The sequence below is a fragment of the Candidatus Bathyarchaeia archaeon genome (assembly GCA_038883335.1).
Classification (GTDB): Archaea; Thermoproteota; Bathyarchaeia; order Hecatellales; family Hecatellaceae; genus JAVZMI01.
This window is the reverse complement of record JAVZMI010000010.1, coordinates 1-47262: the sequence shown is the minus strand read 5'-3', so window position 1 is coordinate 47262 and position 47262 is coordinate 1. Positions and strand designations below refer to the sequence as shown.

Here is a 47262-nt window from a genome sequence, read left to right as displayed (position 1 = left end):
AGAGAGCTCAAAAATTTCTTCTGGCAAACCTAGATATGTTACTGCAACACCACATTAGCAGTGACACAATGAATATATAACGTGCACGTGTCACCATTCAATAAGGTGTTTATGATGTCGGTAGCTCAGGAAGTAGCAAACGCACCCTTCGACGAGATGATAAGAGACCTGCTCCTTGCGATGGTATCCGCTCAGAACGAAGCTAACAAATCGTTCATCGCAGGAGTTGAGGAACTGTCAGGCACAGAAGTCGTGATAAGTTATAAGAAAACCACCGACTCCACTACCGAAAACAGGGAAATCAGTGGGAATGCACTAGCCTTCGGCATACTTCCCACACTATTACAGATCCAGAACGGCCTCATAGAGATCAAGATGGCTGTCACCATAACAAGGAATATAACCACAACTGTTGGTGTGAAGGCAAAAGCCAGATTCCTATTCTACTCGGCCTCGGTTGATGCAAAATATCAAAATACATACTCTTACAAGGCTGAGGCCTCAAGCCTCATAAGGATTACAGTTGCACCCGCACCCCCACCACAACCGTTGATGGAGGCCATAAAGAAGGTAGCAGAGTCGGCGCCACCAGTAGATAAACCAGCTGGGACTGGTTAATTCTCTCCCAATTTTTTGATCAACTATGATCCCGTTTGTAAGTTTGAGAGTCTTCCTGGAGGGTATCTTAGTAAACGCGAATACCGCCATGGATAATGTACTAGAGGGCTCCATAGGCAGCCCTATAACATTCGTAGCCCCCAGCATAGAGCTGAAGCTATCATGCTCCTTAGCCTATAAGGATGGCTCGATACACATAGCCCCATCTAATGCTTTTTTATCGAACTACTACAGGCTGGGGGAAGAGGCGGCGTTTAATGTGCGCTTTGTGCTCAAACCAAAGTGAGTTCAATGGAAAGAGAGATAGAAAAACTTAGGAAAGAATTAGCGACACTTAAGGCTGAGAATGCCGACTTAAAGAAAGCCATCGCTGATATGCAGAGGGGCTTCGCGGTAAAGATTGAACCTAACTCTCTCATAAAATCAATACAGCGGGATCTAATCAACGTTGACGAGTTCGCAACGAAGCAGGAGCGTCCCACAACTTATGTAGTCTCGGACTTTAATCTCCAACTCAAGGCTGTTGTATCGAAGGATGGTGAAAGGGTAGCGTTAATATTGCCATCGCGACCTGGCGAGATCGACCCAAACCTGATGAGTACAGTGAACCTAGCTCTAAAGCCAGTTCCTGTAACGCCTCCCACAGTTAGGAAGCCTCACCCTGCTGAGAGTGTAGAGGTCATAGAGGGAATAGGGCCTGAGATAGCTAAAAAACTGAGATCTATAGCTGTTAATACGGTGAGCGATCTAGCCCTGTCCTCAGTTGATTCTCTGAAGCGTGCCAGCATCTCTGAGAAGGTGGCTAGAGAGCTGATAGGAATGGCCAAACTTATGGTTAAGAGTGAACTTGCAGGTCTCAGCGGTGTGGATGAGGAGGCGGCAGAACTTCTTGTGCGTGGAGCTAGGATAGACTCGAAGGAAAAGCTTGCAGAAGCAAATCCTGAGGAACTATACGCGAAGCTGAAAGAGACTGTAGATAAACGTGCTGTCAGGCTGCCAAAAGGGTACACGTTCACGGTGGATGACGTGAAGAGGTGGGTAGAGTCTGCAAAGGCTAAAGTTCTATGAGAGGCATGCCATTTATGGCTGCAGAGAGTTTGAACTCCCTGCCCACGTTAGGGGGCAGGTACTCTAGATCAGGTCACCCAAACCTTGAAGAGGAGGATTTCTCGTCTTTCCCTTCTCCACTTTAACGTTTTCATCGAGTTTATATTAGCAGATTGTATGTGGTAGTTGGGTGAAGGGGCCCTGAAAAGCCTCGTAGAGAAGTTCACTCTCTCGACGGCCAAGAGGGTGGAGCTCATTGATATAACCGATATGGTTGAGGGGGTAATTCGCAACTCTGGTGTGAAAAATGGTTTATGTCTGATAGCCGCTCTTCACTCTACGGCTGCAATCATTATCAACGAACATGAGGAAGGTCTCCTCGACGATATAATTCATAAGATCCTAGAGACTTTTCCTGAGGTAGCGCACTACCGCCACGACTTGGTAGACGATAATGCTTATGCTCATCTGGCATCGGTCTTCTTAGGGCCTTCGAAGAGCCTCCTCATAAAAGGGGGGAGGCCTCTCAGAGGCGTATGGCAGAACATATTTCTCTTGGAGTTGGATGGTCCACGGAGGAGAGAGATCGCGGTTGGGGTATTCGGCGATTAGATGGTTGAGTGTACTCAGCTCACGAGACTACCTAAATCGTCGAACCCGAGCTCGCCCCTCAGATATCTTGAGATACGGGCTGGTAAGTCCTCTATGGCAGCTCTGACTTGGCTCCATGTATCTCTATTCCTAAGTGTCACCGTGCCGTCTTCCATAGTCCTATAGTCTACCGTGACAGCTATGGGTACACCAACCTCGTCAGCCCTTGCATACCTCCGCCCTATAGAGCCTGCAACCTCGTAAATTACGTCGAAGCCTGTCTTCTTCAGCTCTCTGTAGAGCTCCTCAGCCTTCTCAGGCAGCCCGTCCTTTGAGGCTAAAGGAAATACAGCCACATTGAAGGGGGCTACAGTTCTCGGCAGTCTGAGGACTACCCGGCCCTCCCTCTCTGTATAGGCGTTCTCGAGGACGGCGTAGAAGATCCTGTCAGAGCCGAAGGACGGTTCGGCTACGTGAGGGATAAATCGTTTGCCTGTTTCTTCAATTTCAACTTCCTGCAATTGCAAGTGGCTTGGAAGTATCCGGTAGTCTTTCCCATCACCCTTCAGGTCAAAGTACCCCTTCTCTTGGAAGGCTGCCTGAATCTGGGCCGGGGGTGTAAGTTCTAGGAGCCTAGTTATGTATGTCGCCTCTTCTCCAAATGATTTACTTAAGGCCTCCGCGCATGCAATCACGCTCAGCCGTTTAACTCTGCGCGGAGATTCATAGGGTACAAACGCTCTAAGATCTTCACCGCTCCTAACCATATGCATCTTCAAGTCATAATCTGTCCGCCACGCGTGGCCTGAGACCTCAACGAGACCCCACCTAGAGAGCTCAACAACTTGGTCGTAGGTCTGGGCTGAGTAGTGTGCTCTCTCACCGGCGAGCTTCTCCTTGAAGGCTTGACTCTCATTGGGTATGCCGAGTTCAGCGAGGAAACGCTTCGCCAGAACCATGAAGTAGGCGTTCCAGGGAGACCTAATATAACCTCTCTCAAGTGCCTCTTTTACGGTGAGTTCCTCAGGCTGGTTAGCGCCCCTCTTAACGAGCGCTTCATGTAGGAGGCGGAGCCTCTCTGCCTCGACAGCTTTAATTCTTTCGCAGGGCGCTTCAGCGTCGAAGAAGAACTCGAACTCCATTATTGTGAGTTCCCTAAGCCGGATCGGGCCTTGGCGGGGGGATATTTCATTCCTGAGGCACCGGCCAACTTGAGCCACGCCAAAGGGAATCTTGTTCTTCGCCAGCTCGTAGAGGCGTTTGAAGTTGACGAATATGCCTTGAGCTGTCTCCGGTCTTCCATAACCGACGCTCTCGCTGTAAGGGCCTATCGTGGTTTTGAATAGTTCATTGAAGGGTTGGGGTTCTTCCAGCTCTCCACCACACTCAGGGCAGTGCACCTGCTTCTCTTTGAGTAGAGTACCGAGCTCTATGAGGCTGAGTCCCTCTCCACAGATATGTGCCTGCTCCTCGAGAAGTTGGTCAGCTCGCCACTTCCGCCCACACCTCAAGCAACGGGAGACGGGATCGGTGAAGTGAGTCGTGTGACCTGATGCCTCGAAGACTACGGCTGGGGTCACCACCGGCGTGTCTATTAGGAGTAAGCCTTCGCCCTTGACGAAGGTCTCTATCCACTTCTCCTCGATCTTCCTCTTCATAAGGGTGCCTAGGGGCCCGTAGTCTATGAAGCCCCCAACGCCCCCATAAAGTTCGTAGGAGGGCCAGAAGAAGCCTCTTCTCTTAGCTAGATCTGTAACCTTATCGAACTTGTCAGCCTTGGACAAAGCCGACCGCCTCCACCTATGCCCTTCTAATGCCCTATACCGCCTAAAAGGGTTCTCCTTTTATTAGGGCTAAAAATGATTTTCTTTAAGCGGCATTTTTGCTCTCTGCTACATGTGTCACCTTCTTCCTTGCAGATAGGGTTCACATAGATGAATAAGCTGAATGTGTGTGCAAATATGGTTTAAAGAGAGGGCTTTCTGTGGGAGGGCGTTAGAGTCTTTCGTAACTCATGTCTTAAGCGGAGGAGTGTCTCTGTTAGGGTGTAGTGGAAGAAGCTCGAGACTTCACGCTACGGGTAAATTCACTCTTTTTGAAGAAGAGCCAGCTCTTTGCTGCACCCTTGAAGCCAGCCTTTATGAGGCAGTATACCCCCCTTAGCCTCACCCCGTTAAGTTCTAAGACTATTTTGTCTGCGCCAAGTTCTAGAGGCTGGTAGTCGCCTTTATCCCAGATCTCAACCTTTCCCGCACCGTAGTAGCCCTCAGGTATCTCGCCTTCAAAATCTGCGTAGTCGAGAGGATGGTCCTCCGTCTCAATCGCCAGCCGCTTTATGCCAACTTGGGTAGGGGGCTCCTTCGGTATCGCCCAACTCTTCAATACACCGCCTACCTCAAGGCGAAGGTCGTAGTGTAGATGGGTTGCCGCATGCTTGTGGATGACGTAGATTGGATCCTTAACCCCTATAGTTTTGCAGTGGTTCTTTACTGGGCACACATCACATCTACCCTTTCTGCAGTATTGTAGGTTTACCCTCACAAGCTTGGGCTCGTAGGTTTCCACATATTTCTCGCTGATGCCTAGCCTTTCAGCTACATCTAGAGCGATGTTGGAAACTTTCGGTCTAGCCTTAGCCCATCTCCCCCTAAGTTCTCTGAGGAAGATGTTGAGTGCAACAGGCCCTAATCCCCTGATTTCTCTGAGCCTCTTCTCCAAATCATCTGAGTCTCTGGCCTGCTCATGCAAAGTTTCCAAGCTTCCACCGTAACCTTTCTTCAGGAAATTAGCCGCCTCTATGAGGTTTGTAGCCGTTGAGAAGTCATACCTCACGTAGCCTCCTGAATCCAAGACCCTAACCAGCCTATCCCATCCGGCATCCAACAACTTTTGAGGAGTTGTCAGATTATTCTCCATGAATTTTTGGAACGTCCTCTTAGCGATCTCGCTGGAGATTCGTTTGGCGAAGAGAACCGAGGCTAGAAACCATTTAAACCTGTCCTCAGGCTTAGCCAGATCTAGGCCGAACTCCTCAGGGTAGGAAGTCACCTTGGAGAGGGCTTCTAAGGCTGGGTTGCCAAGATCTTTAGGCATCAGCCCCCACACCTTTGTTTCACGTACTCTTTAACAATACGCACCGGTCAGCTAAAAATCTCGCCGGGAGATGGGCGCGGTGAGAGAACTTTGAAATTTAGGTTTATTTTTTTTAACTTTCCACCATGAACTATGGTTTAGGTCTGGGTAGCCGCAGTTGTAGGTGTGGTTGCCACTTTCGGCTTCCACACTAAGGCGAGTATCCCGCCTACGATTCCCAGTATAGCGCCTACTAGGAAGCCTCCACCTGTGGCGATACTAATTACCGAGAGCACCAGAATTATTACTCCCCATGCCGTCCTGTGTGAAGGGTTTCTGTATAATATGGCGGCCCCAATTAATATTATGGCGCCGAAGATTATTCCAGTGGCACCAAGCACATATAGGACTGTTGAGGCGGCCGTAAGCCCTGTGGTTGGCGGAAACTCCACCGTGTATCTTGGCATGTATTGGAACATCAGCTCGGCCATATTGAGTCTGGCGAGGAATGAGCCTATGATCCAAAGGGCTACCCCATCTATCAATATGAAGAGCCCAGCTATGAAGGAGAGTACAAACGCTGCGGTCGGTCTTTCATTTTGACTCATATAAGTCGCCTTGTGTCGTAGGATACATTTTTCACAATATAATGTTATCGTAACTCGTAAAAGTCTTGGAGACCCCGCACGATGTTAGCATAGGTAAACCGCCACTAAATATTACTTTCAATTCCCTTTGTTGGGATTTTCGCTATGCATCGTATAACCGTTAAAAAAGGGGTAAACCACTGGCATGTTTGCTTTCAATTCCCTTTGTTGGGATTTTCGCTATGCATCCTCAACGTGTCTCACCCAGGCCGAGTATGGCCATATCAAACACTTTCAATTCCCTTTGTTGGGATTTTCGCTATGCATCCCGACCTCAGACGCGGTTTATCCAGCAAAGATAACCCCAAGATGAGGGCAGCCGCGAAAGAGACACCGATTACCCTATAACCGCAAACCAACATATAAAGATAATCGAAAAACCAAAAAACTACATGCAGTTTAGTGGACCGGCCGGGATTTGAACCCGGGACCTTCGGATCTCTCGGCTAAGAGCCACGCTTGCAAGTCCGACGCGCATACCAGGCTGCGCCACCGGCCCACACCAGAAATAACATTTTAACTTAAACCTTTAAATGTAATATTCACGTGCACCTCTAAGGCGGAAGTTGGTCGATTTGAGGGCCGCCGCCGGGATTTGAACCCGGCCTCCAGGCTCCACAGGCTTACACCCTCTGTATGGAGGTCTGTACGCTGCCAGGCTACGTTACGGCGGCCACACCTGAATACTCGCAAGTTTAGCCGTAAAGGCATACATTGAAGTTTAGTAGATAAAGCTTCCGAGTAGACGTTGAGGTCCTCTAAAATTTTGAGGCTAAGCTTTAAATTGGCTTCCATGAAGAATTAAAAAGAGAACGCCATTATCGGCGGAGAAAATTTAGAAGGAGCTGATACCTTTGGTTGGTAAAGTCAAAAAAACTGGGAAAAAAGTTACGAAACCCGCAAAGAAAACCGCAGCCCGCCCAACAGGTATAGTAAAAACATTAAAAACCGATGTTGAAGATCTCAAATCTAAGGTTGTAAGTTTAGAAGAGAAGATCAAAGCGATCGAGTCCAAAATCAGCCAAACAGCAACTCCCACGACGAGTAGCGCGGAGGAGAAGCCAGCCGGAGCATAACTTCACTTCAAATAGAAACCACCTCAAAGTAAAAACAGGTTCTCCCATCCAATACGTTTAGAATAAGGGTGACATTGAGAAGAACATCAATTAGTGTCGATGCTACTCCACCGCTCAAACCGAGTATTGAACTTACAGGTTATAAGGGCTCAATGAAAGTTTCTTCTGAGGCAACTTCAGCCTGCCACACGTGAGATGGACTTCCATGGCTAGCCAATTTAAGGTTTAAGTATAAGAGTTAAGTGTATGCCGCGAAAAATACTAAGGCTACCGCGATGAGAAGAATGTTAATTTTGCATTGTGAAGATGTTAAGCATAGAGTTAATAGGTTCGTTCACATCGAATATTAGGCTCTTCATTTGAGATCACGCTATACATGAGCGCGAGGTCAATCTCTTGGAAAGTCTGAAGCTCTCAGAGGTTCGCAGTTTTCAAAGCGAACCAGCTATTCTACCTCCTACGGCAACTATATCTAAGATGCTAGGCGTCCTCCGAGACCTCGGCGTCTACGAGGTATTCGTCCCACTCGGCGGTAAGTTAGGGATGGTTACAGCCCGAGACCTCCTCTCCGCCTCTAACCTAGAGGCTAAGATTAGGACACTGGCGAAATATGTGCCGAAGCTCTCGCCCAGAAGTAGCGTCGCTGAGGCGGCTCGTATAATGATGAATTACAGAATCCGCGCCCTTCCAATAGTTGAAGATGGCGAGGTAACCGGCGAAGTTAACTCTCTGTCCATACTCAACGCTCTGAAGAATCTACCCTCGACGACAATTAAGGTGCGCCACATCATGACAGCAAACCCGATCACCGTCGATGAGGGAGACCCCGTATCAAAGGCTAGGAACATCATGGTCAAGCAGAGAATCGACCACCTCCCAACATTAGGTGGGCGCAAGCTAGTGGGCATCATCACCTCAAACCATATAGCTGTAAGTATGCTCCCGCCTGAAGGTGTTGAGAGGGGTGTAAGAGGCTTGGAGGGGCAGAAGAAGTTGAACTTTCCAGTTAGAGATTTGATGGACCGGAAACTTCTGGTCTGCGAACTGGAGGACGACATCCTCACGGTCTTAAGGGATATGCTGGACAAAAAAGGAACATATACATTGGCAACAATGTGGAGGGAAGAGCTCCAAGGAATTATCACGCACAGAGATTACATGAAACTGCTAGTTGAACCTGAGACAGAGGATATACCGATATACATCGTAGGGCTGCCAGACGACCCCTTCGAGGCTGAAGTGGCTAAAGCTAAGTTCAGAAGGGCAGTGAGCCTACTAAAGAGACACTTCCCAGATATCGAGGAGGCTAGAGCAACTATCAAAGACTCAGCCCCAGTGGAGGGCAAGAGGCGTAGAAGGTATGAGGTGGACATGGCTATCAAGACGACGAAAGAATTGCACACATACTCAGAGACTGGATGGGACTTACCTCAAATCTTCGACATACTCACTAACCGAATGAAGAGACTTATGGCACAGAAGCCTACACCTACAAGGTCTTTCCCTCAAAGTGAGGAGTCTACCATCTAAGCCTGCGGTGAGAGTGCCGTGCACCGCACATTTAACACTGAAGGTTGGCTAGTTCACTCTACTAAAGTGCCAAGTAGACTAACGATACCTAACTGGTATTACCAGAAAGTAAACTTGCAAATGTTATCTAGTCTTAACTCGGTCAGACCCTAATTATGGTCGAGTACTATGAAGATCTGCATGGCTTCATCTCCCTTTCTTGACATCCTTGACGAGATAAGATTCGCCGCATTTCACAAATTTGACGGAATAGAGATCTCTATAGAACATCCAAACTCCACACCCGAACACCTAAACAAAAGAATAGAGGACATCTTAGGTCTCCTATCCAGCTACCCCTTAGTAAGACTAGCCCATACACCAATCTTCATCAATATCTGCGACGCCTACGACACTGTAAGGGAAGCTAGCCTTAAAGAGCTCCTCAAAGCCCTGGAAGTCGCGTATTTACTGGAAATCAAGTTCTTAACGGTTCATCCAGGATACCTCAGACCCAATATAACCAAAGAGACCGCCATCCGCAATCTGATCTCGTCACTAGAGGCACTCTTATCTAAAGCAGATAATCTCGGCATAACTTTGGGGCTTGAGAACCTCCCCCCACCCCCTCTAGGCTATTTCACTGAACCTGGAGACTTTAAGTCTCTCTTTCAGCAGTTTAATACAGATAGGTTGAAACTTGTTTTTGACTTTGCGCACGCCAATATTGGGGGGTCGACCTCGCCTTTCATCTTTATCGAACAGCTATTTGATAAGCTGGGGCACATCCATCTGAGCGACAATTTTGGGGATAGGGATAGTCATCTCCCTTTGGGTGCAGGTAAGGTTAAGTACGAGGAGTTGATCGCTAGGTTGAGAGGTAAAGGCTACGATGGAACCTTAACATTGGAGGTCTTCTCAGATGATAGAGAGCATCTACTTCTCAGCAAGAGAAAAGTTGAAGCCCTAACTAGCTCCCAGATTTAACTCCACCTAAGGTGTAGACGCCAATTCACTAATCTTAGCCTTATATTTGGAGACCAAAGCCTCCGCGGTATCCTTATTTTTTGCCTCCGCACATAACACTATAACAGGCTTCTCTGAACTCGGAATCATGGCAACCCACCCATCAGAATGAAAAATCTTCACCCCATCAGTGGTATCGATACGGCTGCCTTCAGCACCCTCTATCAGAGCCTTCATGACCTTCCCTTTATGCTGCCAAGGGCAAGCAGCCTCCACCTCAACTTTCGTGAAGGTAGGTATATCTTTCATCATATTCGAGAGAGACTGCATCCTCTTAGCCATAGCTTCCAACAGTTTAACCAAGGCGGCAATCCCGTCATAGCCTCCGTGGAAGTTAGGGAATACGAAGCCTCCATGTCCATCACCCCCAAGAACAACTCCAGCGGTTTGGGCAGCCTTGAGAATGTGGTAAGCTCCAAACTTTGATCTCACTACGCTTCCACCGTAAAGTATCGAGATAGCTTCTATGGCTTGAGAAGCCGTCACTGGCACCGCTACCCTTCCACCTCCACACTCCTTTAAGAGCACTTTGGCCATTAAAGCCAGAGCTGTGTCACCAGACAAAGCTCGCCCGCTTTCATCAAAGATCACTATCCTTTCTGCGTCTGTGTCGAAAATTACGCCTATCTCTGCGTGGAATTCTCTAATCTTTTCTGAGATCTCAGCGAAAGTCTCCTTCGATTCATCGTGGGTATTAGGCTTAACAGATCCGTCGAACTTAGTATTCAATGGTATAATTTCGCAGCCTAGATTACTAAGTAAACGCGGAATAAGGATTGAGCCTGCCCCATTCGAGCAATCAACCACCACGCGCAGCCTAGCCCTCGAGATAATCTCAGAATCCACGAAGTGTTCTAGGGATTTTAAGTAATCTTCCTCGAAGCCAGCGGGATGGACGAGTGTGCCAATTTCATCATATGCAGCCCGCTGGACATCCTCCTTTGAGAGAATATCCTGTATCTTTTTCTCACAGTTCCTATCGAGGTTAATGCCTGATGAATCGAAGATCTGGATATTAACTGATATAGGGTCTAATCGCGTAACCTTGGTGAAGACCCCACCAGCCAAACCATGCTTTCTAACGTAGAGGCGCACAACTGGTGTAGGTGATACGCGAAGGTTATGCACATCCACCCCAGTGGAGCATAGGCCGGCTGTCAAGGCGCTCTCGACCATCCTTGAACATCTACTTGTATCTCTGGCAACAGCCACCTGTCTTCCCTTTCCAAATAAGGTCCCAACAGCTGCTCCTAACTTCGCAGTGAATTCCGGCGTGTAATCTATGTTCACTCGCCCAGAGAGACCCCAAGGACCGAAGAGTTCTTTCGTCCATCTCTCGCCCCACCGCAAGTCTTCACTTAAGGTAGATCCTTCATCTATAACCTTGCGAGGCCAGATACGAATATTAGTGTTCACCACCGCGCCCTTTCCAACTGAACTATCATCTCCTATGATGGCTAAGTCATATATTGATGCATGTGAACCTATGGTACACCTCTCACCAACAATACAACCTATTAGCTCTGCACCAGGCTCTATTATTGCTCTATTCAAGACGATCGACCTCTTTATAGTAGCCCGCTCGTATACAGTCACACCATCTGCGATGACGCTGAGCCTTCCCACGAAAGATCTCTTTATTAAACAATCTCTACCTATGTATGCTGGCCTCTCAATAACTGCTCCCTCGCGGATCTCGGCGCCTTCTCCAATCCATAATCCCTCTTCAACCTCACGACCAGGTATCTTCAGCTTCACCCTACCCAACAACGCATCGTAGTTAGCTTGCATGTACTGTTGAATATCGCCTATATCGCACCAGTAACCTTCGAGTAGGCACCCAAGTATTGGCTCTTTATTCTTCAGGAGCATAGGGAAAAGGTCCTTGCTGAAATCGTAAACTTCACCTTTTCCCAGAGGCCTCAAAGCCTCAGGCTCAATTAAATATATCCCAGCATTTATGGTGTCGGTAAAAACCTCCCCCCAGCTAGGCTTCTCAAGGAAACGCTCCACCCACCCATCTGTATTAACCATCGTTATACCGTATTGGAGAGGGTTGGGCACTCTGGTTAGCCCTATGGTAACTAGGGCCCCCCTCTTTTTGTGGAGATGCATAATCTTTGACAAGTCGAAATCTGTCAAGAGGTCTCCGCTGATTACAAGGAATGTACCATCAAGTCTATCCTCGATTGCCTTGACTGAGCCAGCGGTCCCGAGTGGAGTTTCTTCCCTTGAGTAGGAGATCTCAACCCCAAACCTTGAACCGTCTTCAAAGTAATCTTGTATCATCTCAGCTCTGTAATGCAAAGTAGCCTCCAGCTCTTTCAAACCGTGCAACTTCAAGAGTTCTATTACATGTTCCATTACCGGCTTACCGACAACGCTTATCATAGGTTTAGGACGGGTGGAAGTTAAAGGCCTGAGGCGTGTACCCTCACCTCCTGCCATAATAACGGCCTTCAACATCAGCTCACCAGAATTGCCGGAAATTGAAGTGTGTGGACTTGGTATATTTGATTTGACTCGTCGTATTTTGAGGCGGATCAGCTGAGAAACTCAGATTATCCCTCTCTTATCGGGTCTCCTTTTAAGAGTTGCGTTTATGTCAAACTCTAGGAACTCCAACGTGAACTTTTTGAAGAAGTTGAAGAACTCACTAAGAGTTTTTTCGTCGAAGTCGTTGAGGAGTACAGGGTTGGTAAGCCAAGTCATCCAACCTCCAATCGAGTTATAAATGGCGCTAGCGCACTGAGCACAGGCTGCTGCGTATTGTAGACGATCCTTAGGGTCAAGTCGGCGTACTTCCTCCATCTTAGCCTTAACTGACTTTACCCATTCATCCTCCATGAAATCTCCTTTCCCCAGACACCCTTGAAATGTCTAGATGAAGAACCCAACTTGGAGTAAATTTAAGCTTTCGATTTTTATCACATTGAAGTTAATTTTCAAACCGCAACCTAAATATTAGCTGGTGTAGTATGCAAACAGTCACGAAGATGCAAGCATACCTTACCCAACCAGGCTATGAAATACGGGAACGTAGGGGACCCTTTATACGGTACTTCAATAAAACACCAAAAGGCATAATCTGCCCTCACTTCTGGCACATAGCATGGGCAAACGGTTGCCCATACCATTGTTCATATTGCTATCTTCAGGGGACCTTCCGCGGGAGAGTAAACCCAGTCGTATACATAAACTTCCATGACTTACTTGAAGAGGTGGATGGTTGGCTGTCAATGGAGCCCCCCCAGATGCTTAACACAGGTGAGCTTACCGACAGTTTAGCCATAACCGACAGGGTGATGGTGAAACTCATCCTACGATTCGCGAGGCAGAAGAAACATAAACTACTCCTCCTAACCAAGTCCGACAACGTTGGAAATCTTCTAGGCTTAGCACACAACAACCAAACTGTCGTCAGCTTCTCTATCAACGCCCCAGAGGTTGCTGAACAGTATGAGGCTGGAGCTCCATGCGTTGAGAGCCGTTTGGAAGCCTTAGCCCGCGTTGCTGAGGCTGGCTATGAGGTGAGAGTTAGGGTAGACCCTATGATACCCATTAAAGGATGGGCCGCCGCCTACAGGGAGCTGGCTAAAAGGCTAACGTGTCTTCCGATAAGCAGGGTAACCCTAGGGACTATCCGTTACTTTCCAATTGCAGCAGAATACGCAGCGAAGCTCGGTCGGAATCTGGAGGTTTTCGGTTTGGCTGAAGAGAGAACTGCTGACAGGCGTCTGCGCCTTAGAGAAAATCTCCGCATAGATATGTATCGGAACATCTTTAACTACTTCAGATGCCCCGTTGCCCTCTGCAAGGAAACAACTTCAGTCTTCACAGCCTTGAATCCTTCGGCTAAATGCAATTGCATCATGTAGTAGGTGAAGTAATATAGCTATTAAAGTCCTATTGGACTCGAACTTCTTATTTATACCCGTACAGTTTAATATTGACATATTCGATGAGATGGAACGTATCTTGGCTGCAAAGGTTGAACCTATATTACCCTTACCGGTACTTGAAGAGCTGAAGAGCTTGGCTGTAGGGGGCAGTCCTAAGGTTAGGCGGCAAGCGTCTTCAGCTCTGAAGCTAGCCCAGAGGTGCAAGAGCTTGGAGGTGTCGAAGCACCCGGGGGAGTCTGTTGATGACTTTATATTGAGGGTTGCGAGTGGTTCAGGGTTGGTTGTGGCGACCACCGATAGGGAGCTCAGGAAAAGGTTAAGAAATATTAGTATACCAGTGATCTACCTCAGGGATAGATCCCACCTTGCCGTGGAGGGAGGCGGGCTGATTTAATGTTCACATTGGTAAAATGTCAGGATAGCATTAGAATTCCGCCGGAGAAGTTCGCGCAGAACCTAAAAGAAGCTGCTCTGTCTGAGCTCATCAAGAGATATGAAGGGATTATCAGTAAGGAGTTGGGCTATGTGATCGCCGTTGTCTCTGTGGATATTGAACCCATCGGGAGAATCCTCCCAGGGGATGGGGCGACTTATCATTCTGTGAACTTTGAACTGTTAACCTATAAGCCTGAGATCCAGGAGGTAGTCGAGGGGGAGGTGATAGAGATTGGAGACTATGGCGCATTCGTCCGAGTAGGGCCTGTTGAGTCGCTTCTCCACATCTCCCAGGTTATGGATGATTATCTGTCCTATGATGAGAAGCAGGGTTTACTGGTTGGGAAGGAAACTCGTAGAAAGTTATCAAAGGGGGACAAGGTGAGAGCCAGAATTACCGCCGTTAGTATGGCGAGGGGTGGCTCAAGCGGAAAAATTGGAATTACCACGAGGCAACCTTTCCTTGGAAAGCTTGAATGGATCAAGGAAGACCTTAAAGTGGCTGAGGCTAGAGTAGGTGCTCCGGCTGGGAAAGTGGTGGAGAAGCCTACTAGGAAGGCTGGGTGACCCTGTTGAAGGAGAAGGCTTGCAGGAACTGTCGTCTCCTAGTGTATGGTAGCGTCTGCCCGAATTGTAAGAATACGTTCCTGACCGAGGATTACTCCGGTCTTCTGATTATTATAGATCCTGAGAATTCAGAGATAGCTAAGAAAGCTGGGATAACTAAAGCTGGCAGGTATGCGTTAAAGGTGAGGTGATGGGGCTCCTTACAAGGAGACTGCCCGAGAAGATGCGGGAAGAATTGAGGAAGCCTTTTGATGAGTTGATACGCGGAGAGATGTTGGAGGCTGTCAAAGTTGTTCTTAGCAGGTTGGAGGCGGGGGGTGGGAGCCCAATGGTCATAGCTGTAGGCGATCAGTCTTCTAAGGCTCTCTTGGCGGCTGGGGGTAGGGCTCATGTCTATATCTTTGATGGGCAGTCTTGTAGAAAGAGGACCGCGCAGCCTAAACCTCCAGTGGAGGAGATAGCCAAGGTTACTAATCCGAGAGGGATTTTGACAGGTGAGGCAAGGGAGGCGGTTCGTAAAGCTGTTAGATGCTCGTTTGATACAGGTATATTTGTTGTTGGTGAAGAGGATCTTTTAGCTTTGCCAGCTATTCTCTATGCGCCCATTGGCTCTTTAGTTCTTTACGGTCAACCTGGGGAAGGGTTAGTGGTTGTCAAAGTAGATAAAAGGAAGAAGGAGCTAGTGAGAAATATAATTGCGAGGATGGAGGTTGTCTGATGGCTGAGGAAGGTAAGAAGGAGAAAAGTAGCGGTAAGAAAAGGGGGTTATGGCAAATCTACGAGTATGATTATAAGAGTGGGAAGATAGTTTTGAAAGGGAAGAAGTGTCCCCGTTGCGATAAGTTAATGGCTAGGCACCAAGCCCCGCCGCGATGGTCCTGCGGAGGTTGCGGTTACACAGAATACATAAGGAAACAGCTGAATGAAGGTTGAGCCTATCTAGTTGGAGGTTTGGTCTTCTCCTCCTTGACCTTAGATGTCTCTCTCTTCTCCGCTGTCTCCTTTGGTTGGCTGTTCTCTCCTGTCTCTTTTGGTTTGCCTTTACGTGTCTCTCGCTCTATTAGATAATGTGGCGTCAGAAGTTTGGCTTTGTTTTGGGAGAGGTAGATATAAACTAAGCCCTTTGTCGCCCACGAGTCTCTCTTAGTTTCCATCTTTGCGATGTGAATTGTACTTTGGTCTGTGTTTATAATCGCGGCGAGTTTTTCTTTCACCTCTTTCCGCGTGGGTGTAGGGGCGTTAGGGTGGTAGATCTCGAAGTTTAGTTCTCTCCGTTCCAGTAGAGGGTTGAAGTTATCCTTTGTGATACTATATTCGTAGGTTGGGGTACTGGTCATTTTCATCCCCTAGCTTGAGGTTGTGCTTCTTCTTCAACTAGTTTAAGGTTTATTGTGGTTATGTCCTCGGTTATGGTATTGCCTCTGATGGTTTTACGTCTTCTTAAGCCTGGTTCAGAGGGGTGGAAGCCTGCGCCACTACTTAGCAGGATTTTTGTCTTCACTCCGCCTTGGATGTCTTTACGCATCGGGAAGCCATCTTTGTCCGTGCCTCCGGTGATTAGTAGCTTTTTGCCGCCGAGGTTAGCGATGGAGCCGTCGATGACTTCTCCGATTCGTCTGCCGAGGAGTGGTATTGCTCTAGGGCCTTCAAGTTCTACGGTCTGGGTTTTACCGGATTTGTCTGAGATTATCAGCTTGAATTTAGCCATGTGGCGTTCTCCTACTTTTCAATTTGTGGGTATGGTATAAGGTTTGGTAATGTGCTAATAAGGTTTCTTTCCTGTGGCAATGGTGAAAACGGTTTGCCTATTTTACCTTTAGTTTCGTCTCTGCGCCTGTGTATTACCTGTTTATCGTCACTAGTAATAATAGAAAGAGATAAGCTCATTCCAGTCCTCTCTGTTAAGGAGTTTCTCCGCGTTCTTCTCTAAGTGCTTTAAGCCGTAATCCGCCAATAATAAATATCTTCTGCAACAATCATCATCGCCCTATACATTTGCTTGTCAAAATCGAAATTTCGTAGAAGAGCATTGTAAAATGCATCGGATTATAATCCGACGTACATTTACTTTTTTTTGAGGATTTTAGGTTCTAGCTTAAAAAAACAGATCTTCATATGCCGTTAGAGTTAAAAATCTAACCATTATTATCGCTTTATCTCAACTTCAAAACCTTCCCTAGCTAAACTCGCTAGAACTGGCATCTCTTCATTCTTCCTCCTCTGTTTCTTTCACAGTCTTTCAATTCCCTTTGTTGGGATTTTCGCTATGCATCCGAAACGCACATATTCGCCCGCGCGAGAAGGAACACCAATGCTTTCAATTCCCTTTGTTGGGATTTTCGCTATGCATCGTCGTGGAAAATGGTTGATTCAACTTTGGATTTGTCGGAGGCTTTCAATTCCCTTTGTTGGGATTTTCGCTATGCATCCCAAAAAGGGCTGCCTCAGAGCCTTTTAGACGAAATGATCTCCTTTCAATTCCCTTTGTTGGGATTTTCGCTATGCATCCCGACCTCAGACGCGGTTTATCCAGCAAAGATAACCCCAAGATGAGGGCAGCCGCGAAAGAGACACCGATTACCCTATAACCGCAAACCAACATATAAAGATAATCGAAAAACCAAAAAACCACAAACCTCGGGTTGATTCAATATACTCCAGATGCTGGTAGAAGATTCGGTTGATCACGCTCTTAAGTAGGTTTGTGCTAAGGCGACATTGCTCTTAACGTAACAACCTGCAACCTATCTCCCAAAAACCTCCCCCCCATAACCTCACTCCCAAGCCCACACCTAAGCGGCTAACAAGATCAAGAAATCTGAACCTCAGTCAATTCAAAGGCTAAGCTGGCGAGGGTGGGCGCTCCAGCATGGCGGGTTACTGTCAATTCACCTATAAACATCACGTTATGGACACCATAAGGATCACTGACCACCAAAGTAGTTGAACTAGCAGCGGAGACATATCTGTAATCACCAGAAGCAAGAGTGTAAATTGCCGCTGGAGACGAACCATCAACAAAGTTAGCATATCTATTAAAGGCGAAGTACTCCAGTTTCTCTGAGGCGAAGTCCGTCGAGAGAACAGTTGGAGCGCCAGTTGTGATCTCCCACATCTTCGGCCCTTTAACGACATCAGATGGCGAGTACTTAACATTTGCCAGTTTAGCCTTCCAACGAAGTCTCTCGGCGCCATTGTCTGTGAGGAAGTTTGTAGTGGAGCCATCCTCAACGCTGAGGACCACAGCGAAGCTACTCCTGGTAAACTTAACCCAGTTAACATTCCCTTCGACGAGGCTGAGACCGACATTCGTAGGCTTATTCAAAGGATTCACAGCAACAATCCTGCAGCCAGTCTGGCTCCTGTACAGCGTTAGGAGTGGAAAGGTTAGAGACTCCATATTGATGGGATCCGTGGTCACCGTCCACGTTTGCATGACCCCACTTATCTCCGCGCTGAGACGATCAGCGAGACCGGTGCCGGGTATAAACCGCCACCGGTAGGTGTAGCTAGTGCTCTGTGCGAACTCGATTAATACATGAAACTTTCCATCCTCGAGGCTGACTGCCCAACGCCAGTAGTTGGCATCAGACTCCCAACTCAGCCGCATAAACCCACGATGTGAAAACCGCCTCTTGCCAGACGCCTCATAGAATCTGTCCTTCCAAGTTGAGCCATCAGCACTGAACTGCACACTTTTCACGGCTGGGTTAGGTGTGGTTGACCAATCGCTGTTCAGCAGATCAAGGTAGCCGTAGAGGACCCAGCTGGGCGAGGCAGGCGTGCCTTCATTTCTGTAGAAGCGAATAACCGCTTTCGTGGCCTTGTCTACCGCTACCATCAACTCCGCATTCATCAAACGGTATTCAGTTGAAGTCTCATCAGCTGTAACCTTTAGCCCCTTCCAGTCTGCTGTATCATAGAACTCATCCATCTCCACCTCGCGGCCAAGCAGATTGCGGAAGCATTGAATTTCGCTGTATAAATCCGCCTGAGTGACTGTGCACGCGATCCTCCATGAGAGACCCTCACACCCTAAATCCTCCTTATACCCTATTGAGCGACCTGGAATTGGTTTGACGACGCTTATCCGCCGTGTAATCTCTTCAAAAACTTCAGGGTCGAATACGCGGTCTCCAAGTCTCATTTTACCCCACCTTTAAGGCTGCAACCTCGCTCTCCAACCTCTTCACCCGAACATCCAAACTCGCCACTTCTTCCTTCAACTTTGAAATCTCAGAGGCGTAGGGATCGGCCTCTATTGTCATAAGAATACGCATCACTCTAGGGTTCGCCAATATTACGGCTCCTACATCATCCGGCACTTCAATCTCGCCGCGAGGCGGAAATTGATACTCAACACCCTTCACAGTGACTACATATGACCGATCTAAAGGATTGCGGAGCCGCAAATTACCTTTCACCTCTTCAAATCCCGACTCACTTAAGCCACCTCTCCAGCTCACCGATGCGGAGCAACTCGTCGAAAAGCTCACGACACTGCTGGCTACACTCTAATTCGAAACTCTCACCCTCCAGAGGCGAATACCTACATCGTTTTAGCTGTATCCGATACTTACCGTTAATCCCCATATGAGCGTCAACGATCTTTACAGTGTCACCGGGGCTAACGTTAAAATGAGTCTTAGTCTTCACCGTAATAGTCTCCTGTGGATCTTTGTGAAGGTTGAGGAGGGTTTGTCCAGCGCTTATCGCTTCATCCGTCGAGCTAATGTCTTTGTTTATGTACACCATCTCCGGGTCACCAGGCACGTAGCCGTCCGCCGTCAGAGTCTGCATGATTCTCTCAGCCCCAGCGCCAGCCCCTATCACGATTATCTTCTTGACTTGGCGTAGATTGCTTCTTGGAGCCCTCTGTATCTCCTCAGCGTTAACACCCGACTGGTAGATTATGGTGTCAGACCTGTCTGTCCCACGCTGTTTCAGGAAGTAATACTTGCCTTCGGGTGATACGTAGAACTCGGCCCCTACTATATCCGCAAGGCGTCGAATGGCTTCGATCCTGTACTCGTAATCAACTGTCAGCGAGATGCAGTTACTATAGTATTCCACTGTCCAGTTAAGGAGCTCCGGCGTGACGGTGTTGATTGTCCTTGTGAAGTTAGCTCTAACTTTGATTGTTGGGTATGTGGTTTTATTTATCCCGCTTATGTCTTTAGGCAACTGATCAGTAGTTATCCCACCGTAACCGCTGATAACGTTATTATTGTTATCCAAAATGTCAAATGTCAAATTCGTACCACTCGGCCTAACGTAACCAGCGTCAAACTTCAACCAACCCTGCAGACTTGAAGGAGAAATACCAACCGACCGTATGTTACCGCTCATAGCCGTTTTGTAAGTCTCAAACACATGATCATCATAAACACTCATATTCCAAGTTGAGCCATCAGTCGAGTAGCCTGCTGAGCCTCCACCATAAGCACCGTAAGAGCTATGTAAAAGCCAACATAGATCGTAAGGCAGCGAGCTATTCCTATCAACAACCAGAGCATATTTAGTTCCCCCACTCAACGTAGGCGGAGACGCAAAAGTAAAAGTAAGCCAATGATAACCACTTGAACTCGGTGCAGTAACAGTCGCAGAAGCCAAGTCTGAGCCTGTAGGTTTACCTGAGGTGTCTGTAGCCTTCACTCTCATCGTGATCGAATATGCCCCATTGTTACCGTAACTGTAGACCTGGATCCGCGCCTTGAAGAGTTTCGAATTATAGCTAGGTGTAAACGTCTGCGTAAGATAATAGCTCCTCATGCTCCTCCAAGTATCATAAGTGTAATAGTACTGGTCTACCTCTGCACTTGCCGCCGTATCATCGAATATTACTTTCGCATCCGAGCCTGAGCCGCTCACCACCAGCCTCGTCAAAGTGTCACCGCCGAAGTCACTGTCCGAAGTTTGAAGCCAACGGTGGAAGACATTGAAGGGATTTGTGATGTAACCCTCGGTGAGACCTGTACCGGCGAAGAGGGTCTGAACTATTGTCTTGACATCGGTCTCACTCCAGCTCTGCGAGCCTGTCAGAAGCTTGAATAAGGCGTCGGAGAGGTCTCGACCGCTAGGGCCATGCCTCTCACCCATAAGGCCGAAACTGGCGTCGAGGACATTTACCTTCCCCGCAAAGACCAACGTCCCATCACGGTAGATCTGAAAAGTGTCACCCAAGGAGATGGGTTCGATCTCGGCCAATTCTACCCTAGCTGTATCCGCCGAGCTGATCCTCTCCTCCACCTCTAGATAGGTAAAGACTCTCTCCACTCCGCCGAGCTTCACCTGGTAGTTTGCCATCTTTATACCACCTAGGCTGAGATGCCTCTTTGCAGCTCAAGAGCTCTGAGTATCCCTTGTTCCACCGCTCTGCGGAGGCGGTTGAGATCAGTTTCATCGTTAACTGTGACACGCTCTATGTGGATAGTGTTTTCTATCCGTATGGTTCTTGGGGGTGATGGCATAGGTGTGATTTGGACGTGCTCCGGTCCCTTCTCGCCGGCTAGGAATAGGGTTGGACGTGTGACTGTGCCCTCGAAGCCGTACTGGGCAGGTATCGACGCCAAGAACGCACCGTAAGCGGCGGCTGACTCCGTCATACCAGCTGCCTCTGCCTGCGCCATACTCGCCCTTATCTGCGCCACAAGCTCACTCTTAGGTGTCTGAGAGTAGTAGCCAGGCTTTATCTCATGGAAGCCTCTACCTAGAAGTTCCTCACGCATTTTGGCTTCGCCTTTACCGATGGTGTCGTTAATCTGATTTATGGCTGAAATGGACTGGGACGCCTGTGCTTCCATCTCCTCCATCGCCATAGTGAATTCACGCCGCATCTCAGAGACTCGATCGGTGAGAACTCTCCGGGCCTCATCCCAACCTATACTCCACCGTTCCGCAAATGCTTCAATAAGCTGGTTGGCCTCAGCTATCGCGCTAGCGGTACCTGACGCCAGTAGATTCTGGAGACTCGTCGCTGAGTGCTCCAAGTCGAAGCGGAACTGGTCTGACGCCATTGTAAACTCACGGAATACAAACTCCTCCAAAGACTCAAGGTGCCTTGCAGCCTCCCCAGCAGCCTTATCTAGGCTTTCTGTAGCCTCTGCCGCTAGGTTGGCGTTTTGGGCATAGTCGGCCAAGGTTGGAGTGGCCGCAGCTGTCCCTCCAACCAGCCTATCTAAGCCAAGAGCAACACCAACAGCCTCTATGCGGAAATCTTCCAGAGCCCTTCTAGCCTCGGCTGCTGCGGGGATGAAGGGTGCCAAAGCGTCCATCAACCACTTAACCGGCATGAGCAACCATTGTATGGCTTGGTTGGCGGCGTCTATTACGGACTTCCAGTTCTTGAACCCATCTGTGACGGCATATAAGGCAACTACGATGGCGCCTATGGCGAGTGCGACCCAACCCCAAGGGCTTGAGACGAAGGCTGAGCTTAACAGCTTTGTAACAGTCACCGCGCCGCCAGCTGCTATCTTATAGTTCTCCCACGCTCTCACTATGTTGAAAACCTGCTGAGCGAAGCCGGGTATCTGGAATACCAAGCCTGCTACGGTAGCCTGGTAATACATGGTTGCTTCATTAACTCGTTGCTGTGCATCTTGGAGCCGTGTCAAAGCCTGGGTGTATTGTGCTGTGTGGGCTAGACCCGCTGCCTCAAGGCGGTTGACATCAGCTTGAGCGTCCGCCAAATCACGTTGGGTCCTCTCAAGGCGGAAGGCGGCAGTGTTGTATTGAGTAAGCATCTGGGTGGTTTGTCGGCCTAGGGTGGCAAAATTGTCCATCAGAGCCGCGCCTTTCATGAGGCATTCATGGTTTCGAAGCCAACTCTGCTCTAAAGTCCTCTGGGCTTGTTGTTGTGCTTGAAGTTCAGCTCTGAACTCTTTGAACTGTGCTTGAACCTCTGCGGTGACGTTCTTGCCTTTGGCCATAACCTCGTAGACGGCGTTAATCTGGGCTGAAGCCTCATCTCTAGCTTTGATGGTGAACTCTATTGAGCTACTCATAGCGAAAACCCTTTAACTTCCAGAGTTTACGAATTTAAGGGAAGAGTTGAAGACAATCAATTTCATCGGCGCCGTAGCAGGGGTAGCTCTTTTGCTTATAGGTGGATACTTTACTGTCCTCATAGCAAGCGGCCCTGCGACTCTCGGGATGTGGTTTCTCGTAATTCTTATGGGTGTCATGTTCTTCGGAGCTGGCTTAGCCTTACTGTTGCCCAGCCTCGGCCTGACAATTTTTTGTAAGACAACTCCTGCACGGTTACAAGCGCTCTCAGACAAAAAAGAGGTTGTGGAGAAGTCGAGAGAAGAAGAGGCTAAGATGACTGTGTAAGAGTTACATGACTTATGCCTGAGCCTGCCGCAGTACCTTCGCGCTCCTACTTATTCTCGGAAGTTCTATCGTGAGCCCCCCTGAATAAGGCTTGACTATGTGGCTGCCAACGCTTGAAGCGCCTTCACAAGGTTCTCCCTCTCCAAGGCTATCGCCGATCGGAGGTAGGGTCTGGCTGGCATACGCGAGGTTCCATACTCCACATAGCCAGCATACTCAACCTCTGAGCCGACAGTAACCTCCAAATCACCCTCGCCAAGGATCCTGATTGAATCCATGAGGTGCCCGGTGCGAACTGGCGCCAGAGCCTTGGCGTTACCTACGACCCTCTCAGCGGATTGATGGAGTAATGCTTGGAGCTCCTTGCGGAGCCTCGTAGCCTTAATCTCAAGGCGCTGGAGAGCCTCCTCTAACCCCCTCACCCCTATAGTAAACTCACTCAACGCGCCGTGTAGCCTCCGCCAACTGTCGTTTATCCTCCTCGATGAGTAACATCAATACCTCTGCGTCGTGCGCCAGGAGATTCAGGGTTTCCTCAGGGTTCCAACCGTATTCACGCCCGAAGAGGTGGACTAGGATTAGCTTGGCGTCTTCTGGATAGCTCATGGTCAGACGCCCGGTTCGGTAGAGTTTCAGAAGGCGTTTGGCTTCGGTAAAGGGACCCCATTGAAAGCTGTGACCTCCGCGAAGAGGCGTTCGCCTATGTTAGCGTCAAGTGCTGAGGCTGCTTCTGGTGTAAGTTTAGGTTCCTTGACGCCGTAGACCAGCGTATAGATCATCAGCTCTCTGGTACGTATTCGCGTTCGACCTTGGGCATCTGTCTCCGCGGCCTTATCGTAGATCTCACCCTTCTCGCCGAGTGTGAATCTTTTGATCGTGAAACGTTGACCCTCGATCTCGACTGTCTTCTCACGCATCGCCCTGCACCTTTAACTAATGACGCTTACACTCATCCCGGTGAACCTTGCCTTCAACCTCAGCGCAACAAGGTCAACTTCGCGGAAGACTTGATCTACGTTAAGCCATTTTCCACCAGTCAAGTCTACCCGGCGCCCACCTGAACCTGAGGGCAGGTCGAACCTCAGCGTAAAGCTTGTATCGCTCAGAAAATCATTAAGCTCCGAAGTGCTGTCGAAGTCAAGTGTTACCTCGGCGGTTATATCCCTTGATTGCTCCTCTAAGCGGCGGTACAATGTCTTCGTCGTGGTGTCAGAGCCCAAGAACTTCAGCTCACGGCTCAGGGTGAAGCTGAATGAATTGACGCGCCCAGTGATGCTCGTAGGCGTGGAGCCATATGCTACGTCTACATCCGCGAAAGTGATGGGGTCAGTTGTTGGCGGTGACTGGCGGGTGGCGGTGCCGCTGACGTAATCACTGTTGTCATAGCTGTAGGCTTGACCTAGAATTGCTACTCGACCTTTAATCTCTTCGCCTAAAGTGCCGGAGATCTCGTATTCCCGAATCTTGCACCCCGCGATCTTGCCGAACTCATCCGTAGCTAAGTCCAGTTTGAAGCCTAGACTGAAAGAGTCTACCCTATTGGCTAGGCTGAGGCCACTTCCGATTATGTACGTGTAGAAGTCGGTCCACTCCCAAGGTGGTGTTACCGTCTTCTTCAGTAGTGTATGCTCCAGGTTGCATTCGGCATGTTTTTTTGTGAGGATGAACGCGCTGGGTTGCTGGTGTCCGATGCCAATCTTGTCGCGTCGAGTTTGGATGCTTCTGGGCGTTAGAGAGGTAACTAGAGAGATATTCTTCCACTCTCCACTGGTTGGCGTCGCCCCATAGGTTGACTCTGCTATATACATCGCCTCAGCCACCTCGAAACCAGCTCTAGTGTTGCTCATCTTATCTCTTCACCTCCAATTGATTGTCACATAAACTGTGACCTTGATTTTTGCTGAGTTAGCCGTTGGGATTACATGTGGTGCTTGGGGATACTCCGATATGCTGGGGCAGATAACTTCAAGCCTTAAAGTAGAGGAGTACGAGTTGGATCTGGCTGCGGAAGATCTTAGGCGCTCTATCCAACTCATCCATGTCACGCCAGCTTGAGATACGGATAAAGGTTAGGCCCACGCCCGGTGTCCTCCGTCTAAGGTGTACTATCCTGTCGACCTCCTCTTTCATCTTCCAACGCTTCTCGCCATCTCCCTGCGCCCACACATCCACAGCATATGTGCCCTCGTAGCGGCGCTTGGTAGCCCCGAGGCCAACATAGCAGATAGGCGTTGAGATGTGACTAACCACAACTTGAGGGCACATCTCTCTAGGGTTATACCATTCGTCGCTAAAGATTGGCGTGAAGCCTACACCGGTGACATCCCAATTGTAACTCAGTAGTGACTTTATGGTAGTCTTAGGGTCCTCGAGATTCAACTGCGCTACCTCCTACATGTCGCTGGCTGTTTAGCACAGTTGGTGTGAAGTAGTTTTTGACTCTCCTAGGAATGTCAGGTATGTCGTCCAAGAATACTCCCACCCCAAACCAGTAGACAGTGGTCCAAGGGGCGTAGAGCATCAACAAAGCCCCCCACTGCCAATGATGAGTGAAGTCCAGCAAACGTTGAACCAGCCACCTCTGCCAATTTTTGAGACACTTGAACCACTCTGAGTTTTGGACATCTTGGTCGAATCGTTTCCCGAATGCCCTGGCGAACGTGAAACCGAAAGCTAGCCAAACGGTGTCTTCAAAAGTTGCGGGTATGGGAACTGTCAACAATATATTTCACACACCTAGCACTTCAGGTCTTCTCAAACCGGGCAGCTCCGCCATATAACTCGAAGATCTCCCACACTTCCCGCTCCCATGCTTGAAGTTCCTCTTGGCGCTGCTTCCATTCTGGTATACGCCGGACTGTGTCTATTGCCGCCAAAAGTGTTGAGAGGCGTTTGATTAACACGGGGTGAGGCGCAGAGAACACGCCTAGGAGTTTTTCTATCTTCGCATCAGCCGCCTCGATGAAGACAGCTATGTCGAGGTCGCTGACGCTTGTCGAGGTCACTCCTGTCAGTGCTCTGACTGTTGCGATGTCTGTGTATCCCACTAAGTCTCACCTCCAAGGCTTAAGCCTCACCTCTAAGGGTCGAGCATCTTCATCTTTCACTGTACCATCCCAGAAGCGGATACGCCAGTCTCTTTGATTCCTATCCTTAGCGTTTCTGACGGCATTCATGGCTCTGGAGCCATAGGTGAGGCTATCAACAACCGGTTGATAGGCGGACATCAGGCTGCCGTCTTTTTTCGTGATTTGGCATTCACAGATGTATACACCGTCAAACCGCTGGTAATAGCGGGTTCTACATTTGGGGCATCGCCCAGTTTTAATTGGCATCTTCCAAGCCTCGACCCAGAAAAACAGTTGGGTTTCGCTTAGGGTGACCCTAAGCTCTTCAGGAGGCTTAACAGTTTGTAACCTTACCTATAGCGTTTGGCTGCATCGTCGCATACTTCCACCTAGCTGTCAAGACGGCGCCTGCAAGGTCTTTTATGGGGTCATCATAGTTCTCTACAGTTATGTCGCGGCGGATGAAGAGAGCCCCAGCATGTTCTGCGTCAACTATTAAGGCTGTCCCACTGGGGATCTTGGTGGTAACCCTCACGTTGAGACCTAGAATAGTTTCTATGCGTCCCGTGGGAGCCACGGCTACAGTTCCGCCGAAGACGTGGGTGTCCCTTATCTTATCGTCTTTCAGTAGGTCTGCATATTGATCTGGATGAACCACGAGATAGCCCTTACCAGTCTGGATATAGTCCTGGAGAAAGTTGTCCGCTTGAATCATTCCGAGAACCCCTACAAGGTCATCATAGGCGAGAGTGCCTGTAGTTCCAGCTGGGGTACTATTGCCTGCATCGGCAATCATCTGGCTTATAATCTTCTCAGTCTCAACCTCCGCCATTGCCCGCCCAGCCTCAGCCAACTGAAACTCGATAACATCCCACGCCGCATCCTCAACCATCTCTTTACTGATCGGAACTGCTACGCCTGACTTCTCTGGTGTCAATGTCACCGATGTGAAGGCTCCAATGTTGATAGGTACATCTGCACCCTCTGCAACAGGGTATTTCGCGGTTATGGGGGTTGAGTGCTTTGGGATATTAAGTGAGGGGTCGTCCTTAGCGAATATCTGGACTAGCTCCCTCCCTATTAGGCGGGGTTTCGCTGCCTCCCATACTATATCAAGCACCTTCGCAGTAGCCTGGCTCTGGTCGCTTACTAGAACCTCCTTCAATCGCCTATCTCTGAGGGCCGTGCTCAACCTCTCACGGAGAACCCTCTGCGCGTCTTGAATGACCATCCCCGAAATGAGCGGAGTTCGTAGCCTCTCCTCTAGGCGTCGAACTGCAAGGTCTTCCTTCCAAATTTTCACACCTGCAATCGCTTCTCTCATATCCATCACCCTAGAGAGCTAGCTGCACAAGGATCACATCCCCATCTGCTGAGGCTGCTTCAAGCGCTTTACCTAGCTTCTTGTTATAGTATACGGTGTAAGTTGCCGTGCCGCCCTCATCGACTGCTTGGTCGCTTAGAGACTTGACTTTGCCGTTTCCAGCAGGCTGAACGGCTGCGCCCCTTGCGATGGCTGCCGAGGCTGTCAGGTATACTGCGCCAGAGATGAGCACAGGAACTGGGTCTCCATCGGCGCTAGCAGCCTTCAAAGCTACACCTATAGGGTCTGCGCCGTCTGTAGCGGAGATGACTTTGCCGTTTGCTGTACCGATCTTGACTGGGCTGCCCCTATTTATGGCTCCGCCTGCCTTGAGATCCAACACTATGCCTAACGTGTACACGTCTCCTGCATTGGCCATGGTTATTTGCTCCTTTGGTTTGCTCTCCCACACTATGGCAGGGGAGTATCCCCCTCAGCCGCCAAAAGCTCCTACATTGAGCCCCCGAGAAGGGCTCTCATCATTGCAGATGACCATGAATAACAAACAAAGCAGTAAACATGCCTGTCTTCACAAGGTTATCTCCGCCGCCTAGGCATAACGTCGCGCAACCTTAGAGCTTTAAGGTCGAAGAGTCCACGCTCAGTTAACTGTTGTGCCGGTGCCTCTACAAGCCCTAAGCCGTGCAGCCTCTCACACACTATTCTTCTAGGCGTCGGCTTGGATTCAAGCAAGGCAACCTTAGCCCTAAGCTCAGCCAGATCGGTCTTCAGCCTAGCGATCGAGTCTACGAGATCTTTTAAAATCTCGTTTGGAGCAAGTCTGCCGGAAGCCTCGGCGGCGTCTGAATTCTCAGAACCAATAGTTTCTCTTCCATCCACATCTTTATATTTCAGGATCTTCTCGCAGACTCTCTCCCAGACAGCCACGTAGGCTTCTGGTACGCTGGGCTTCTCATCTCCCCAGATTAAGCTGAGCTCTTCGAATACGAGGCCGTGGGGCTCTACACCGTCCTCATAGTCAGCTGAGCGGTATCGCCCTCCAACACTCACCGTCGTGATTACGCGGCGCTGGACGAGATCCCAGACGACTGGGTCGCTGATGTATCCCACGTACTCAAGCCCGCGGTCTGGGATATACTCTGCGTCGAGTATCTTGCCCACGACTGGCGCTGACTGGCCTTGGATGGGTGTTGCGTCACGAACATGGTTGATGTAGATGGGCCTGTCGGCGAGGCTTCTGGCAGCCTTTACTAGCTCCTCCTCCACGTAGTGGTTCATGTTGAGGCTTGTTCTAGGCACTAACGCGACCCCACGGATGATGTTATGGTAGCCGTACCAACTCAGAGGGCTAGCCCACTCGAACGCTTCCTCAAGTTTAGGGCGCTGGGGCTCTAGAGGCTTTGTGTCGTCTAGGCTGTGTTTCTTTAGCCATGCATAATAGAGGCTCTCGCCTTTCTCCTCGCCATATTGAGCTAGGAAGTTCTGGTAGATCTTTTCGAAGTCCGTGTGTCGAGGCATCGCTCTCCCTCCCAGTTTCTCAAGCTTTCTCCTACATCCAATTACTTGCCTGGTACACTGCATTTACGAACCGTCAAGCGTAGGTTCATCCATGGCCTGCTTGGTTTGCTGTGGAGCTGTTGGAAGCGGTTCTAAGCCCATTCCCTTGCGCAACTCGTTCTCTAAGTCGTGGCGGGTGTTTTGGGTGAGCATTACGTCAGCATTCAACAATCCAATCCATCGCCGAATCTTGTCCTCAATCTTCTCTACCTCTACGGGCCCCCAGACCATGCGTGGCACCTCCGCATGGCCGTGTTGCTTCACCAGCGGCCTAAATAGCTCCGCCTCGACAGCACGTTTAATCCGCCTCTGATGCATCCGAATCTTCCGGTCGAATGCTTGGAGCATAGCGTTGGCGGAGGCGTCGCTCACACGCACATCACCGCGAAACAGGAAGGTGATGGGGCACTCCAGCCCAGCCATAATGGCGTTGAGCAGGTGGTTAAAGAAGTACTCGAAGCGGGCTCTAGGGTCAATTTGCACCACCTCTGTTTTGATAGTGGTGGGCTTAAGCGTGGCGATCACATAGTCTTCATCAGGCTCAACGCTACGTAGTTGCGCTTTAACATCATCGAAGGTTGTCTTGCTGGCGTTCTCAAGCATCCAAGCCACTTTCGGCACTGCGTAACGTTTAATGATCTTCCCCATATCCTCCTCAGCATCAACTATCGTCGCTAAGTAGTTCTCTACGGGGCGGATCATCCCCATGCCGTAAGGCGAGTTATGGATGCGGCGCCAGGTGAGGTGTATTATGTCTTCTCGAGGCCATGTGGCAACTTTCTGGCCGTTTATAACTTGGACATAGCTTTCCACCCCGTTATAGTAGAGGTTGAGACTGTTGGGAGCCTTATGAAGCACAACGCTCTGCTCCATCGTTAGAGGGTCCAAATAGTTCAAGTCTACAAGCATGCCATCTTCATACACCTTCTCTATCCAAGCGTTACCGCAGATAGCGCAATCTAATACGGCGTCCATCAACAGCCCGTCCAAATTTACCTCCTCAGCAAATTCATCAACAACCTTCTTCGCCTCCCAATCCTCAGCCTCGGTATGGTAGCCAGGCCCCACAATCATCTCCACCGTCGCATCAATAGCCGCAGTCACAACACCTACAGTTTCGTATCGAGCATAACATGTCTGGAAGCTGAAAGGCGCCTTCTGACCGCGGCCCCAAAGGTTGGGCAAACCCGCTACACGGCCTGTTGAGCGGGTATGCAAATTACCAGCTTCACCGCCAGTGAACCACTCTCGAAACCTACGCCAGACCTGACTCAAAACTTCTCCCTCCAACTTAACACGCCGCCAACACTCTCAAGAGCCATGTGGCAAGCCAACATGAAAGCCCAGAACCGGTCATCATGCGTTCGTTCTGGATGGGAAAAGATGAAGTGGCCATCCTTACTCATCTCGTAACGCTCCACATTCAACTCAGCGATTAGGCAGCGATCATAAGGTATCTTGATTCGGCCTTGAAGCATGGCTTGCTTAACAGGGACCGCGACCTCCTCTTTACTGGCCCTGGTGAAGTTGACGCCTTCCACATTCGGAATGCCAGCTCTTGCCATCTCCTCGACAATATAGTCTCCTACACCAGTCATGTCCGCTTTCACACCGACCACATGATTATACCGGTCACTAAGAGCTTTCACGTAGCCAACTACACTAGCGTAAGGTGTCTCTAAGCTTGGGCGCCAGAGGTGAACCAGCCGCAGTGTCCCATCGGGGCGACGATCCACAACTGCCACTACACTGTAGTCTTGGTGCTTTCCGAAGTCGCAGCCCACGTAAAATTCACCCTCGGGCTCAGCTTCAAATGGATAGTAGTCCCAGTCTCGCCCAGCCACCAAGGGCGTTGGGTCTATACACCGAGCGATCAGGTCGCTACTTAGAAACACGTTAACATCCTCCACAAACTCACATTCATATTCGCGGCGGAAGACCTCAGGCGGGCTGCTTTTCCGCGCCTCCTCGACAATGCTCTCCTTCGCAACGCCAGCCGCCACGGCGTCGCGCCAGTTGGCGAAATGGCGGCTATATCCTGAATTTTCCCCACAGACCCTATAATAGAAGCCCTTCGTGCTCCAGGGTGTAGAGGAAACGATAAGCCAACCATCCGTAGAGGTGAGCATCGGGTGAAGGGTTCCATAGAAGATCCCTTCCGGGTCACGGAAGAAGTCAGCCTCATCCACAAGGATCATGTGAGCCGTATAGCCACGGAGTGTATCAGGATTGGCTGGGAGCGCGACTATTCGACTCCCCTCCCAGAGGTATATCGTGGTTCTTAAAGCCCTTTTGACGATGAGGCGCCTAGCATCATGGGGTATCCTCTCAATTAGCCTAGTTACTATGTCGCGGAGGTTGATGCTCTGACGCAACGAGGGTGATACTATTAGAGTTGTGGTTGGAGTGTGGCAGACTGCAAACCAGAGAGCCTTGAGAGCGAGGCAGGTGGACTTGCCGCTCTGACGGCTCCATTTGAGCACCACCCTCTTAGAGTTATCCTCTAGGAATTTTCTTTGGTATGACACAGGTTTGAACTTGAGGAGGAGCTCAGCAAACCTAGCTGCGTTCCTTCCCGCCTCCCTAAGAAGACCAGCTGCTTCACTTGTAAGCTTCGAGATTTCACATCACCCAGAGCTATATCCTGCGTAGCCCAGCTGATAAAAGAACCCCTATGGTGTTTAACAGACTCGCGTTTTAGGTGATACGACTAATTGCCTGCCACCAACACTAGACAGACTCGCGTATGCGAACATTTTCACACGTTTTAATTCTGGACGAGGAGTTCTTTGAGCTGGTGTTCCAAGCCCTCTTTCAGCTCAGCAACCTGACCTCTGGTGAGGCGATACCGGCGGCTAATAGCCAACTCCGCGGAGAGCTTGCTCAACATCTCCAAAAGCATAGCCTTAGCCTTGAAAGCCGTCTGCAACCCTCTCAAATCTTCAAGCTCCTCTATCTTTCTATCCACGGTGCGAATGTCTATGAGCGTCTTGACCATCTCCGCCACAATCACATCATCACAAGCTGGATTATAGTTGCCCAAAGCTTCAAGAGCCTTGATAAGCTTGGACTTGAGCGGCTTAAAGATGGGGTGCCTCTCCGTAGCGCGGGGGATCTTCAACGGTCTCTCAATCAGCCATGGCTGTCTGTCGGATGACTTCTCGCGGAAATACCATCCCATCGCCAAACCTACGCCGAAGCCCAACGCGTCAACATTCGGCGCCCTCAAGACTAACAGAGTTATGTAGCCTATTAGGGCTGTAAGAGCGACCAGGCCACGCCAGTCATACTCGTATAAGGCGAAGCCCTTTAAAGTCAGCCTGCGACTTTTCAGAGGACTTAACATGTATGTAGACCACCTTATAGGCTAACCCCGACTTTAATATTCGCAACGGCTTCTTCTTGGATTTCCTAGTGAGGACTCTGATCTTCTCGATTATTCCAGTTGGGATGCTGAGAAACCGGTAGCCATAGAAGGTCTCCTCGCTGATGAGGATGAGATAGTTGTCCCTAATCCCATAGACGCGGCCGGTAACTACTATTTGCGTGTGGTAGTCTCGCTCTATATCCTCAGGTGTCGCATCCCGCATCTCACATGCGTCACACCATGTCACCTCGACGTAGTGGTCGGGTTGAAGCCTACCGAGTACGTCAAGCACTTCCTTGGATGGACGTTGCTGCAGTTCCAACCTTCAACCTCCTCAAGCCCACATATCTTTTGAAGTCCACTACCCCTACAATTCTAGGCAGTATCAGGTAGCTGGAGTAAGTGGCAGTACTCCTCTCATTCACTTTGAAATACAGCGGATGAGCAGCTAGCCCCCAGCGCATACAGAGGATATTGATGAAGTTGGACTGAATTGTGAAGAGATATTCGCCGAGACTCTGAGTCACACCGCACTCAGGTTCTCCTCCCACATAAAAGTCTTGTAGATAGTAGCGACGGAGATCAGCACTTCCATGCCGGCGGAAGTTGAAGAGGATGCCGTCGGTAAGACTGACTACCATAGCCCTCTCAACTCTATACCGCTCGAAGAACCGCTGCACCTGGAGCGAAGGGCATCCGAAGGCGTCGAAGTCAACATATGTGATGTGCCCCTCCAACTCAGCTAGATCGCCTGACTCAAGGAACTCGAGGTTGTCCCGCTGGAGGCAGATAGCGTGAGGATACTCGGACATATTACGTTTCAGAACTTTGAAGTATTCAGGGTTCTTCTCGACAGAGATGAGGCGGCGGCATCCTTTTGCGTAGAGCCAAGAGAGCAGACCTTTGCCCGCGAAGAGATCGAGAACCACCTCGTGTGGTGCCAGTAGATTGTAAGCCTGCATCCTAAGGCTGACCTTTGTGGGGTTTGCCTCCTCAACGTGGGCGCTTCCCGGCGTTCGGTAGCTGGGCCCTGTGAAGAGGCGCCTAGGGAGGCCCCACCTTGGCCTCTCCACGTTATCCTCCTCTGAGGCTGGGGTTGAGGTAGGTGGGGCTCCTTAAAACCTCACCACGCTCTATCCTAAGGCTTGGGTAGTCGCCCATGGCGATCTCTTCAGCGCGCTCAACATCATAGTAAGCTTCCCGCCAAAGTCGCCGCCTCTCCTCACCCGCAGCTGATCTACGACCTCTATGAGTCATACTGGTCGCCCCTAACCCGCACACATCCCCAACCAACCGTTGGGGCAGGCGAAAGTTCGACGAGAGTAGCAGAGGGTTAAAAAATATATAAGTCGTGACGAAAGAAACCGTGGCGTTACCGATGATTGTCGCTGGTTGCTGCCTGTTATTGCTTAAACCCGTGTGCCCTCTTTGTTTCTTCTGGCAAGAGGTCAAGTTGGCAGAGAGACTGTATGAGGAGGGTTCTGACAGTTGCACTCAACGTAGGGTCGCCTCTTACTCGCTGGACGTACTCCACCAGCTTCCAAAGTGAGCCAGGTAAGCTAACGTTTCGTGTCCGAGTGGGATCTTTTCGAGGTTCAATTGTGGCAGGCGGTCTACCAGGTTTATACGCCAACGCAGACACCTTGAAGTGAATCCCGTAAGGGTTAGGTATAGGTTTAATTGACAACCTCGCTACTCGCCGAGTAACCTAGCATACGTTTATTTCGAAATGAATACCTCCCTCGGAAGGAGGTGTCAAATGGCATTTAAACGAGTTTTATAAGAACTCGTAAAATTCACTAGCCTCATAGGGCTTTCATGCGGGCTCCTAGATGGGCGGATTTATTTCAACCTCAAAGCTGTAAACCTTCAATCTTACCCAGTATGAGTTAACCTTTGATTTGCAGGGTACAGCTCAATGAGCCCTTATGATGATCTCCCCGTCTCTGCGTGTGAACTCGATTTCCTTACCTACGAGGTCGCTTACATCCAGCCCTTTCGGGAATCTTACCTCATACACGACTCTCACATAGCGGCGCTTGTAACCAACTTCCACCTTACCGGTCGCAGGGTCAACTCTCTGGAATCTCTGGTAATACTGCCGAACTATCCGGCGGCGTATCTTCGGACCCCTGCCCACGGATACAACCCCACATGAGATCAGGATGGGAGAAGTTAAAAGGTATAGAGGTAGGCTAAACTATTAGATTCCACGTTAACTGGATTGTTGGCTGTCTGGTGGGAGTATGTTTATTGAGAGTATATCGGTTATAGGTTTGGGGTTCGTAGGGCTGGCAACCTCTGTCAGCTTTGCTGATAGAGGTTTTAGAGTTTATGCAGTCGACCAAGATAAGGGCAAAGTAGTCTCAGTCAAGGCTGGGAGAACTCCATTTTACGAGCCCGGAGTGGAGCCCCTAATCCAGAAGGGATTAGACAGCGGTCTTCTCAGGTGTGTAGACAGCGTAGAAGAGGCCGTCCTCAGTAGTGACGTAACCTTCATCGCCGTAGGAACACCAAGCCGGCCAGATGGTAGCATCGATTTAACCTATGTGAAGCAGTCGGCGGTGGAGATAGGGGCAGCCTTGCTGAAGAAGGCGGATTACCATCTCGTGACTGTTAAGAGTACGGTAGTTCCTGGGACCACCCGCAACTTAGTCAAGCCTGCCCTTGAGGCTGCCTCTGGTAAGGTGGCTGGAGTAGGCTTCGGGCTAGCTATGAGTCCTGAGTTCTTTAAGGAGGGATCAGCTCTCCATGACACGTTCAACCCTGACAGAGTCGTAATTGGCGAGTATGACGCGAAGTCTGGCAACATCCTAGAAGACATTTTTAGGAGGTTCTACTGTGAGAGGCAACCTCCCATCCTTCGTATGAGTCTCGAATCTGCGGAGATGGTGAAGTATGCGAGCAACGCCCTCCTCGCAGCTAAGATCTCCTTCATAAACGAGATCGCCAACATCTGTGAGCTCCTTCCAGGCGTAGATGTGGCAGAGGTAGCTAAAGGTGTCGGGTTAGACCAACGGATAGGCGCAAACTTCCTGAACGCAGGACTTGGCTTCGGTGGCTCCTGCTTCCCTAAAGATTTGAGAGCGTTGATCAGCTTCTCCCAAACCTTGAACTATGAGCCAGACATATTAAAGGCAGTCCTCAAGGTAAACGACTCGCAACCTCTTCGAGGTATTGAAATTGCCAGAAATCTCCTGGGCGACCTAAAAGGGCGGAGGGTTGCACTTCTTGGGTTGTCTTTTAAGCCTGGGACCAGCGACATCAGGGAGGCCGCCTCTCTCAAGATAATCAGTCGCCTACTTGAGGAAGGTTCGGAGGTGGTTGGATACGACCCCGTGGCAATCCCAGAGGTTAAGGTTGTCCTTGGCGACAAAATCAGATACGCCTCCTCCGCCCTCGAGGCAATAAACGACGCCGAATGCTGTATCATTGTGACCGAGTGGGAGGAGTTTAAGAGACTTAGGCCGGAGGACTTCAAAGCTAGGATGAGGAGGCCGGTCATTGTTGACGGCAGAAAGATTTACAACCCAGCCGAGTTCCGTGGAAAACTGACTTATGCAGCCATAGGGTTGGGGCCTAAATAGGCATCTGGCAGGCGTATTCCGTCACGTAAGCAATTTATTGTGGTGATGGATAGATCATTCTCGGTCGTGGTCGTGTGTCTTATGGTTAGGAGAGCTGTGATTCCTGCAGCAGGCTTAGGGACGAGGTTGTTTCCAGCAACGATTGAGCAGCCGAAGGAGATGCTCCCCATCTTCGCAAAGGGGAGAGATGGCAAAATCTACGTCAAACCCATACTCCAACTTGCCTTCGAACAACTCTTCGACAGCGGCATCCGAGAGTTCTGTTTCATTACCGGAAAGGCGAAGAGGGCGATCGAGGACCATTTCACCCAAGATCACCAAGTGATCTCGCTCCTAAAGGCGAAGAATCGGAGTGAATGCGCCAGTGAGATTGAACGATTCTTTAAGATGATCGACGAGTCCACCATAGTCTGGGTAAGCCAACCTGGGCCTAGAGGTTTCGGTGACGCTGTCTATAGAGCTCGCCCCTTCGTGAAGGATGAAGACTTCTTTGTATATGCGGGTGATACTTACATCTCTACGAGTAGGGGGTCGATCCTAGAGCGTATATTGAAGGTTCAAGATGAGTTCAGGGCGGAGGCAACCTTCCTCGTGGATGAGGTTGAGAACCCTCGACCCTACGGGGTCATAGAAGGGGAGCCCGCATGTGAGGGCGTCTATAGGGTGAAGAGAATAGTAGAGAAGCCTCAGATACCACCCTCCAACCTCGCAGTCGTCGCTGTTTACCTCTTCAACCCAATAATTTTCAAAGCGTTAGAAAAGGTCTCAGCCGACAACGGTGGGGAGATCCAGTTGACAGATGCCATCCAGATGTTGGTGAGCTGGGGCTTCGGCGTGTACGCCGTCAAACTCCTCCCCGGCGAACTCCGTGTCGATGTAGGGGAGCCTGCAAGCTACTGGGAAGCCCTCCGTCTCTCCTACGAACGCTCCAAGGCTTAGTAGTGTTCGCCAGCAAAGCCCTGCCCGGAAAGGTCACATGCCCAAAACCCAAAACTCCCGAGCTCAACTTGCAGCTAAAGTTCTACCACACTTAACGGCGCGAAACAGTTTAACCTCTCTGTGATCTCAAGCATCGATTTTTTTGAAAAAACTAGCGCCGTGCCGGCTGCCTTTTTTTAAAGGTTTAAGTTTCAGTGATGGCGGGGTTCTATATTTTTCGATCTAAACCAGTTTACCGTCTTTGTGAGCCCCTCTTCGAGCGTTGTCTCGGGTTGCCAGCCTAGGATGGTCTTGGCTTTGGTTATGTCGGGGCATCTCCTTTTCGGGTCATCTCTGGGTAGAGGGTGGAAGGTGATTTTCGACTTGCTCTGGGTTATCTCCTTTATCTTTTCGGCGAGTTGGAGGATGGTTATTTCGTGAGGGTTCCCTATATTGAATATTTCGCCTCTAGCCTTAGGATTAGTTAAGATGTCCCATATACCTATTAGGGTGTCTGTTATGTAGCAGAAGCTCCGCGTCTGGGAGCCATCCCCGTAGACAGTTATATCTGCGCCCCTAAGGGCTTGGGTTATAAACCTGGGGAGGGCCCTTGCGTAAGCACCGTCTGCTCTGATCCTTGGCCCGTAAGTGTTGAAGATCCTCACAACCCTCACATCAAGCCCATACTCACGAATGTAGGCCACGCAAAGAGCCTCCCCGAAACGTTTGCCCTCATCGTAACAGGAGCGTGGACCCACGGGGTTGACGTGCCCCCAGTAGGTCTCAGGTGTAGGTATGATTTGGGCGTCACCGTAAACCTCGCTCGTCGAAGCGTATAAGAATGTAGCTCCATACCTCCTAGCTGTTTCAAGCATTCCAAGCGTCCCCAAGGAGTTTGCCTTCAGGGTCTCGATTGGGTGCATCTGATATTCTTCCGGTGACGCTCTACTCGCAAGATGGAGTATCAAATCCAGTTTCTGATCAAGACGGAAGGTTTCTGCATCGCCTTGGATGAAATGGAAATTCTCAAGCCTTCTAAGGTGTGCTATGTTCTCCAATACTCCAGTAGCCAAGTTATCCAAGCACCATACCTCCGCGCGTGCCTCCACCAGCAGATCACAGAGCCAGCTCCCCAAGAAACCGGCGCCTCCAGTTACGAGAATCTTCATACCCGCAAGATCTGGAGGAACCTTAGAGGCAACTCTCTCTATGTCAACTTGGACTATTCGTTCCAACCAAAGCCCCCCATATACTCGCCACAATTATAAAGGAGCTCCGAGCCTTTAAACACAACCGGGGCCTAGCTACTACCACTGCCAAATAGCGTTAAAGCCTGCTGGGGGATATTCGACTCCAAATCCTCCTCGGGCCCCATTAATCGAACTTAAATAAAATCCAAGGCACATGATCGGAAGGATAGACGGTAAACGACTCAGAGTGACTCTCGATCGGCTTTCTGAATATCGCTTTTTAGAGCGACTCGCCGAGAAACCCAGCTGGGTTTCTATAGGCATTGCTAAGTATAACTGAACACCCGCAAAGTGTAGTATCACATTGTGAAGTATCCGTAATTATGCCAGCCTACAATGAGGAGGAGTATATCGCGCAAGCGGTTTGGGAGGTTGACTGTATATTGAGAGGGATAAGTGAGAGTTACGAGATAGTAGTTGTAGATGATGGGAGCGTAGACCAGACTAGGCGGCAAATACAAAACTACGCGCGAACTCACCAACACATCAAGGTTGTAGGTTACTCTCATAATATGGGTAAGGGTTACGCCCTAAAATACGGTTTCAGCCAAGCGGCAGGTGAGAAGATTATTCTACTAGATGGTGACAGAAATATTAGCCCTGAACAAATCGGAGCATATTTAAAGGCTTTAGAGGGTGCGGACATCGCTATAGCTTCCAAGAGGCACCCACAATCAAAGGTCAAATCACCTCTAAAGAGGAAGTTTCTAAGCAGAGCCTTTCACCTTTTGGCCAAGTTGCTAGTAGGCGTGAAGGTAAGCGATACTCAAACTGGCTTGAAGGCTTTTCGTAGGAGGGCGCTCGACGCTATCTTAAAGATGCAGAGGGTTAGGGCGTACGCTTTTGATGTCGAAGTTCTCGCTCTCGCCGCCATATTAAGGATGCAAGTTGTAGAACTCCCGGTCAAGATGGAGTTGACTGGCGACATCAGCTTCCGCAGCATACTACGCATGTTCTCAGACCTCCTCGGGATAGCATACAGACTCAGAGTCAAGAGATCGTACCAATGTAGCTTATCGTGAAAACTGTCTGCGCCGATTAGTTTGAACTCGAGTTGAAGTGTGATGACTGAAGAGTTCTCTTTACGTAACCCTACTTTCTCAATTATTATCCCATGCAAGACTATCGGCGTATATGAGCTTGAGTGCATCGCTGGTTGTTCAAGATTGAACTACAAAAACTTCGAGGTTTTAATCCTACCCGACACGGCTTCAAGCCTTGAACTCGAAGATCCGCGGTTCAGGGTGGCGCCAACCGGTCACAAGAGACCCTCTGCGAAGAGGAACCTTGGCATAAGACTCGCCTCAGGTGAGATAATCGCGATGATAGATTCAGATGCCTACCCAGATAAGTATTGGCTCACTAACGCACTCAAATATTTCCGCGACAGAACAGTCGCGGGAGTCGGGGGGCCCTCGCTGACCCCGGAGGAAGACAATTTGAGGCAGAAGGCAACTGGGGCTATACTTGGATCCAGAATCGCCACAGGTAAGCTGGCATGTAGATACACTCCCTCCAAGTTGGCAGTAGACGATGACCTCCCCACATGTAACCTAATGATCCGCAAGGCGATCTTCGAGAGACTTGGCGGTTTCAATGTGGACTACTGGCCAGGGGAGGACACCTACCTGTGCCTACAAATCACCAAGGGCCTGGGGATGAGAATAGTCTACAGCCCAGACGTAGTGGTATACCACCATAGACGCCCACTCTTCCTCCCTTATCTCAGACAAATTTGGTCTTATGGGCTGCATAGGGGTTTCTTTGCTAAGAGGTACCCGGAGACCTCCCGTAGACCCCTCTACTTTGCACCCTCAATGCTTCTGGTAGGGTTGGTCTCAGGCATACCCTTATCGCTAATGAATTTCGTGCTGGGGGTCGCATTCGTTGCGCTGGCATCCGTCTATCTTGCTATGTGCTTGTTCGAAGGTTTGAAGACTCGAAACCTCAAGTTGCTCCCACTGGTATTTAGTGGGGTGATATCGACGCATTTAACATATGGGGCAGCCTTTCTGAAAGGTCTCCTAGTTAGGAGAATTAGAGAATAGCCTTCAGAGTTGGATGGGGCAGGCGGCGAGCTGGTGATGGAAGAGTGAAGGTCGCTATATCGTATCCACCCATCAGTAAAGGTGGAGGTACACCGTTGTTGGCTCAGAACAGGCAGTTTCAATGGTTCAATGCGCCAACTTACATATACCCGATGGTACCTGCTTACGCGGCAACTTTGCTTAGACAGGAGGGCCATGAAGTCGTCTGGGATGATGGGATTGCTGAGGAGAAGACCTATGAGCAATGGCTTAAAGGGGTAGTTAGCAGGCGGCCTGAAATTATAGCTTTGGAGACTAAGACACCCCTCGTCAAAAGGCATTGGCGTATTATAGATGACCTGAAGCGACATCTGCCAGATACTAGGGTTGTCTTGATGGGCGACCATGTCACAGCTCTACCCTTAGAGTCATTCGAGAAGTCTAAGGTGGACGCCGTACTCACTGGCGGGGACTTCGACTTCCTACTCTTGAATCTGGTCAGATGGCTGGATGGTAGAGGTGAGTTAGAGCCTGGAATCTTTTACCGGGATAGTGGCTATGTAAAGAGCACAGGCGAGTTTAGGTTGACACATGACCTAAACTCTCTACCATTCATCGATAGGGAACTTACAAATTGGAGACTCTATGCCTACAAGAATGGAAATTTCAAGCGTACCCCTGGAACATACACTATGGTGGGGCGTGACTGTTGGTGGAGGAAGGATGGAGGCTGCACCTTCTGTGCTTGGACACAGTTATACCCTAACTTCAGAGTTCGGAAGCCCGAGTTGCTTGTTGGCGAGGTTGAGTTTCTTGTTGAGAGGTATAAGGTTCGAGAGGTCTTTGATGATACAGGAACTTTTCCGGCAGGAGGGTGGCTGAGGAAGTTTTGTCGTCTAGCTATAGAGAGGAGGTTAGGTGAAAAAGTTTACCTTGGTTGCAATATGCGTTTTGGAGCCTGCACATTCGACGATTATAAGCTTATGAAAAGAGCTGGTTTCAGGATGCTCCTATTCGGTTTAGAGTCCGCAAGTCAAGAGACACTAAGCAAGATCAATAAAGGTTTAACTGTGGAAGAGATTGTCGATTCTTGCAGACTTGCTAGACTAGCTGGCTTAGAGCCGCATTTGACGATAATGGTCGGCTACCCTTGGGAGTCAAAAGAGGAGGTATGGGAAACTTTCAATTTAGCTAAGAAACTATTTGAGAGAGGCTGGGCGCACACGCTTCAAGCGACCCTTATGGTACCATACCCGGGCACAAAGATGTTTCAATACTGTAGAGATAATGGATTGCTCACAACCCTAGACTGGAATGACTACGACATGAGAAGGCTTGTAACGAAGAGCCCACTAGGCGAGAGAGACGTGAAAGAAATAACTCAGGCGATGTACAAATTATTCTTCAACCCAAAATATATGCTCAGGAGACTCTGCCATATTAGGAGACTGGAGGATCTATCTTTTATAGGGAAAGGCTTCATAAAAGTGATAGCCCACATAAAGGATTTCACACATGAAAGTGGAGGATCCTGTTGAGGAGAGACTTATTCTGCTAAAAGTTTTTGGGCTATAGATGTCAGCGTAGGCGATGTCTTCACGAGGTTTGAGATCTTATAGTAGAGCTTCACCCCACCGGGGGTTATTCTGAAGAAGAAAGCCAAATCTGCGAGAGTTAAAATTCTCATACCAAACAAGGTGAACGTGTATACTATAAAGGCGGTAATCAGGTATAGCGGGAGGAGTACGAGTTCAAACTCCGAATAAGCGGCTAGACTGTATAATGCTATGGCTGTCAAGCCTGATGCGGCTGCACTTCCTTTCAAAGCTCTACGGTCGAAGGAGACTCGCAGATGCCTCGAGCCAAGATAAATAAGCAGAAGCAACATGGTGAGGTACATAAGAGCCCGCCCTAAGGCTACGCCTGACAAGGCGTAAAATGCTGAGATGCTGAGGCTTCCTATCAACTCTACGGCTGAGGCTACAGCCAATATGGCTAAGACCACTCTAGTTTTGCCTATCGCTATTAGTGCTGAGGTTATTGCTACTGAGAAGCCGTAAGTAGACATTCCGATGCAGATGAGGGCTAGCGGCAGTGTGCCGTCCACGTATACGGCGCCGCCTAGGATGAACAATGCTAAAGGTGAGAGGGCTGCTAAAACTAGCGATGCAGGCACGAATAATAACGAGATATAGCGGCTAGACATCCTGAGAGCATCAGAGACCCCTTCAATTCCTTGTTGCCCATGCGTTTCGCTCATGCTGGGCGTGAGTGTCATCATAAGAGGTAGACCGAATATGGTCGATATAACGGCGGCTGCATTCATTACAACGACGTATACCCCGAGAATGTCTACGCCTAGAAAGCAAAGGACGATTAGCTGGTCTATCGAGTTCGTGGCATAAGCCAGAGTGTAGACTCCCATCAAAGGTAAGGAAAAGTTTAACAATTCCTTTAAAGGAATCGCCTCTCTCGGGGCTCCTTGACCTGGATCTTGGCGAAATAACTGCCTCCACACTACTGGTGTTGCGAAGCTTACTACCACCACGCTGAAAAGCATCCAACCCAAAACTACTCCTGTGACGCCAAGCCCGATTATTAACAATACAACGGTGAGTACCATACGAGCTATCTGAGCCGCAAACCTAGCCCAAGCCAAACGTGCAAACTTTTGAAGAGCTTGAAGAAAACCTAGAGCCATAGACTCCATTACGGCTAAGAAGGTAGCTAAGGCTACGACTTGGAAAAAAGCCACATAACCTTGGGACCCTAGCGCCACCTCTGCGAGAGGTTGCGCGAGGATGAATAGAGTAGCCGTGGTGATGCTTGCGGTTGATACAGAGATTATGAGTATGCGTTTAGCCGTTGAGGCTGCTTTTAAATCATCACCCTTGGCTTTAAGGAGGGGGACATACCTTGTGACGGCGTAGTCAAGCCCTAAAAGTCCAACCATCCCTGCGGCAGTAGTAATAATACGGCTGGCACCGTAAACTCCCATCTCCGTCTGCGTCAAGAAACGCGCCATGAACATGAAGAGCAAAACACCTATTATGGCGTTGACAAAGCTCTGCGCTGCAATGATGCCTGTGCCTTTAGCTGCCTTGATAAGCCCCTCATTCTCTGCCGTCATACCAAAACCTCATCCTACGTAATAGAACTGCATGATCCCATCAGCTTAATCTAATAATACTTACTAATACCCCACCTAAGAGATACTACTAAAAGTTACCGAAGATTTCATTATTCATAAGGCGCCTAGCGGGTTGAGCGCATACGGAAAAGCCACCTTCCATAAGCGTCATAATACCAACCCTAAACGCGGCTAAGACGCTACAACTGTGTTTAGAAAGTATAAGAAATCAAGACTACCCAAAAGAGAAACTTGAGATCATAATTGTCGATGGAGGCTCAACAGACTCCACAGTCGAGATAGCGAAGATTTACGCGGTCGATAAGATTATTTCTAACCCTCTGAGGACTGGCGAGGCTGGCAAGGCTGCAGGTTTGAAGGTTGCCGTGAACGACCTCATCGCACTTATAGACTCAGACAACATATTGGAAGGCCAAGACTGGCTGAATAAGATGACAGCGCCCTTCGTAGACGAGGAAATCGCTGGGACTGAGCCTTTATATTTTACCTATCGGAGAGGTGACGGTTACATAACCAGATACTGCGCCCTTCTAGGAATGAATGACCCCCTCTGCCTCTTCCTAGCCAACTATGACCGGTATAGTCTCGTAACAGGCAGGTGGACTGGGCTAAACGTTGAGGAGGAGGACAGGGGAAGCTACCTAAAAATACGGTTAAGAGAAGACCAAATCCCAACTATGGGTGCCAATGGCTTCCTAGTTAGAAGAGAGCTTTTGCAAGACTGTCATGTAGGTGACTACTTCTTTGATATAGATGTCGTGTATGAGCTTGTTAAGAGGGGGCATGTAAATTTTGCCAAGGTTAAGTTAGGGGTAGTTCACCTCTTCGCTCCATCCCTATCAACCTTCATCAGAAAACAGAGGAGAAGGATTAGAGATTACCGCCACTATAAAAGGTTAAACTTGAGGGTATATCCTTGGGCTGCTGTGAGCAAGATAAAACTCGTTAAATTCATAGCCTACACGACTCTCCTCGTCCCCTTAATCGCTCAGATACTCAAGGGAAGTAGGAGGATGAGAGATTGGGCGTGGCTGTTCCACATTCCAGCATGTTGGATAACCCTAATAACTTATGCATCAGAGTTTGTATTAGGCGGCTTTAAAGCTACACCTGAAGATAGGAGTAAGTGGCAGGGATAATAGTTTAACCCATAACGAAGAGGGCGCACTCCACCATAGGCTGGTGAGATAACGGTGGCCGTAGATGGATTCTTCATCACGGGTGGGGCTGGCTTCATTGGAAGCCACTTAGCGAGAGAGCTTGCCAAATGGAACCAACCGATCACTGTCTTCGATAACCTATCGAGCGGAAGCTTAGAAAATCTCAAAGAATGTTTTAATCTTGAGAATTTTAGGTTCGTGAAAGGTGACCTCCTAAACTTCAGCGACGTGCTTCCTGCCGTGAAAGGGCATGGCGTAATTTTCCATCTTGCAGCCAATCCGGAGATCAGAACTGGCTCAATCAGCCCTGAGATTCATTTCAAACAGAACATAGTCGCAACCTACAACCTTTTGGAAGCAGTAAGGAAGACTGGTGGGATCAAGTTATTTGCCTTTGCATCTTCATCCACAGTCTACGGTGACGCCTCAAAGAAGCCCACCCCCGAAGACTATTCGCCACTCATGCCCATCTCAGTCTATGGGGCTTCAAAAGTCGCCTGCGAAGCCTTAATCATGGCATACGCTCACAATTGTGGGTTTAGAGCGGTGATCTACCGCTTGGCTAACATTGTAGGACCTGACAGCACACACGGTGTAATATTCGATTTCATGAAGAAACTTGATAATGACGAGACAACACTTGAAATACTTGGAGATGGAACGCAGACCAAGGCATATCTTCACATAGATGACTGTGTCAAAGCGATGCTCACCAGCTTTGACAAAACCCAAAGCCAAGTTGAGATCTTTAACGTAGGCTCGAGAGATCAGATCGATGTGAGAACCATAGCTGAGATAGTCATAGAAGAAAGGAAGCTTAAGAATGTAAAACTTCGATGCACTGGGGGGTTGATGGTGGAAGAGGGTGGAAAGGAGATGTCAAAAATATGCTTTTGGACACTAGGAGGCTTGAAGCGTTAGGATGGAGACCTCACTATAATAGCTATGAGGCGGTGAAGTTGACGGTCAAATCAATCATTGAGAGGTTTAAAGAAAGATAACCTCGGAAGGCTGTGAGTTGAGACTTAACCACGTTTCGGCTATACTCAGCTAGTCTTATAGAAAGTACGCCTCCACGCGATTAGAGGATGCCGCCTATGAGTAGGGGTGTGCTCATGATAACTCCATTCTGCAAACCTAACATAGGTGGAGCGGAAACCTACCTGGACAGTTTATGCAATTACCTGAGTAGCAGGAGTTACAGGATATTTGTCGTTTCCTACCAGCCTCTAACCACAAGAGTGAAGGGTAAAAGATTAGAACGGAAGGATTATATAGAGATCCATAGGGTTCCATGGATTGGCGGCAATCTATTTCCGAAGTTAATGCCTTACCCTATCTTAGAATTTTTATACCTAACGCCAGCCCTACTTATCTACTCCTTCTTCTTTATGTTAACACACTCAAAAGATGTCGACGTTATTCACGCCCACGGTTTGAATGCCGCCTTGATCGGGAAGTTATTGAAAAAATTATTCTCTAAGAGATGCGTCTTCAGCCTGCACGCAATATATGAGCTGGACAGGCGGCCAATCTTGGCGAGGATGGTAAGGTGGATATCAACATCCCTAGACACCATATTCGCGCTGGCTGAAAGGTCGAAGGAAGACTTGGAGGCAGGTGGTTTACCAAAAGGTAAGATAAAAATTGCCCCTCAATGGGTGAATTTAGACGTCTTTAAACAATTGGATAGGTCTGTCTGTAGAAGAGAGTTAGGGTTGGAAGGGAAATTCGTCGTTCTATTCGTAGGAAGACTCATAGAGCCGAAGGGAGTAACTTTACTACTTGAAATTGCCTCTAAGATTGAGGCAGAAGATATAGTTTTTCTATTCGTAGGCGACGGCCCTCTTGCGACTAAAGTGAAGATGGAAGCATCGGTTAAGAAGAACATATTGTTTGCTGGGAAAGTTTCAGAGGATAAACTAGTAGAATACTATAACGCTGCGGATGTGTTCGTACTTCTTTCCCAATATGAAGAAGGCTTTGCCAGAGTGGTTTTAGAGACACTAGCATGCGGAACCCCGATAATCGCCTCCAATAGAGGGTGCCTACCAGAAATGGTTGACTCCTCCGTCGGGATTTTAATAAACCCAACCATCGACGAGGCTCGCAACACAATCTTACTCCTCTACAAAAACCCTGACTATCTCAATAAGCTGAGGGAAAACTGCAGAAGATACTCTGAAGAGCATTTCACTGATAGAAACGCAAAGATAATAGAGGAAGCTTACAGTGACCAATAATACATTAAACAGGCGCAAACTGGATACTCAGTTTATTAGTCTTCTTCAACCTAAGAAGATAAGCTACGAGTTTTTGGTAAAAAATAAACTGTTGCGCCGATATTACTTGGCAACGGGAGATGAAAGGTTTAAAAAAATTTGCGAGATTCACGAAGTGAAAAGGAATATTCTACTCAAAACATTGAGTGAGATTTTAAAAGAGTTCAAGGACGAAGAAGTTAATTGCGTGGTTATTAAACAACATCAAGATTTCTTGGACGACATAGACATATTGGTCGCAAATGGAGGAGAAAAAGAGATTAGAAGATCGGTGGAGATACTTCGCCGTTTAAATTTTCACATCTCAGAAACAAATGATAATAAGATTATGCTCTCTAGAAAAGATGGAGACATTGAATCTAAAATACACCTCCACAGAGAGATCGAGTGGAATGGCTTCATCTTTCACGATAGGCTTCAGATTTGGAAGAATAGGATGGAAGAGAAAGTAGACGGTGTTTCCGCCTATGTTCCTTCCCCAGCGGATCAGATAATAGTACTCTTGGCTCATGCGTTATTCGAGAACTGTGAAATCACTCTTAACGACTCACTGACAGTCAGAGAGATTCTCTCCTCCTTTGATGTTGACGCCAGATACATAATAGGCAATATTAAGCGATGGAACTGGTACCATGAATTTCTCGTCCTGAAAGATCTAATTGGACTTTCCATCTCCAATAGCAAGTTTAAGATTCATGGCATACAGGACCCTTCAGAGTATCCCCTGTGCATCCCGATTATAGTTTA

The 47262-nt window shown here is 49.0% G+C and carries 55 protein-coding genes, 2 tRNA genes and 2 CRISPR repeat arrays; of the genes, 23 read left to right on the top strand and 34 right to left on the bottom strand.

All coding sequences use genetic code 11. The features are described 5' to 3' along the window. Positions 1–114 precede the first annotated feature (114 nt). From QXJ75_05795 to QXJ75_05780, 4 genes are all read left to right on the top strand, one after another. On the top strand, positions 115–618 hold the full coding sequence (locus tag QXJ75_05795; protein ID MEM3737576.1) for a hypothetical protein: 504 nt from the start codon (positions 115–117) through the stop codon (positions 616–618). 43 nt (positions 619–661) lie between these two features. Then, positions 662–904 carry a hypothetical protein gene (locus QXJ75_05790; protein MEM3737575.1) on the top strand — a complete coding sequence of 81 codons (243 nt, stop codon included), beginning with the start codon at positions 662–664 and terminating at the stop codon, positions 902–904. A gap of 5 nt (positions 905–909) precedes the next feature. Next, complete coding sequence (locus tag QXJ75_05785) at positions 910–1686, top strand: DUF4332 domain-containing protein (GenBank protein MEM3737574.1); 777 nt, start codon at positions 910–912, stop codon at positions 1684–1686. 165 nt (positions 1687–1851) lie between these two features. Continuing rightward, positions 1852–2277 (top strand): secondary thiamine-phosphate synthase enzyme YjbQ, encoded by a 426-nt coding sequence (locus QXJ75_05780; protein ID MEM3737573.1) that lies wholly within the window; start codon positions 1852–1854, stop codon positions 2275–2277. Between the two features lie 14 nt (positions 2278–2291). Here the strand turns inward: QXJ75_05780 and glyS are convergent, their stop codons facing one another. The 5 genes from glyS to QXJ75_05755 form a co-directional block, all read right to left on the bottom strand. Continuing rightward, entirely contained in the window at positions 2292–4040 is a 1749-nt protein-coding gene (glyS, locus tag QXJ75_05775; protein ID MEM3737572.1) for a glycine--tRNA ligase, read from the bottom strand. A 256-nt stretch (positions 4041–4296) separates the two neighbouring features. Then, positions 4297–5349 (bottom strand): DNA polymerase ligase N-terminal domain-containing protein, encoded by a 1053-nt coding sequence (locus tag QXJ75_05770; protein MEM3737571.1) that lies wholly within the window; start codon positions 5347–5349, stop codon positions 4297–4299. A 137-nt stretch (positions 5350–5486) separates the two neighbouring features. After that, a complete protein-coding gene (locus tag QXJ75_05765) occupies positions 5487–5936 on the bottom strand; it encodes a DUF6114 domain-containing protein (protein MEM3737570.1) in 450 nt (149 codons plus the stop codon). 114 nt (positions 5937–6050) lie between these two features. Then, positions 6051–6244: direct repeats of the CRISPR family, unit length 37 nt; unit sequence CTTTCAATTCCCTTTGTTGGGATTTTCGCTATGCATC. A gap of 134 nt (positions 6245–6378) precedes the next feature. Beyond that, positions 6379–6474 (bottom strand) — tRNA-Ala (locus QXJ75_05760). A gap of 81 nt (positions 6475–6555) precedes the next feature. Then, positions 6556–6649: transfer RNA gene (locus QXJ75_05755), tRNA-His, on the bottom strand. Between the two features lie 180 nt (positions 6650–6829). Here QXJ75_05755 and QXJ75_05750 point away from each other — a divergent pair. From QXJ75_05750 to QXJ75_05740, 3 genes are all read left to right on the top strand, one after another. Further along, positions 6830–7051, top strand: coding sequence for a hypothetical protein (locus QXJ75_05750; protein MEM3737569.1), 222 nt, complete (start codon positions 6830–6832; stop codon positions 7049–7051). A 396-nt stretch (positions 7052–7447) separates the two neighbouring features. Then, entirely contained in the window at positions 7448–8581 is a 1134-nt protein-coding gene (locus tag QXJ75_05745; protein MEM3737568.1) for a CBS domain-containing protein, read from the top strand. A 168-nt stretch (positions 8582–8749) separates the two neighbouring features. Continuing rightward, entirely contained in the window at positions 8750–9547 is a 798-nt protein-coding gene (locus tag QXJ75_05740; protein MEM3737567.1) for a sugar phosphate isomerase/epimerase family protein, read from the top strand. A gap of 6 nt (positions 9548–9553) precedes the next feature. Here QXJ75_05740 and QXJ75_05735 read toward each other — a convergent pair whose 3' ends face one another. Together QXJ75_05735 and QXJ75_05730 are read right to left on the bottom strand one after the other, a co-directional pair. Next, entirely contained in the window at positions 9554–12052 is a 2499-nt protein-coding gene (locus QXJ75_05735) for a sugar phosphate nucleotidyltransferase (GenBank protein ID MEM3737566.1), read from the bottom strand. A gap of 90 nt (positions 12053–12142) precedes the next feature. Next, on the bottom strand, positions 12143–12433 hold the full coding sequence (locus QXJ75_05730) for a DUF2153 family protein (protein ID MEM3737565.1): 291 nt from the start codon (positions 12431–12433) through the stop codon (positions 12143–12145). Between the two features lie 131 nt (positions 12434–12564). Here QXJ75_05730 and QXJ75_05725 point away from each other — a divergent pair, with 131 nt between their 5' ends. From QXJ75_05725 to QXJ75_05700, 6 genes are read left to right on the top strand one after another with little or no spacing between them, the layout of a single operon-like run. Then, entirely contained in the window at positions 12565–13464 is a 900-nt protein-coding gene (locus QXJ75_05725) for a hypothetical protein (GenBank protein ID MEM3737564.1), read from the top strand. 31 nt (positions 13465–13495) lie between these two features. Beyond that, positions 13496–13882, top strand: coding sequence for a 30S processome protein Utp24 (locus QXJ75_05720; GenBank protein ID MEM3737563.1), 387 nt, complete (start codon positions 13496–13498; stop codon positions 13880–13882). Next, on the top strand, positions 13882–14490 hold the full coding sequence (locus QXJ75_05715; protein ID MEM3737562.1) for a DNA-directed RNA polymerase: 609 nt from the start codon (positions 13882–13884) through the stop codon (positions 14488–14490). The genes QXJ75_05720 and QXJ75_05715 overlap by 1 nt, the downstream gene beginning before the upstream one ends. Positions 14491–14492: 2 nt before the next feature. Further along, positions 14493–14681, top strand: a complete 189-nt coding sequence (spt4, locus tag QXJ75_05710; protein ID MEM3737561.1) for a transcription elongation factor subunit Spt4 — start codon at positions 14493–14495, stop codon at positions 14679–14681. Continuing rightward, positions 14681–15208: a DUF359 domain-containing protein gene (locus QXJ75_05705; GenBank protein ID MEM3737560.1), complete on the top strand. Its 528-nt coding sequence runs from the start codon at positions 14681–14683 to the stop codon at positions 15206–15208. Before spt4 ends, QXJ75_05705 begins: the two co-directional genes overlap by 1 nt. After that, positions 15208–15423 (top strand): 30S ribosomal protein S27ae, encoded by a 216-nt coding sequence (locus QXJ75_05700; protein ID MEM3737559.1) that lies wholly within the window; start codon positions 15208–15210, stop codon positions 15421–15423. Before QXJ75_05705 ends, QXJ75_05700 begins: the two co-directional genes overlap by 1 nt. A gap of 2 nt (positions 15424–15425) precedes the next feature. Here QXJ75_05700 and rps24e read toward each other — a convergent pair whose 3' ends face one another. From rps24e to QXJ75_05670, 6 genes are all read right to left on the bottom strand, one after another. Further along, complete coding sequence (rps24e, locus tag QXJ75_05695) at positions 15426–15827, bottom strand: 30S ribosomal protein S24e (protein MEM3737558.1); 402 nt, start codon at positions 15825–15827, stop codon at positions 15426–15428. Between the two features lie 2 nt (positions 15828–15829). Beyond that, positions 15830–16198, bottom strand: a complete 369-nt coding sequence (locus QXJ75_05690) for a 30S ribosomal protein S6e (GenBank protein ID MEM3737557.1) — start codon at positions 16196–16198, stop codon at positions 15830–15832. 528 nt (positions 16199–16726) lie between these two features. Continuing rightward, positions 16727–16999: direct repeats of the CRISPR family, unit length 38 nt; unit sequence CTTTCAATTCCCTTTGTTGGGATTTTCGCTATGCATCC. A gap of 300 nt (positions 17000–17299) precedes the next feature. Further along, entirely contained in the window at positions 17300–18637 is a 1338-nt protein-coding gene (locus tag QXJ75_05685) for a hypothetical protein (protein MEM3737556.1), read from the bottom strand. Position 18638: 1 nt separating this feature from the next. Next, the gene (locus QXJ75_05680) at positions 18639–18902 is read right to left on the bottom strand and encodes a hypothetical protein (GenBank protein MEM3737555.1); all 264 of its coding nucleotides are present in this window, start codon (positions 18900–18902) and stop codon (positions 18639–18641) included. A gap of 28 nt (positions 18903–18930) precedes the next feature. Then, entirely contained in the window at positions 18931–20796 is a 1866-nt protein-coding gene (locus QXJ75_05675; protein MEM3737554.1) for a hypothetical protein, read from the bottom strand. 11 nt (positions 20797–20807) lie between these two features. Beyond that, on the bottom strand, positions 20808–22496 hold the full coding sequence (locus tag QXJ75_05670; protein MEM3737553.1) for a hypothetical protein: 1689 nt from the start codon (positions 22494–22496) through the stop codon (positions 20808–20810). Between the two features lie 46 nt (positions 22497–22542). On the opposite strand from QXJ75_05670, the gene QXJ75_05665 reads away from it, so the two are divergent. Beyond that, entirely contained in the window at positions 22543–22824 is a 282-nt protein-coding gene (locus QXJ75_05665; protein MEM3737552.1) for a hypothetical protein, read from the top strand. 95 nt (positions 22825–22919) lie between these two features. On the opposite strand, the gene QXJ75_05660 is transcribed toward QXJ75_05665, so the two are convergent. The 19 genes from QXJ75_05660 to QXJ75_05570 form a co-directional block, all read right to left on the bottom strand. After that, positions 22920–23267 carry an HK97 gp10 family phage protein gene (locus QXJ75_05660; GenBank protein MEM3737551.1) on the bottom strand — a complete coding sequence of 116 codons (348 nt, stop codon included), beginning with the start codon at positions 23265–23267 and terminating at the stop codon, positions 22920–22922. Next, on the bottom strand, positions 23260–23430 hold the full coding sequence (locus tag QXJ75_05655; protein MEM3737550.1) for a hypothetical protein: 171 nt from the start codon (positions 23428–23430) through the stop codon (positions 23260–23262). Before QXJ75_05655 ends, QXJ75_05660 begins: the two co-directional genes overlap by 8 nt. Positions 23431–23456: 26 nt before the next feature. Then, positions 23457–23741 carry a hypothetical protein gene (locus tag QXJ75_05650; GenBank protein ID MEM3737549.1) on the bottom strand — a complete coding sequence of 95 codons (285 nt, stop codon included), beginning with the start codon at positions 23739–23741 and terminating at the stop codon, positions 23457–23459. Positions 23742–23753: 12 nt separating this feature from the next. Continuing rightward, positions 23754–24671, bottom strand: a complete 918-nt coding sequence (locus QXJ75_05645; protein ID MEM3737548.1) for a phage tail tube protein — start codon at positions 24669–24671, stop codon at positions 23754–23756. Between the two features lie 118 nt (positions 24672–24789). Next, positions 24790–25203, bottom strand: coding sequence for a hypothetical protein (locus QXJ75_05640; protein ID MEM3737547.1), 414 nt, complete (start codon positions 25201–25203; stop codon positions 24790–24792). Beyond that, entirely contained in the window at positions 25184–25546 is a 363-nt protein-coding gene (locus QXJ75_05635; GenBank protein MEM3737546.1) for a hypothetical protein, read from the bottom strand. Before QXJ75_05635 ends, QXJ75_05640 begins: the two co-directional genes overlap by 20 nt. A gap of 22 nt (positions 25547–25568) precedes the next feature. Then, positions 25569–25871 carry a hypothetical protein gene (locus tag QXJ75_05630; protein MEM3737545.1) on the bottom strand — a complete coding sequence of 101 codons (303 nt, stop codon included), beginning with the start codon at positions 25869–25871 and terminating at the stop codon, positions 25569–25571. Between the two features lie 6 nt (positions 25872–25877). Then, the gene (locus QXJ75_05625; protein MEM3737544.1) at positions 25878–26159 is read right to left on the bottom strand and encodes a hypothetical protein; all 282 of its coding nucleotides are present in this window, start codon (positions 26157–26159) and stop codon (positions 25878–25880) included. A 67-nt stretch (positions 26160–26226) separates the two neighbouring features. Next, complete coding sequence (locus tag QXJ75_05620) at positions 26227–27216, bottom strand: phage major capsid protein (protein ID MEM3737543.1); 990 nt, start codon at positions 27214–27216, stop codon at positions 26227–26229. Between the two features lie 10 nt (positions 27217–27226). Further along, a complete protein-coding gene (locus QXJ75_05615) occupies positions 27227–27634 on the bottom strand; it encodes a DUF2190 family protein (protein MEM3737542.1) in 408 nt (135 codons plus the stop codon). 158 nt (positions 27635–27792) lie between these two features. After that, positions 27793–28797, bottom strand: coding sequence for a hypothetical protein (locus QXJ75_05610; protein MEM3737541.1), 1005 nt, complete (start codon positions 28795–28797; stop codon positions 27793–27795). Then, positions 28798–30063 carry a hypothetical protein gene (locus tag QXJ75_05605; protein MEM3737540.1) on the bottom strand — a complete coding sequence of 422 codons (1266 nt, stop codon included), beginning with the start codon at positions 30061–30063 and terminating at the stop codon, positions 28798–28800. Further along, a complete protein-coding gene (locus QXJ75_05600) occupies positions 30045–31301 on the bottom strand; it encodes a terminase family protein (protein ID MEM3737539.1) in 1257 nt (418 codons plus the stop codon). The genes QXJ75_05605 and QXJ75_05600 overlap by 19 nt, the downstream gene beginning before the upstream one ends. 239 nt (positions 31302–31540) lie before the next feature. Next, the gene (locus QXJ75_05595) at positions 31541–32119 is read right to left on the bottom strand and encodes a hypothetical protein (protein MEM3737538.1); all 579 of its coding nucleotides are present in this window, start codon (positions 32117–32119) and stop codon (positions 31541–31543) included. Next, positions 32058–32462 (bottom strand): hypothetical protein, encoded by a 405-nt coding sequence (locus QXJ75_05590; GenBank protein MEM3737537.1) that lies wholly within the window; start codon positions 32460–32462, stop codon positions 32058–32060. The genes QXJ75_05595 and QXJ75_05590 overlap by 62 nt, the downstream gene beginning before the upstream one ends. Beyond that, positions 32425–33213 (bottom strand): hypothetical protein, encoded by a 789-nt coding sequence (locus QXJ75_05585; GenBank protein MEM3737536.1) that lies wholly within the window; start codon positions 33211–33213, stop codon positions 32425–32427. The genes QXJ75_05590 and QXJ75_05585 overlap by 38 nt, the downstream gene beginning before the upstream one ends. Position 33214: 1 nt before the next feature. Then, positions 33215–33397 (bottom strand): hypothetical protein, encoded by a 183-nt coding sequence (locus tag QXJ75_05580; protein MEM3737535.1) that lies wholly within the window; start codon positions 33395–33397, stop codon positions 33215–33217. 145 nt (positions 33398–33542) lie between these two features. Beyond that, positions 33543–33773 (bottom strand): hypothetical protein, encoded by a 231-nt coding sequence (locus tag QXJ75_05575; protein MEM3737534.1) that lies wholly within the window; start codon positions 33771–33773, stop codon positions 33543–33545. 282 nt (positions 33774–34055) lie between these two features. Then, on the bottom strand, positions 34056–34280 hold the full coding sequence (locus QXJ75_05570) for a hypothetical protein (GenBank protein MEM3737533.1): 225 nt from the start codon (positions 34278–34280) through the stop codon (positions 34056–34058). A gap of 106 nt (positions 34281–34386) precedes the next feature. Between QXJ75_05570 and QXJ75_05565 the strand changes: the two genes are divergently transcribed. Next, positions 34387–35727, top strand: a complete 1341-nt coding sequence (locus QXJ75_05565) for a UDP-glucose/GDP-mannose dehydrogenase family protein (protein ID MEM3737532.1) — start codon at positions 34387–34389, stop codon at positions 35725–35727. A gap of 45 nt (positions 35728–35772) precedes the next feature. Then, positions 35773–36666 (top strand): sugar phosphate nucleotidyltransferase, encoded by an 894-nt coding sequence (locus tag QXJ75_05560; protein MEM3737531.1) that lies wholly within the window; start codon positions 35773–35775, stop codon positions 36664–36666. Positions 36667–36857: 191 nt separating this feature from the next. Here QXJ75_05560 and QXJ75_05555 read toward each other — a convergent pair whose 3' ends face one another. Next, entirely contained in the window at positions 36858–37880 is a 1023-nt protein-coding gene (locus tag QXJ75_05555) for a UDP-glucuronic acid decarboxylase family protein (protein ID MEM3737530.1), read from the bottom strand. 278 nt (positions 37881–38158) lie between these two features. On the opposite strand from QXJ75_05555, the gene QXJ75_05550 reads away from it, so the two are divergent. From QXJ75_05550 to QXJ75_05540, 3 genes are read left to right on the top strand one after another with little or no spacing between them, the layout of a single operon-like run. After that, positions 38159–38917 carry a glycosyltransferase family 2 protein gene (locus QXJ75_05550; protein ID MEM3737529.1) on the top strand — a complete coding sequence of 253 codons (759 nt, stop codon included), beginning with the start codon at positions 38159–38161 and terminating at the stop codon, positions 38915–38917. A gap of 42 nt (positions 38918–38959) precedes the next feature. Then, a complete protein-coding gene (locus QXJ75_05545) occupies positions 38960–39943 on the top strand; it encodes a glycosyltransferase (GenBank protein ID MEM3737528.1) in 984 nt (327 codons plus the stop codon). Between the two features lie 44 nt (positions 39944–39987). Continuing rightward, positions 39988–41460: a radical SAM protein gene (locus QXJ75_05540; GenBank protein ID MEM3737527.1), complete on the top strand. Its 1473-nt coding sequence runs from the start codon at positions 39988–39990 to the stop codon at positions 41458–41460. A gap of 8 nt (positions 41461–41468) precedes the next feature. Here the strand turns inward: QXJ75_05540 and QXJ75_05535 are convergent, their stop codons facing one another. Next, on the bottom strand, positions 41469–43052 hold the full coding sequence (locus QXJ75_05535) for an oligosaccharide flippase family protein (protein MEM3737526.1): 1584 nt from the start codon (positions 43050–43052) through the stop codon (positions 41469–41471). A 161-nt stretch (positions 43053–43213) separates the two neighbouring features. Here QXJ75_05535 and QXJ75_05530 point away from each other — a divergent pair, with 161 nt between their 5' ends. The 4 genes from QXJ75_05530 to QXJ75_05515 form a co-directional block, all read left to right on the top strand. Next, complete coding sequence (locus tag QXJ75_05530) at positions 43214–44212, top strand: glycosyltransferase (protein ID MEM3737525.1); 999 nt, start codon at positions 43214–43216, stop codon at positions 44210–44212. Positions 44213–44266: 54 nt separating this feature from the next. Beyond that, positions 44267–45154, top strand: coding sequence for an NAD-dependent epimerase/dehydratase family protein (locus tag QXJ75_05525; protein ID MEM3737524.1), 888 nt, complete (start codon positions 44267–44269; stop codon positions 45152–45154). A 176-nt stretch (positions 45155–45330) separates the two neighbouring features. After that, on the top strand, positions 45331–46476 hold the full coding sequence (locus QXJ75_05520) for a glycosyltransferase family 4 protein (GenBank protein ID MEM3737523.1): 1146 nt from the start codon (positions 45331–45333) through the stop codon (positions 46474–46476). A 73-nt stretch (positions 46477–46549) separates the two neighbouring features. Then, on the top strand, positions 46550–47262 hold a 713-nt coding region (locus QXJ75_05515; GenBank protein ID MEM3737522.1), incomplete at its 3' end, for a nucleotidyltransferase family protein.

What these genes read in the sequence shown, in the direction of transcription:
- QXJ75_05795 (MEM3737576.1), top strand. Translation starts at nt 115, where the DNA reads ATGTCGGTAGCTCAGGAAGTAGCAAACGCACCCTTCGACGAGATGATA.
- QXJ75_05785 (MEM3737574.1), top strand. Translation starts at nt 910, where the DNA reads ATGGAAAGAGAGATAGAAAAACTTAGGAAAGAATTAGCGACACTTAAG.
- QXJ75_05770 (MEM3737571.1), bottom strand. Translation starts at nt 5,349, where the DNA reads ATGCCTAAAGATCTTGGCAACCCAGCCTTAGAAGCCCTCTCCAAGGTG.
- QXJ75_05765 (MEM3737570.1), bottom strand. Translation starts at nt 5,936, where the DNA reads ATGAGTCAAAATGAAAGACCGACCGCAGCGTTTGTACTCTCCTTCATA.
- QXJ75_05740 (MEM3737567.1), top strand. Translation starts at nt 8,750, where the DNA reads ATGAAGATCTGCATGGCTTCATCTCCCTTTCTTGACATCCTTGACGAG.
- QXJ75_05735 (MEM3737566.1), bottom strand. Translation starts at nt 12,052, where the DNA reads ATGTTGAAGGCCGTTATTATGGCAGGAGGTGAGGGTACACGCCTCAGG.
- QXJ75_05730 (MEM3737565.1), bottom strand. Translation starts at nt 12,433, where the DNA reads ATGGAGGATGAATGGGTAAAGTCAGTTAAGGCTAAGATGGAGGAAGTA.
- QXJ75_05725 (MEM3737564.1), top strand. Translation starts at nt 12,565, where the DNA reads ATGCAAACAGTCACGAAGATGCAAGCATACCTTACCCAACCAGGCTAT.
- QXJ75_05715 (MEM3737562.1), top strand. Translation starts at nt 13,882, where the DNA reads ATGTTCACATTGGTAAAATGTCAGGATAGCATTAGAATTCCGCCGGAG.
- QXJ75_05705 (MEM3737560.1), top strand. Translation starts at nt 14,681, where the DNA reads ATGGGGCTCCTTACAAGGAGACTGCCCGAGAAGATGCGGGAAGAATTG.
- QXJ75_05700 (MEM3737559.1), top strand. Translation starts at nt 15,208, where the DNA reads ATGGCTGAGGAAGGTAAGAAGGAGAAAAGTAGCGGTAAGAAAAGGGGG.
- rps24e (MEM3737558.1), bottom strand. Translation starts at nt 15,827, where the DNA reads ATGACCAGTACCCCAACCTACGAATATAGTATCACAAAGGATAACTTC.
- QXJ75_05690 (MEM3737557.1), bottom strand. Translation starts at nt 16,198, where the DNA reads ATGGCTAAATTCAAGCTGATAATCTCAGACAAATCCGGTAAAACCCAG.
- QXJ75_05685 (MEM3737556.1), bottom strand. Translation starts at nt 18,637, where the DNA reads ATGAGACTTGGAGACCGCGTATTCGACCCTGAAGTTTTTGAAGAGATT.
- QXJ75_05675 (MEM3737554.1), bottom strand. Translation starts at nt 20,796, where the DNA reads ATGGCAAACTACCAGGTGAAGCTCGGCGGAGTGGAGAGAGTCTTTACC.
- QXJ75_05670 (MEM3737553.1), bottom strand. Translation starts at nt 22,496, where the DNA reads ATGAGTAGCTCAATAGAGTTCACCATCAAAGCTAGAGATGAGGCTTCA.
- QXJ75_05655 (MEM3737550.1), bottom strand. Translation starts at nt 23,430, where the DNA reads ATGAGCTATCCAGAAGACGCCAAGCTAATCCTAGTCCACCTCTTCGGG.
- QXJ75_05650 (MEM3737549.1), bottom strand. Translation starts at nt 23,741, where the DNA reads ATGCGTGAGAAGACAGTCGAGATCGAGGGTCAACGTTTCACGATCAAA.
- QXJ75_05645 (MEM3737548.1), bottom strand. Translation starts at nt 24,671, where the DNA reads ATGAGCAACACTAGAGCTGGTTTCGAGGTGGCTGAGGCGATGTATATA.
- QXJ75_05625 (MEM3737544.1), bottom strand. Translation starts at nt 26,159, where the DNA reads ATGCCAATTAAAACTGGGCGATGCCCCAAATGTAGAACCCGCTATTAC.
- QXJ75_05620 (MEM3737543.1), bottom strand. Translation starts at nt 27,216, where the DNA reads ATGAGAGAAGCGATTGCAGGTGTGAAAATTTGGAAGGAAGACCTTGCA.
- QXJ75_05615 (MEM3737542.1), bottom strand. Translation starts at nt 27,634, where the DNA reads ATGGCCAATGCAGGAGACGTGTACACGTTAGGCATAGTGTTGGATCTC.
- QXJ75_05610 (MEM3737541.1), bottom strand. Translation starts at nt 28,797, where the DNA reads ATGCAGTGTACCAGGCAAGTAATTGGATGTAGGAGAAAGCTTGAGAAA.
- QXJ75_05595 (MEM3737538.1), bottom strand. Translation starts at nt 32,119, where the DNA reads ATGTTAAGTCCTCTGAAAAGTCGCAGGCTGACTTTAAAGGGCTTCGCC.
- QXJ75_05580 (MEM3737535.1), bottom strand. Translation starts at nt 33,397, where the DNA reads ATGACTCATAGAGGTCGTAGATCAGCTGCGGGTGAGGAGAGGCGGCGA.
- QXJ75_05565 (MEM3737532.1), top strand. Translation starts at nt 34,387, where the DNA reads ATGTTTATTGAGAGTATATCGGTTATAGGTTTGGGGTTCGTAGGGCTG.
- QXJ75_05560 (MEM3737531.1), top strand. Translation starts at nt 35,773, where the DNA reads ATGGATAGATCATTCTCGGTCGTGGTCGTGTGTCTTATGGTTAGGAGA.
- QXJ75_05545 (MEM3737528.1), top strand. Translation starts at nt 38,960, where the DNA reads ATGACTGAAGAGTTCTCTTTACGTAACCCTACTTTCTCAATTATTATC.
- QXJ75_05535 (MEM3737526.1), bottom strand. Translation starts at nt 43,052, where the DNA reads ATGACGGCAGAGAATGAGGGGCTTATCAAGGCAGCTAAAGGCACAGGC.
- QXJ75_05520 (MEM3737523.1), top strand. Translation starts at nt 45,331, where the DNA reads ATGAGTAGGGGTGTGCTCATGATAACTCCATTCTGCAAACCTAACATA.